Source organism: Flavobacterium sp., from assembly GCF_052437795.1.
Lineage (GTDB): Bacteria > Bacteroidota > Bacteroidia > Flavobacteriales > Flavobacteriaceae > Flavobacterium.
Genome location: NZ_JBQVPA010000003.1, coordinates 488,285 through 545,955 on the forward strand (window position 1 = coordinate 488,285; position 57,671 = coordinate 545,955).

A 57,671-nucleotide genomic window follows, 5' to 3' on the forward strand; every position below is an offset into this window, starting at 1 on the left:
GATAAATTAGATAAAATGGTAACAGTACTCGAACCCATTTTAAGCAGGGAAATACAGGCTGCGATCGACAATGCCGACCTGGCAGCCTTCAAAAAGCTGATGGATGAAAATGAGGTGGATGCCTCGTCGTTCCTGCATGCTTCATCCCGCAAGATCGCCCACCCGCTTATCAACAGGGCATTATCGCGCGAGTTTACCAATAAGAATTTTGTTGACAGGCTGGAAATTGCCCGCTTTTTGCTTGATAAAGGCGCCGACCCTAATATGACCGCGCCCAACGGGATGTCGGCCATGGCGCACCTGCTGCACGTACATCAGTTCCTGGGTGCAACGAAACGTGTTGATCATGATGTGTACCTGTTCACGATGTTGTTTACATCGGAACTGGTGATCCGGTATAATGCCGACCTGAACATTGCACTGCGCTCTCAGTACACTCTGTTGGATGAGGTTATCTGTCAATACCAGATCTATAATGAAAGGAGCATCAGCCAGATGGACAAAGTTACTTTTGAGATCATTGATCGTATGCTGAAGCGAGGTGCCAGGTGGACAAGGACGAGCGACCATTCAAAATTTAAGGAACTTACCGGGCTAATGCTAAAACACCGCAACAGCCGGACAGGATACATAGCCCCGGAATTGCCGGAACCACCCTTTGATACGCTGTTCGATAGGGATGACGCGGCAAAGCTATGGGAGGCATGGAACCAAAAAGAGAGTGGTGCTTATTCCTGTTTACAGGCAGTACGCCGGCTGCACTACCGGGCATACTACCACGCCAACTGGTCGTTTGACCAGGATGATGTGAATGCCATTAAAACGCTCACAGGATCTTTTAACGGCTTGGAAAAGGACAAACGCAAAGCGGCGCTATCCGACCTAAAAAAACTATCTGTCCCGCAAAAGAACCTGTGGGACCTGAAGTCGGAGTATGAAAAAGGACTGTTTATAAAAAACAAGGAAATATTACCGATGAAGCCTGTTTATGATGATGCGGTATACCAACGCCTGTATCTGGCCTGTTTATTAAATTAAGAAATAATTAACAAGTTTTGGTTTTCGATACTCAACTCAAAACTTTTATTGATACCTTAGCTTGTTTGACTTTATCAAGATCTATTTATAACCTTAAAACAAAGCAAAATGAACACATTTAAAAAAATCTCGGCCGTGGTGCTGCTGGCCGTAATGGCATCGCAGGCAGTAACTGCCGCAACTACAGCAGTAACTGTAGCTAAAGAAGTGGTTGGCGGTTACTTTGACGTGTACCTTATCAACAACTGTTCTAAAGAGATCGAGGTGCGCGTTCGTGCGGACGGCTCTTCATCTACATCAAAATACAAGGCAGGGGAAAAGGTAAAAGTACCTGTAAAAGCCGGGTATGAAGTATATGTGGACGGCAAGCTGTTCAAAAAATTTGAAGATTCAGATAGCGGAAAAGAAATTAAACTTTGTAAATAATTATGGGATTTTTTGATAAGATCAAGGGCATGGTGGGTATCACCGGCGTGAAACTGGAATTTTTGTATGTAGAGAACCCGTGGGCCTATTTTGACCCAATGATCAAGGCTACGGTAAACGTTAAGTCAGGCAAGGACCCTGTGACCGTGATAGGCGTTAAGGGAACTTTCTACGCTAAGCGTACTGTTAACAATGTTGAGGAGAGGATAGAACTGGGAACAGAGACCAGGACTTCCGAACGATGCGCAACGACAGAGCGCAACGGCGAATGGGTAAAGGAATTCCCGTGCGTGGTAGAAGGTGGCGGTGAGGTTTCTTACGGATACTGGGTAAAGGACATGGACGTACCCGCGGCTTTGGCAGAATGGGGCGGCGATACTCCTGAGAATGCGCAAAGGAAAGGCATTACCTTTTTCCTGGAATGCGAAGTGGACATTAAGGAAACACTCGACCTATTCGACCCGTCACTCACGCAGGAGATAACCGTTTTTGACAACGGCCGCAGGCAGGAGCCGGAAGAGGAATACGTAGAAGAGGAAGCTGAGGCCGGTACAAGCATTTACAATGAGGTTATAGCGCTTGAGGGCGAGGATGACGATAACGACTTTACGCAGGCGCAAAGGGACCTGATCCTTTCGGGCGATCATGATGAGGTGGAGTTCGAACTGGAAGGCATGGAAGTATATGCTATTTACAGCCTGGGCCAGATGGACAGGAAAGTAGTGCGCATGACGGACGATCTTTTTGGCACTGAAAGGGTGGGCGTTTTCAGGATCAACCACATCAACGGGCACAGGGACCTGGATTTCAGCGATCCGGACAACTGGAGGAGCATACACATCGATTCCCTTTCTTTTACCTTCTCAAGGCCGAACGAATGGGGAAGCGAAGCTACCAGATATGAAAGCTTTTCGCATATTAAGAATATCGCATTGCTAAAGCAATAACTGATCGATCAATACTGAAACGCCCTGTGAAAGGGGCGTTTTTCAATTAACTAAATACATGCAGTGATCAATATGGACCTACAACATTCAGACCTCCAAAAAGAATGGAATGAAAAAGGCGCGGCCTATGGTAACGCTATTAATAAAATGGTCGCGTTCGGCGAGGCACACGGCTGGGACAAATGGGAAGGTGAAGAGCCTGTTGACGAAAGGGAACACCTGGCCGACGACATAGTGCAGCTGCTCCGCGAAGCGAATGAAACGGGCAGGGTAGCGGAGTTCCGCGAGGCATTCCCGCCATCTCATGGCCCGCTCATCGAATACATTAAGAACAACGAACAGAACATTGAACTGTTCACATTTATCAATGGTGAAAAAATAGTATTCTTTGTAACTAAGTATGACCAAAAGCCACAGGGCTACCTTCTCGACGGCGGCCATCTGTTAGAGCTGGATACCGAAGTAAGGGCCATCGGCAAGTCTAAACAAGGCAATGTGTTCGCCATCATCAACGGCGATACCCTGACCACCACACAAGGATGGGAAGGCGGAACAATTGCCACTTTCAATATAAGCCAATTCGGCGGGGCGCAAGTAACGAACCTGATACCCTTTAACGATGGGAAAAAGGTGCTTTTCGTTAGCCCGAATGGCATTTTCCTCATTGCCGAAGAAGGACTGAACATGATACATCCCCTGCCGGAGGAAGATGAGGACTTTGATGAAGATGAAGGGCCGGAAGAGATAGACCTATCGATGGAAAATGCCGACCTTTCACACGACAACCGCTTTATTGTAGTGGCGGACCAGGACAGTTCGCACAGGGTGCTTAATGCTTCGTGTGAACAGGTGGGCGAGATAGGGCCGCAGTCCAGCTATCCGCATTTTTGTCTTTTTGCATCCAATGATGAGCAGGTCATTACCAATTCCTGCCATTTTTACAACGGCACGACCATTGGCGTAGATGTCACGAAGCTGGATGGCGCTAATATTGAAGCCTATGAGGAAAGTGACGAATATGTAGTTATTGATGAAAGTATGAGGGTATATGCCGGTGCTGCCGCCGATGGCTATTACATACTGGGCGATGCTAACGGCTATATTAAAGCATTCGATAAAAAAGGCAAACAGTTGTGGCGTCATTTCCTTGGCTCGACCATCAACGGCATGTGCCTTTCGGACGACGGCAAAACACTTTGGGTGGGCAGCTATTCGGGCATGCTGCATAAGCTAAGGCTGGGTGCGGGCCACAGGGACACACATACCATAGGCAACGGAGATCACTACGAAGAGTTCAGGGTCATATTCAGGAAAGGAAAGCCGGCATTGTTCTGGTAAAAAAATAAGGGCTGTCTTTTTTGAGACAGCCCTTATTTTTTAAATCAGATAGCAAAAACCCCCGCCGCAGCGAGGGTTATATAATGTATCATAAATGAGGTCGAGTGAAGCTCAATCTGAATTCTGAATTCTGAATTCTGAAATCAAAAAATCTGAAATTAGTAGCGGTAGTACTCCGGCTTGAATGGCCCCTGTACTTCCACGCCAATATAGGCAGCCTGGTCGTCGCGAAGGGTTTCAAGCTCCACGCCCAATTTGGCAAGGTGAAGCGAAGCCACTTTCTCGTCAAGGTGCTTAGGCAGCATGTATACTTTATTTTCGTATTGGTCACCGTTTGCCCAAAGCTCAAGCTGTGCAAGTGTTTGATTAGTAAATGAGTTACTCATTACAAAGCTTGGATGGCCAGTCGCACAGCCAAGGTTTACAAGGCGGCCTTCGGCAAGGATAAGGATGTCTTTGCCGTTGATGGTATATTTATCCACCTGCGGCTTGATCTCGATCTTGCTGGCACCATGCGTTTTGTTTAGCCACGCCATGTCGATCTCGTTATCAAAGTGGCCGATGTTGCACACAACGGTCTTATCTTTCATTTTTTCGAAGTGGCTTCCCACAACGATATCCTTGTTGCCTGTAGTCGTAATGATGATATCAGCATTACCGATAACGGTATCCAGCCTCTTCACCTCAAAACCGTCCATGGCAGCCTGAAGTGCGCATATAGGGTCGATCTCAGTAACGGTAACGATAGATCCCGCACCACGGAATGAAGCAGCGGTGCCTTTACCCACGTCGCCATAACCGCATACAATTACGCGCTTACCGGCAAGCATAAGGTCGGTTGCACGACGGATGGCATCCACGGCGCTTTCCTTACATCCGTATTTGTTGTCGAATTTCGATTTTGTAACCGAGTCGTTCACATTGATGGCCGGCATTACAAGCGTGCCGTTCTTCATCCTTTCATAAAGGCGGTGTACACCAGTAGTCGTTTCTTCACTAAGTCCTTTGATGCCTGCAGCAAGCTCAGGGAAACGGTCAAATACCATATTGGTAAGGTCGCCACCGTCATCAAGGATCATGTTAAGCGGTTCGCGGTTTTCGCCAAACCAAAGTGTCTGCTCGATGCACCAGTCAAATTCTTCTTCGTTCATTCCTTTCCACGCGTAAACCGAGATACCTGCGGCGGCAATGGCAGCAGCAGCGTGGTCCTGCGTAGAGAAGATGTTGCATGAGCTCCAGGTAACTTCAGCACCCAGCGCTACAAGTGTTTCTATAAGTACGGCTGTTTGTATCGTCATGTGTAGGCAGCCTGCAATGCGTGCGCCTTTAAGCGGCTGCGATGCACCATACTCTGCACGAAGCGACATTAGTCCCGGCATTTCAGCTTCGGCAAGCTCTATTTCTTTCCTTCCCCATTCCGCAAGCGAAATATCTTTAACTTTATAAGCCACATAAGGCATTGTTGTAGTGCTCATGAATTTGTATATTTGTATTAGCAAAAAGTTTTTGCAAATTTAGTGAATTGGTTTTTAATCATTCAACTTTAAAAAATAAATAATATTCAGGGTAAGCGGTTCACTTTCAGCTGCCTTTTTTATAACATGCCTCTATACAGATCTGTCGACATAGCCCCGGGTACGCGCCTGCTTATCTGGAAAATAACCGAAAGCCTTGACGAGCTTGCCGAAGGCGTACAGCTTAAGGAGGTGTGCGTGCTGAAGATGGGCAGGATGCGGTCGGAACAGCACCAAAAAGGCTTTTTGGGCGTACGCCAACTGATGAAGGTAGCCGGTTACACTGATCTGGAGCTGTACTACGGGCCTGATGGCAAACCCCACCTGAAAGACGGCACCCATATTTCCATAACACATTCCTATTCCTTTTCGGCGATCATCATTGGCAGTTGCAATACCGGCATAGACATGGAACTGCAACGCGAGAAAGTGATCACTATTGCCGATAAGTTCATAGGTGATGAGTTTGCTTATCTTGATCCATTGCACATGGAAGAGTATATGAAAAAGCTCATAGTGATATGGTGCGTTAAGGAAGCGGTGTACAAAATGGTATCGCGCAAAGGCCTTAGTTTTAAGCAGCACATCAATGTATATAATTTTGAGATGGCTGCAGGCAGGGGCATGGTCGGTGTGTCGTACAAAGAGATAAATGAAGCATTCCCTTTCCACTTCGAAGAGCTCGATGGATTTACCCTGGCATGGTGCCTTGATAATAATTTGCATGGCTGATGGCAGAACTGTATGATCTTATTTTTGCGCCCTATGAAGGATACAGTACCATAAATATCGTGCTTGAGGCACTGGCTGTGATCTTTGGTATATTCAGTGTTGTTTATTCAAAAAAGAACAATGTACTTGTATACCCCACCGGCCTGGCGGGCACTGTCCTTTACATTTACCTTGCCTGGGAATGGCAGCTGTATGGCGATATGATCATTAACGTCTATTATTTTTACATGAGCATTTACGGATGGTACATTTGGAGCAGGAAAGACAACCGGCAGGAGGACCTCGTGAAGATCACGGCCATGCAGCATACTGACAAAATTAAATGTATGTCAATTTTTGCCCTTTCTGTAACAGGTGTGTCATTAGTTTACATTTATTTTAATAAATTTACCCACTGGTGGGCCAGTGTCGACACAATTGTTACCGGGCTCCTCTTTGTAGGTATGTGGCTCATGGCCAGGAGAAAGATAGAAAACTGGCTATTCCTTATTGCGGGCAATATCATTGCGATCCCGCTATTTTTCTTAAAAGGGCTAATCCTCACCAGCATATTATATATTGTTTTAACCATTATCGCCGTCTTTGGCTATAAGGCATGGAAGAGAATAGTACAAAAAGAAGGTCAGCTTCTATAGATATCGTCATTTGCAGTAATGATCCCGCCAACGGAAGGTCTTTTGGCAAATCGCTTTCGGACTTCATTGATCCGGATGGTAAGGACGCGCGTGAATTTGTTTTTCATTTTGCTGAAAATGAGAATGGAACAGATAAGCCCGGCCTGTACATTATTGCCCAAAACGTTTCGGGCCGGGATGCCATTGTAAACAAGCTCGATAAAAATGGGATCGGCTATGTAACTATATCCGGTGAGGACATTGTTGAAGAGACAAAGGCAGTAATTAAAGATCTTGAGGATACGCTGGACCTTGGCTTTACCCTGCAGGATTTTATACAGATGGGCAGTTGCGGCACCCCGATCGAAAAGGTGCGTTCACAACTGGCGACTTTCAGGAATGGCCTCTCAAAGATACAGCTCATGAAGCCGGCGTTGCTTAATGATGGTATTTTCGACCTTCATGAAGCTAAGGCCACTGAATTCGCAGCTTATTTTGATTCGAAGAAAGAAGGCCTCAAACTGATGAAATTCGTTCCCGCATCGGGTGCGGCCAGCCGCATGTTCAAATTCGTGTGCGAGTTCCTGGCAGAGTTCAACCCCCAGCAGGAAACCATCAATGCCTATATCAACCGCCGTAAGGATGAAGCCCTGAAAGTGTTTTTGATAGGGCTTGATAAATTTCCTTTTTTTGATGAGGTAGTGACCATTGCCAAAGCCGGACCGGGTTATGAAAGCCAGCCTAAAGACCTCAGGTATTTCAGCTTTATAAAGACGATGCTTACCCATAAGGCATTTGATTATGCGAATAAGCCGAAGGGCATACTCCCTTTTCATGCCTATGAAGGCTTTGTAGCCACGCCCGTTTTTGAGCACCTCAAGGAAAGCGCTGCCTATGCTGCCTCCCAAGGGAAGGCCGGTGTGCATTTTACCATTTCGGAAGAACATCTTGACGGGTTCCTGGATGCGGTTGATGCGGCGAAAAAGATGGTCGAGCCCGAATATGGAGTTGCCATCAATTTCGGGTTTTCCTACCAGCACAAGCAAACCGATACCATAGCGGTCGACCTTACTAACCAGCCTTTCCGCGATCCCGACGGCAGCCTTCTTTTCAGGCCGGGAGGGCACGGAGCGCTTATACAAAACCTGAACGAGCTGGATGCCGATATTGTTTTTGTGAAGAACATCGACAATGTGAGCCACAATAATATCGAAACCATCGCTTTATATAAAAAAGCCCTGGCAGGGCAGCTTCTGGGCCTGCAGGAGCAGGTGTTCGCCTGCCTTCGCAAGATAGTGGAGGGTAATGTTACCGAACAGGAGCTCAGGAATATGTTTGCGTTCGCGATGGCTAAACTGTCTGTCGATGTCCCTGAGGATATAATGAAATTTACACATGAGCACAGGCTGGATTTTGCAAAGAAAATATTCAACAGGCCTGTTCGCGTATGCGGAATGGTGAAGAACGAGGGCGAACCCGGAGGAGGCCCTTTTTGGGTAAAAGGCGAGAATGGCAGGCTGTCGCTCCAGATCGTAGAGAGCTCACAGATCGACCTTGATAATCCTGCTCAAAAAGCAATACTGGCAGCATCTACACACTTTAACCCGGTAGACCTGGTTTGCGGCCTTAAAAATTATAAGGGTGAAAAATTTGACCTCGAAGAATTTGTAGACCCTTCAACGGGTTTTATAGTCCATAAGAATAAAATGGGTAAGGACCTTAGATCCTACGAGCTTCCGGGGTTGTGGAACGGAGCCATGGCCGGCTGGATCACTGTATTTACCGAAGTGCCGTTGGCAACGTTCAATCCCGTAAAAACCGTTAATGATCTTTTGAAACCCGCGCATCAACCGCAATAATTTAGATCTGAGATCTGAAATCGAAAATCTGAAATAATGAACAGGGACACCATCATACAGGAACTCGATTACAAAGCCGTACGCAGTAGCGGTGCAGGGGGGCAAAACGTGAATAAAGTGTCCTCTAAGGTCGTGCTGAGTTTTGACCTTGCCAATTCACTATCGCTTACCGATGAGGAAAAAGCCCTTGCTGAAATGCGGCTGGCATCGCGCCTGACAACCGAAAAAATATTGATCCTGCAGTGCGACGAAGACCGCAGCCAGCTGCGCAATAAGGATATTGTAACAAAGCGTTTCCTTGAGGTTATTGACAATGCCCTGAGGGAAGTAAAACCCCGCAAGGCCACAAAGATCCCGCGTGCCGTCATAAAAAAGCGTATCGAGAACAAGCGCAGGCAGTCGGAGATAAAGCAGTCGAGGAAGAGGCCCAACCTCTAATTTCAGATCGTGGATCTCAGAATTCAGATCGAGCTACACTCATGATCTTGAAAATTACAGGGTTTTTCGGCCTGCCTGGAAAAATCTGAGATCTACTATATGAGATCTGAAATTATTAGCTACATTTGCCCCGTCTCAAAGGGGTGCCCTAAATAATCGGGCTGAGATCATACCCAAAGAACCTGGGCGGGTAATGCCGCCAAGGGAATCAGGCAAGACTATTGCGGAGTGCACGCCGCGGAATTGCCAAGGAACATCATTTTATTAATTTAACAAAAGAATAATTACCCCTTTTATTCGTAAAACATTTTACGGATGAGATCTTTATTTTTTGAAAGTCGCAAAGCTGGGCTTATTACAGCTTTTTCACTCATTTCATTTTCGGCTTTTGCACAGGAGCCTGTTGCACAGGACACGGTAAAGCCTCAGGATTACAAACTCGATGAGGTGTTGGTACAGGCCGTTCGTGCCAACAGCAAAACACCGGTCACCTTCAGCAACGTTTCCAAAGAGGAGCTTGCGCCCCGCAACCTGGGGCAGGACATCCCAACACTTCTTAATTACCTGCCTTCTGTAGTTACAACTTCCGATGCGGGCAATGGGATAGGCTACAGCGGTATCCGTGTGCGTGGCGCCGATGCTACGAGGGTCAATGTGACCATCAACGGTATTCCTTACAACGATGCCGAATCACAGGGAACGTTTTGGGTTAACATGCCCGACTTTGCTTCCTCGGCAGAGAACATCCAGCTACAGCGGGGTGTAGGCACATCTACCAACGGTGCAGGGGCATTCGGTGCCAGCCTGAACGTACTTACCGATGCCTTTAAGCACGAAGCGGAAGGTGAGATATCCAACTCATTCGGCAGCTTTAATTCGCGCAAGCATACGGTAAAGTTCAGCTCCGGGCTGATGAACGACCGCTTTGAGTTGGCGGGGCGCTTGTCGAACATCGCTTCCGACGGTTATATAGACCGCGCCTCATCCGACCTGAAGTCCTACTTTTTGCAGGGAACGTATGTAGGCAATACCACCCTCATAAAGGCCTTGGTCTTCGGGGGTACAGAACGCACCTACCAGGCATGGAACGGCATTGATGCCACAACGCTTGAAAAAGATAGGCAATACAACTATTCAGGAATGTATACCGATGCCAATGGCAATACCCGTTTTTACGACAATGAGACAGACAACTACCAGCAGGATCACTACCAACTGCACTGGAACGAGCGCCTGAGCGATACATGGAGTACCAATTTGGCGTTCCATTACACTATTGGTAAAGGATATTATGAAAATTACCGTGATAACGATACCTATGCCGACTATGGACTTCGATCGGTAATTGTGGATGGTGTGGAGATCACCGAAGAAGACCTGATAACCCGCAAGTGGCTGAAGAACGATTTTTATGGTACTACCTTCTCGGCTAACTATAAAAAGGATGCGCTGGATGTGGTTTTTGGTGGGGCCTATAACAAGTACGAAGGCGACCACTTTGGCGAAGTGATATGGGCAAGGTATTCATCTGATACGCAGCCCGGCGACCACTATTATGATGACTATGCCGCCAAGACCGACCTGAATGTTTATGCTAAGGCTAACTATAGCATCACATCCAAACTGAACCTTTTTGGCGACCTGCAATACCGCACCGTGAACTACAAAGCCAATGGTGTACAGGCCGACCCTGTAAACGATACCTTCGATTTCTTTAACCCTAAGGCGGGGCTCACCTATTCGGTAAACGATAAGAACACGATCTATTTCTCGTACGCCCGTGGCAATAAGGAACCCCGACGCGACGACTACGAGAATGGAAGCACCAAGCCTGAAAGCCTTAATGATCTTGAACTGGGGTGGAGGTTTAAAACCGGCCGCACTAACATCAACGTGAACGGCTATTACATGCGTTATAAAGACCAGCTGGTGTTAACAGGTGGGCTAAATGATGTAGGCGCTCCCATATATGCCAACAGTGGCGACAGCTACCGACTCGGGCTTGAGGCCGATGCAGCTATAGCGTTGACCAATGAATTTACGCTTAGGCCGAACATTGCCATCAGCGATAACAAGAACATTGACTTTTTCAATGAATCGGATGCCGGTGTGCAGAACCTTGGCAAGACGGAAATTGCCTTTTCGCCATCCATTATTGGTGCAATGCAGCTTGTTTACCGTAAGGGCGGTTTCCAGGGGATGCTGGCTACAAAATATGTGGGCGAACAGTTCATGGATAACCTTGAATCGGTAAATGCCAAGCTGGATGCCTACACGACTACCGATCTTAATGTGAGTTATGAATTCAAACCCAACAAAATATTTAAGTCGGTTATCGTCAGCGGTTTGGTAAATAATATATTTGATGAAATGTATGTGTCCAATGGCGCAATGTGGGGCGACCCGTATTACTTCCCTCAGGCCGGCATTAACTTTCTCGCAGGGCTTACGCTGAAATTTTAACGCAACTAAAACTTACTACTACAAAGGCAGGGGATCGAAAGGTCCCCTGTTTTTTTATACTTTGCCCAGACCCTTAACTATGGCGCTGTGCCTGACCCATAGATGATGTCTTAATAACTTTTCACTATCTTTAAGCCACAAAATACCGCTTATGCAAATTACCGACAAAAGGAGCCTGACCCGCTGGTTTATCATCATCGCTTCTTTTCTTATCGTTATACTCATTGTATGGAACACGTATTTCCTTTTCCAAAGGTTCAAGGATGATGAAAGGGAAAAGATGCAGCTTTGGGCTAATGCGACAGATGCCCTTTTTAGTGTTACCGAGGACAAAGGCCTTGAAACACTGAGACAAATTACTGAAAGCAATACAAGCATACCAACAATATTAACAGATGGCAAAGGAATTATCCGAAAGGCAAGGAATATTGATGAAGTAATAATAAAAGACGATGTCGTTAAAGATTCCATCCGTGCCTATAAATTGCTTGAGGAATTCAAATCCACAAACTCTGCCCTAAAGATCGAATATTTAGGCGAGGTACAATATATCTACTATGGTAACTCTGTCATGCTCAGTGTACTCAAATATTATCCCGTGGCACTGGTGCTCATCATCGTGCTTTTTGGGGCAGTGGTATATAATTTTTACCGCGCCTCAAAAATGGGGGCACAAAGCCGCCTGTGGGCCGGTATGGCCAAGGAAACCGCCCACCAGATCGGTACGCCGTTGTCGTCGCTCTTGGGATGGATAGAGATCATGAAGGCCGATAATGTGGATGAGACCACCATTGAAGAAATTGAAAAAGATGTGAACCGCCTGCAGACCATTGCCGAGCGCTTTTCTAAAATTGGGTCGGAACCCATACTTGAGGAACGGGACATTGTGGCCGAGACAGAAAATGCTTTTGATTACTTGAGGACGCGCGCATCCAGCCAGGTGGAGTTCAATTTCCGTTCGCCCAATCATCCCGTAATGGTGATGCTCAACCCCGAGCTGCACAGCTGGACGATAGAGAACCTGGTAAAGAACGCCATTGATGCCATGAAAGGCAAAGGCCGCCTGGATGTGGTGGTGGAAGAGCGTGAAAAATTCGTAAAGATTAAAGTATCCGATAGCGGCAAAGGTATTCCAAAGACACAGTTCCGCAAAGTGTTCGAGCCGGGCTTTACCACAAAGCGCAGGGGTTGGGGGCTTGGCCTTTCATTAACCAAGCGCATTGTTGAGGAATACCACAAGGGTAAGATAAAAGTACTGGCCTCCGAAGTGGGCAAAGGCACCACCATGCAGGCCAGTTATAAAAGGATATAAAAAAACCGGGGCGATTGGCCCCGGTCTTTATTTTTGCTACAGGTTATTATAGCGAGCTCTTTAATGTAAGCTTTACTGTCATTGCAGGAGTGCCAAATTCCGGATCAGCTTCTACCTCAGTTGTAACTACCAGTTTGGTAGAGCTAAGGCTTTTTATAGTAGCTACTTCAGTATACCCATCAACTACTGTAGTAATGGTTTTATTTGCTACAGTATAGGTTCCGGTATCTGTCATCGGTTCGCAATCCCATACATCCACTTCTTTAAAAACACCGCCTTCGATGAATTCGATGTAATCATTGCCACACTCTTCGTGATCATCGTAAGGTATGTCAACACCGTTGATAGTAGTAGTAACAGGGTACCATTTTTTTGTCAAATGATCCATGTTCACAGAAGATGAAGAAGAGCTGTCATCATCAGAACACGACGCGAAAAGCGCCAATGCAAGGCTTAAGCCGATCAATTTTTTCATTATAAGTTGGTTTAATTAAGTTTGCGCAATGATAGCAATTATTTTATTAAAAAAATAGTAGCTACAAATTAAATATCAAATTTTCACCATCAGCTATGAAATAAAAAAACCGGAACAGTTCCGGTTTACTTTTTTATGGTGTGCTCGTATAAATATACGTTATGGTAGCCCCGTTCAGTGTGGCCTGGGTCTCAAGCCTTTTGCTGTTCAGTTTTTTCAGGGTGAACGTTTCTGTGATCCCGTCCAGCGATGTGGTAATGCTTTCCTGTGTAGCTGTGTACGTCCCAACTTCTGTCGCAGGGTCCTGCTGGCAATCAAAATAATCCACGTCCTTTGCTACATTATTGGCCTGGAATTCAATGTAATCCTTACCGCACGGCATATGTCCCGGATAGTTTGTTGTCTGCCCGCCCAGCTTGTACGATACCGGGTACCATCTTTTTTGCAGGTGGTCGAGGTTCACAGCAGATTCCTTTTCGTCATCGCTGGAGCATGAAGCCAACGTTAGCGCAATGATCGCAAATCCAAATATCTTTTTCATAGTGTTAGTTTTAAAGTTTACTGCAATGTTACAAAATAACTTAAATAGGCGGGGTTAATTTTGTTATAATAAAAAACCGGAACGAGTCCGGTTTATATTAAAGGTTTTCTGCTATCGCTTTCGCGAGGGCTTCAAATTCTTCTTTCTCCAGTTTGACTTTGTTAGAAAAGCGCATCTCGTCCATTTCGTTAAGCGGAATAAGGTGCACGTGCGTGTGGGGCACCTCCAGGCCAATTACCGCCATACCTACGCGTTTGCACGGCACGGCCTTCTCAAGTGCTTTGGCTATGGTACGAGAGAACGACATCAGGCCAAGGTAATGTTCCTCATCCATGTCAAAGATCTTGTCGACTCCATGTTTAGGGATGCACAGCGTATGCCCCTTGGCATTCGGGTTCACATCCAGGAATGCCAGGTAGTTATCGTCCTCGGCAATTTTATAGGCCGGGACCTCCCCATTGATTATTTTGGTGAATATCGAACTCATAATAAAAGATCAGTGTTCGTCCCTGGATATATCAAGTACGTCAAATTTCAGTATCCCGTTGGGCACTTGTATCTCGGCAGTTTCACCTACCGATTTTCCAAGAAGTCCTTTGCCAATAGGGGATGTTACCGATATTTTCCCTGTTTTCAGGTCGGCTTCGCTTTCGGCTACAAGGGTATATTTCATTTCCATGCCGTTGGCCTGGTTCTTTATCTTCACGGTCGAAAGTACAAGTGCTTTGGACAGGTCAAGCTGCGACTCATCGATAAGGCGGGCATTGGCCATAACTTCCTCCATCTTGGCTATTTTCAGTTCCAGTAGTCCCTGCGCTTCTTTGGCGGCATCATATTCGGCGTTTTCAGAAAGGTCGCCCTTATCCCTCGCCTCGGCGATAGCCTGGCTTGCCTTTGGGCGCTCTATGCTTTTAAGCTGGTCCAGCTCGTCTTTTAATTTTTTTAATCCTTCTGCAGTGTAGTAAGATACTGTACTCATAACTTCATCGTTTATATAAATAGAAAAAATCCCATCGCAACGGGATTCCTTTTTACAAAGATAGTATTTTTATGTTAAATCAATTTTTAATTATGCAATAGCATACTCCAAAGTTAATTAAATTAACTTTGTTTCATAATTATGAAGGCAAAATTTTACGCTATGAAAAAATATATTGTACTGCTCCTTACTTTTACCCTGCTTTCTGCCTGTGGGAGCGATGACTATAACAATAATAACCGCTACCTGCCCAATTACAACTTCTCTATAGACCTGGACATGAGCCTGGCGTTGTACTCACCTTTGCAGTTCCCCGCCAACCCCATCCGCGTGAACCAGGCGGGTATTGGCATCAACGGCATCATCGTTATGAATACCGGCAGCGGCTATGTAGCTTATGAAGCTACCTGCCCCAACCAGCCGGTCACTTCCTGCTCATCACTTACACTAGAGGGGATCAATGTAAAGTGCAATTGCGACGATGTGGTATATAGCTTGTTCACAGGGCTGCCTGAAGGAGATGTGCGCTATCCGCTAAAGCCGTACCGTGTACAGGTGCTTGGGCCAAATGCCATAAGGGTATATAACTAATGCCACGGATAGTCTTAGAAACAGTTATCCATGCGCCCATCCGAAGGATATTCGATCTTTCGCGCAGCATCGACCTGCACAAGATCTCGACTGCCCATACTAATGAGGAAGCCATTGCCGGAACTACATCAGGGCTCATTGGCATGGGCGAAAGCGTGACCTGGCGGGCAAAGCATTTCGGGATCTGGCAACGGCTGACCTCCGAGATCACGGCCTTTGATCCTCCAAAGTATTTTGTGGACGAAATGAAACAGGGCGCTTTTAAAGGCTTTCGGCACGAGCATATTTTTGAGGACAGGGGAGGCACGACGTATATGACAGACATTTTCGACTACCAAAGCCCGTATGGGATATTTGGCCGCATGGGCGACAACCTTTTCCTTAAAAAATATATGCGCGGCCTGCTGGAAGAGCGCAATCGCGTCATAAAGGAATTTGCCGAAGATGAAGATAAATTCCGCCTGGTGCTCTCGTAAAGCACAACCCCATTTCTATCCGCACATACCCAAGTGGGATATTTTATGTTCCCCTGTTTTACGAATTTTCAATTGAGCATTTCAAATTTTCACTGAGTTCGGTCAGATATTCATTTACCCAAAAACATGAAAGTTGCTTGCCTACATTTGCCTTGTAATTAAAACAGAGCGTGGAAATAAATTAAATGGAAGTCATAGCCGGTGTTAAGTCAAGATGAATTTATTTATAATCTTAAGAAAAATTTAACCCGAAAAAAGTGACGTATAAATAAAATTGTATTTTCGCCCCATAAAAATAATTTTAACCATAAAACAAAAAAGACATGAGGATTTTAATGAGGATCTTAGGGATTATCGCAGTTATTGTTGCAGTAGGTATGGGTACTCTTGGAGTAGTACGTAATTTTGGCGATGCCAAAGACGCTAAAGAGTCGGCACCACTGGTAGAGCAGGCTAAAAAAGACCTTGAAACGATGAAAGAGAATGTAAAGCAGCTTTCGGGACTTGAGGCAGATGCCATGAATACTGAGATAGCCGACATGGAAGAAATGATGGACATCGCATCTCCGGGAACTTACACTACTTTGGGTATCCTGATGGCCCTGCTTGCGCTCACGAGCCTTATTTCTGCAGTATTCCTATTCAAAGCTGGCGGAAAAACTACGGCAATGATACTTGGAGCAACACTCGTAATAAGCCTTGCAGCCATTGTTCTTTCACCTGATTTCAGCAGCAAATACGGCGCAATGAGCAACCGTACCGTGGCCATCATCGTTGCTGTACCGGCCCTGCTTGCGGCCTTGTTCGCCTTTGCAATGCGTAACGGCAAAAAACAGCCTGTACAAGCCTAACTGGCTCATCGTACTAATTATTAAATTCAAAAACTTATACAATGAAAAAAACCATTATCATGGCGCTGATGCTGTCTATGGCGCTGTACTCGTGCAAAGACAAAAATGCAACCGCCGAAGGAACTGAAACAGCTGCTACAGAAACTGAAGCTGCACCGGCAGGGAAGGAGCCCATCTATACTGTGAACGAAGCGGACTGGGTTGAGACCGACCTTAGCGGAACTTCGACACTGACCCCGATCATCGTAAAGCTGCCTAAAGATGCCGTACTTGAAAAGAATGGCAACGGTGGTGTTGATGTAAAGATCGCCGAAGATTATGTTATCTCTGTATACGCACAGGCTGTAAGCTCTATGGAAGAGCTTATCAAAGCCAACAAGACCCTGACTACCGGCCGTACAGAGCAGTATGTTGACATCAAGACCATAACGGATGAGCCTAACGGATTTGTATTCACTTATACCATGAAGCCTGAGGCCAATGGCGCGACGTACAACCCTGAGTCGCACTTCTTCTTTGCACTTGAAGGTAAAGATAAAGCATTCTTTAGCCTTTCAGACAGCGGCTCTATGACCATGTCAGAAAAGGTTTATACCGAAGAGGCGGCTAAGAAAGTGTATGAGATCATTAAGAGCTCTGCTAAAGTTAAGCAATAAGACAACAGGAAAGATTAACCGATGAAACCTTCCTGAAGGCCCCCGTGAGGGGGCTTTTTTGTTTTTATAGCTTTAATGGATACCTGCACAGTTTATGTCTGCTCTCCGGGCTAAAATCTGATATCCAAAAATCTATTTCTTCGGCTTGCTTCCCATGTAAAATGTCAAAGCCCCGCCTTTCACTATATCATCATGCTTCAGGGTAGTTCCTGTAAATGGCCTCCCGTTGAGTTCCATTTTCTGCACGTATACATTCTTAGCGCTTTGGTTCCTGGCGGTGATGGTGAACGTTCGCCCATTCTCCAGGTTGAGGACAGCATTCTTAACCAAGGGGCTGCCAATGGCATATTCATCGCTCCCCGGCGCTACAGGATAAAACCCAAGTGACGAGAAAATGTACCATGCGCTCATTTGGCCACAATCGTCGTTGCCACCCAGCCCGTCGGGCTTTGGCCTGTACATGGCATTGAGTATCATGCGCACACGCTCCTGCGTTTTCCAGGGCTTTCCGGTCCAGTTGTACAGATAGGCCACATGGTGCGAAGGCTCGTTGCCGTGTACATAGTTACCAATGATGCCATCACGGGTAATGTCCTCGGTATGCTCAAAATATTTATCGGGCAGTGTCATGGTAAACAGCGAATCGAGGTGTTTGGCGAACTGCTCTTTACCGCCGTTCATGGCGATTAAAGCCTCGGGGTCATGTGGCACATACAGGCTGTAATTCCACGCATTACCCTCTATAAATCCCTGCCCGTGCGTATCCAGTGGGTCGAATTCTTTTTTAAATGTACCGTCAGAAAGCCGCGGACGCATGAAGCCTGTACTTTTATCGAATACATTCTTATAATTTTCAGAACGCTTCATGTATTCATTGTAAATATCAGTTTTGCCGAGTCTTTTTGCGATCTGCGCAATGCACCAGTCGTCATAGGCATACTCCAGTGTTTTGGAAACCGATGCGCCATTTTTATCTTCCGGCACGTAACCCATTTTACTATAGTGCTCAATGCCGTCATAGTATTTCAGGTTAGACGAATTAATGCAGGCTTCAAGCGCTTTTTCCGGGTCATAGGCCAGGTTGCCCTTGATGATACCATCGGCCAGCACCGAAGCGGAGTGATAGCCTATCATGCACCAGTTCTCATTGGCATAATGTGACCATACCGGCAATGCCTTATGCACACTTTGGTCATAATGCGCAAGCATCGACCGCATCATGTGGTTGTTTCGCTTTGTCTGTACGATATTAAATAAAGGGTGCAGTGCCCGGTAGGTATCCCAAAGCGAGAATGTGGTATAGTTGGTAAAGCCTTCTGCAACATGCACATTCTGGTCGAGGCCTTTATAGCTTCCGTCTGTATCCATATACACTGTCGGGTTGATGAAGGCGTGGTACATTGCGGTGTAAAAATTCACTTTATCATCCTCTGTCAGCGTTTCCACCTGTATTTTGTTGAGTTCCTTTTCCCAAAGCTGCTCGCCATCCCCGCGGGTGCGGTCAAAATCCCAGTGCGGCACTTCAGCCTGCATGTTAGCAAGTGCATTGGCGGTACTTACGGGCGATAGTGCAAATTTTACCTGTATCTGTTCATTTTCTGCCGTTTCAAAGTCAAAATGCATTTTTATGTTATGGCCGGCCGCTTCGGGAAAATTCTTAGTCTGGTCGAATTTTCGCCAAAAGCCGTTGTAGATGTTGTTCTCATCATACTTAGCCGCGCCGTATTGCTTTATTGGCTTCGAAAATGCCATGGCAAAATACACCGTGCGAGTCCGTGCCCAGCCCTGCGTTTGGCGGTAACCCGTTACCATTGTATCGTTCTCGACCCTTACGAATGTCCAGACATTCTTGTCCTTGTGGTTATAAATGCCGGCCATGAGGTCGAGGACGATGTGTGCTTCATCCGACTTAGGGAACGTATAGCGATGGAAACCCACACGCTGGCTGGTGGTCAGCTCGGCAATAATGTTGTGGTCATCCAGCTTTACCTTGTAGTAATTTGCCAGGGCTGTTGCATTGGCGTGCGAGTACGCCGAGCGGTAGCCTGATCGGGGATTGTCTGCCGTGCCGGGGCCTAATTGCAATTTGCCGGTGGTAGGCATGATGAGGAGATCTCCAAGGTCGGAATGCCCTGTGCCGCTAAAGTGCGTGTGGCTGAACCCGCAGATGGTTTTATCCGCATACTGGTAGCCCGCACAGTATTCGTATACCTTGCCGTTGTACTTTTTATTGAGCTCGTAGGCAATGCTGTCGGTGTCCGGGCTAAGCTGCACCGACCCGAACGGTACCGTAGCCCCCGGAAAGGTATGCCCCATACGCTGCGTGCCTATGAGGGGGTTAATGTATTGATAGTTTTTCTTTATGTTTTTTTGGCTGTAGCCAATAGCCGAGAGTAATAATGCTGTGATGAGCAGTCGTAATTTCATGGTGCTTGTTGTGTTTAGATAAAGGTAGGTAAAAAACCTCAGCCCGATCGTCTAAACGGGGCGGGCAGTTCAGTTCAGGCTTGTAATGTCTTAGCTTTAAAAGATATAGGTGTTTGGCTTTATCCGGTCAGTAGGGCATTCTAAATGTTGATATTTTGTCAAAAGTAAAACGGCAACCCTTTGTGCAAACGATTATCTTTGTGTAAATAACAAACCAAATGTTCAGTATTGACCCAAAAGAAATGCCCGCGGCCAGGTTCCAGGGCTATTTGCAGGGGGCGGTAGGGCCCAGGCCCATCGCTTTTGCCAGCACGCTCGACAGGAACGGCGTGCCTAACCTGTCGCCCTTCAGCTTTTTTAACGCGTTTAGCTCGAACCCGCCGATACTGGTGTTCTCGCCTGCGCGCAGGGTAAGGGACAATACCATTAAGCACACGCTGATCAATGCCGAGCTGAACCGTGAGGTGGTGATCAATGTGGTGAATTATGACATTGTGCAGCAGGCATCATTATCAAGTACTGAATATGCCGATGGCGTGAATGAGTTCGAAAAGGCGGGATTGACAATGCTTCCATCGGACATTGTGAAGCCGTTCCGGGTAAAGGAGTCACCGGTGCAGTTTGAGTGCAAAGTGCTCAATATAGTCAACCTTGGCACCGAAGGCGGCGCGGGCAACCTGATCATCTGCGAAGTGGTGAAAATGCACATCAGTGAGGAGATCATGACCGAGGGCAATGCGGGGATCGACCAGTACAAGATCGACCTTGTGGCACGCATGGGCGGCAACTGGTACAGCCGTGCCAATGCCGGGCTTTTTGAAGTGGAAAAACCGTTAACGACACTGGGTATAGGGGTAGATGCCATACCGGCATTTGTAAAGGAAAATGGCATATTTAATGGAAATGACCTTGGTAAATTAGGCAACGTTGAAACCTTGCCTACCGATGAGGAAGTTGCTATATTTGTAAAAGGCAGCTTTGACGTGAAAGCCGTTCTAAGCGCCGACGATGAGCAAAAAAAACTGGCCATGGCCAAAGAGCTGCTCGACAATAATAATGTTGCAGACGCATGGAAGGTACTGCTCGCACAGAAAGATTTTTAATTATTTACTAACGATAGCTGCCCTGTGAGGCAGAAAATTAAAACAGACAATTATGGAAGTTTCAGGAAGGATCAAAATGATCGACGAAACCAAAGCCTTTGGTGCTAACGGTTTCAGGAAGAGGGAAATGGTGGTTACTACCGATGAGCAATACCCACAGCACATCATGATAGAGTTTACTCAGGACAAATGTGACCTGCTGAACAACTACATGGCAGGGGAGCCGGTAAAGGTTTCTATAAACCTTAGGGGCCGCGAGTGGGTAAACCCGCAGGGCGAAACAAAATACTTCAACTCGATACAGGGTTGGAGGATCGAGAAGATGCAGGCTGAGGCTCCGGCAGGCGCACCGGCACAACAGTACCAGCAGCAAGCCCCGGCGCCACAGTCGTATGACTCGTTCCAGCCGGCTACCAACTTTAAAGAGGAGGAGCACGACGACCTGCCTTTTTAAATTTAAAGATACGGTCACAAATCACAGGTCCCGGAGTGTTTAACTTTCGGGATCTTTTTATTTATCCAAAACCACCCTCACATCCACCCGCATCCCTGCGCATACCCAGCGGCGTTCCCACGGGGCGGTTCCAGAAGTTTTGGCAAGGGTAAGGAACTTGTCGTGGCCATTGCACATGCAGTCGAAATACAGGTCGTCAATTACATCCGCCCCGGATTCCTTTATCAGCCCGATGAATAATTTGTTCTGGCTTTTCAGGTCGAGCCCGGCAATGTTTATGCTTATTTTGCCTTTTGCTTTTTCGTCCATGATAAGGGCTTTGGTATCATAGGCGATACGCTGTCCGGGCTGTCCGTCCTTATCCACAGTGTATATCAAAATGCCAAAGGTAGCGCGCTTGCTAAATTCTTTTTTGTCATCTAATACACCATTGAAGTAAAATGAAACTGACTCCAGCGACCCGGCCGGGATATTTTCCACAAGCGTAACGATCTCGTCAGCATCCTTAAAAGGCTCCGGCGAATAGCATGGCCCGGTTAGGCTAAGGGTTTTCATTTTGAGCTTTTTTCCTTTGCTAACCACAACTTCCTCCATGTAAATAGTATCCTTTTCCATGTCGACAAAATTCTGCGCCATGGCGGCAGTACTGAAAAGAAGGAGTGCAAAAAGGAAATATTTCATAGGTCGCATGCGTTTAATGAGCGAAGGTAGTCAATCAATTTATGGGGTGGCTTGTTTTAACTTTAATTTTCAATCCCTAACTTTGGACCGCCTTACTAAACAATAACGGATGTATTTTCTGTCACGTGAACTCTATTTCCCCCCGGTGGACGAAGCATCGCCCGAAGGTATCGTGGCCATTGGCGGCGACCTTTCTACAGAGCGCCTGTTGCTGGCTTACCAAAGTGGCATATTCCCGTGGTTCGAGGAAGATGAGCCCATATTGTGGTGGAGCCCTCCCGAGCGTATGGTGCTGTTTTTCGACGAGCTGAAGATATCCAAGAGCATGCGCAATGTGATGAACCGTGGTATGTTCACTATAAGCTTTGATCTTGCCTTTGAGGATGTAATAGCTAATTGCCGTGACATAAAACGCAACGGGCAGAACGGCACGTGGATCACCGATGACATGACCAAAGCCTATTGCAGGCTGCATGATTTAGGTATCGCCAGATCTGTTGAGGTGTGGCAGGGCGATGAGTTGGTTGGTGGGCTGTATGGCATTGATCAAGGGCACGTTTTTTGTGGGGAGAGCATGTTCTCCAAAGTGCCAAATGCCAGTAAGATCGCTTTTATAGCGCTATGCAAGAAGCTGCAGTTGGAGAACTACAAGCTGCTGGACTGCCAGGTGCATAACGACCATTTGGAAAGCCTCGGGGCAAAGGAGATCGACAGGGAAGACTTCATGGCAATATTGAAGAGTTGATCTGTGGATGCGTTGATCTGGTATTTATGAAGGTCGTATCAGGGTATATTTAATAATTTAAAATGAAAAACAAAATACAAGGTCTAATTCAGAAGGCATACCATGCTTTTAATTCCAGGGATATTGATAGTGCGCTATCCACATTTCATCCGGATGTAGAATGGCCAAAGGCTTTTGAGGGTGGCTACGTCCAGGGGCATGAAGCCATACGCAGTTACTGGACCCGGCAATGGACAGAAATAAACCCTACGGTTGAACCGGCTGCCATTAACGTACTGGATAACGAAAGTGTAGTGGTAACTGTTCATCAGCTTGTGAAGGACATGGAGGGCAAGGTGTTATTTGATGGTATTGTAACTCATAGCTACACCGTGCAGGATGGCCTGCTGCGCAAAATGGATATTGAGGGTTAAATGCCTTGCCACGGCAGTGTCATCTTTTCAGAAAACAAAGGATATCCAATATGTAAAAGGGGCTGTCCTTTTGAGACAGCCCCCTGATCTTTTATCGCGGAAGGATAATTATTTTACTTTAGCAGAACTTCTTATAGCTTCATACATTTTTTCTGCAGCTTCCTTTGTTCCTGCAACTACGCCTGTAGCATGGTTGTGGAATACGTAACAGCCCTCGCCTTTAGCTTTCACTACAACATAGAACCTGTATTGGGCATCAAATCCTTCTGTAGCAAGTTCCTCATACATAAAACCATTTGCATCTTCTTTTAGCAGTTTGGTGCTTGCCCCGGTACTTTGCGCCTTAAACCTTTTAACAGCTTCTTCAATGGTATTTTCAAAAGCACTACTAACGTTAATGCCTGTTTCTTCATTTATGGTAACCGTAAGGTCTTCAGGATTAACATCGCTCGGTCCGATCTTTGCTGTTTTAGGCAGCTTTACAAGTACCGGGTATGCTTTATTTGCAGGGCTCAGGTCGGTCTCTACCCAGTCAGCTTCGTTAAACACATAGGCTACGGCAGGCTTTTCGGTGGTAGCTTCAGTTGTAGTAGCGTCAGTGTTTTCACCTTCGGTACTTGCTGTTTTGTTGCAAGATGCCAATACAAGGGCCACCACCAACATTTGGAATAAGTTTTTCATTTCAGATCGTTTTAATTTGGTTAATAAAATTGACACCGCGATTTGATCTGCGGCAGGAGCGAATTTAAGAAAATGCCTATAGAAAACAATATTTCCGCTGTTTTTTTGCTAACACTTTATGGTATGGTAACATAGGGCTGGTCATGTCATGGTTATTCTCCTGCCTGTGTAAAGCGGGCCTCTGTGGGTGCCCAAAAATAAAGTGGTATCTTTGCATCCATGAAGGCATTGAAACATACCATGATCATCCTGCTCGCGCTATGCTATTGCTTAGCTGTGGGTGGCAGTGGTAATGGTAATAGCCCCCAGGCCGACTACCAGGAAATTTCGTCAACCGGCACATCCTTCATTCCCGGCACGCCGGACAAATTGGCGGCCCATATCACGCAAACCTCTTTTGTCGAGGCTTTCGCTAAATACAGCCAGCCGCAGAATTTCAAATTACTTTTCAATGCGATCGCGCCTATCCCCCAACCAGCAGCGCATTTTGATCTTCAACCCTTCTGGCAGTATGTAAGGAAGTCGCAGAACATGCACATCCTTTCGGTTGCCGACATCATTTACCCATTCCATTCTTTTTGGTGATAAGCCGTTTATCAACGGATCTTTTCAGGCGCCGCATTCCGCGAGCGCCTTGTATAACTTTATAATTATCACAAAAAATGGATTTACAGACAACAATAATTGGAATGGTGCTGATAGCGCTTTGCGTAGTGCCGTTCATCTTTGTATATAATAAGAAAAAAGAAAAACAGCAGCTGCTGATCAAGCAGCTAAAAGCGCAGGCGATAACGAGTGGCTGCAACATTACACGCCATGACCTGTGGCACAATACGGTAATAGGTATTGATGACAACGCGAAATGCCTGTTCTTTTTGCGAAGGACAAAAGATGGAGAGGTGCAGAGGCAGGCTCATTTAGCAGGTGTTAACAAAGCGTACATCAATGGTGCCGACAATGCCATAGACAAGCTGGAGCTGATACTGGTGCACAACAGCTCGAAAGAGGGAGACACTGTCCTTGAATTCTACAACAGCGCAACGCTAATGCAGATAAACACGGAACTGCAGCTGGTAAAGAAATGGCAGGCTATTGTAGAGGAGAACCTTATTAAATAACCGCCTGAATTTACGGGCTTAATTTTAACCACATTAGATACATAGGGTTTAGTTATCCGTTGATCAAAGCGGATATAGTTAAGCATAGTGAAGCGAAGCTTCAGGCGATATGTTGATCTGTTGCACACTATACCCGCCAATTAAAAGCTATGTGACTATGTGGTTAAATAAAATCCAGGCACGGTTAGATATAAATAGCCGGTAACGAAAAAACCCACTCGATCGAGTGGGTTTTTATATTTCGATAAGAATATTTCTTAAGCTTCGAATGGAACTATAGAAACGAACGACTTGTTGTCGCCTTTCTTCTGGAACTTAACAACTCCGTCAACTTTAGCGTGTAGTGTATGGTCTTTGCCCATGTACACGTTCTCGCCCGGGTTGTGCTTAGAACCACGCTGCCTTACGATGATGTTACCGGCAATAGCAGCCTGGCCGCCATATATCTTAACGCCTAAACGTTTCGACTCCGATTCCCTACCGTTCTTGGAACTACCGACACCTTTCTTGTGAGCCATGATGTTTTGTTTTTAATTGTTAATATTATTCTGCAGTTTCAGTTGTTTCAGCCACGTCTGCTTTTTTAGCAGCAGCCTTTTTCTTTGGTGCAGCTCCCGCTCCGATGATACCGGAGATCTGGATCTGAGTCAAAGACTGACGGTGTCCGTTTTTCTTCTTGTAACCTTTTCTCCTTTTCTTCTTGAAAACGATTACTTTATCTCCTTTTAAGTGCTGCAGCACTTTGGCTTCTACTGAAGCACCTTCTATAGCCGGGGCGCCTAGGGTGATCGTTCCGTCAACATCAAGCATAAGGACTTTCGCGAATGTAACCGCGTCGCCCTCTTTACCTTCAAGACGGTGAACAAATACCTTTTGGTCTTTGCTAACTTTAAATTGCTGCCCTGCTATCTCTACGATTGCGTACATAACAATATGGTTTAATTAATTTTTTTAAGTGCGCAAATATACAACTTATTATTTATCAGGCAACCTGACCGTGTAATATTTAGAAAAAATAGATTAGGGTTAAAGTCTAAGGTCCAAAGTCCAAGTCTAAAGTTACAAATATGATCTCATTGCCGATCATATTTAAGGAGAATGTCTTGTTGCAGTACAGCGTTAAGGTGCATATGTCCACAATTTTAAAAGCCATCTATTAGTGTTTAGTAAATGTCTTTTTAGCAATTAAGTTGCTTCTAAAAACCAACTTCTTAAAAAAAATATAATTTAATTGTAACAAATTGCCGAAATTGCACACCAATTATCAAAACACAATAATAATCAGTATTTTTATGAAAAGATCGTTAATCGCTTTGGGTTCGCTCCTTATGCTTGGCGGAACAGCTTCTGCCCAGAAAGTGGCATTCGAAGAATACAATTTGGACAACGGCCTGCACGTGATCCTGCACCAGGACAAGAGTGCGCCAGTAGTCATTACTTCGGTAATGTATCACGTAGGTTCTAAGGACGAGAATCCTGAAAGAACAGGTTTCGCACACTTTTTTGAGCACCTTCTTTTTGAAGGAACGGAGAACATCAAACGCGGCGACTGGTTTAAGATAGTTACATCTAACGGTGGTAACAATAACGCCAACACCTCTGACGACCGCACTTATTACTATGAAGTATTCCCATCTAACAACCTTGAGCTTGGCCTTTGGCTGGAGTCGGAAAGGCTGATGCATCCTGTGATCAACCAGATCGGTGTTGATACCCAGAATGAGGTAGTGAAGGAAGAAAAAAGGCTTCGTATAGACAACCAGCCTTACGGAAGCCTTATTGCAGAGGTTAAAAGGAATATGTTCAAGGTACACCCTTACCGCTGGGCGACCATCGGTTCAATGGACCACCTTGATGCCGCTACCCTTGGGGAGTTCCAGGCATTCAACAAGAAATTCTACATCCCGAACAATGCGGTGCTTGTAGTAGCGGGCGACTTTGACCCTGCACAGGCTAAAAAATGGATATCGCAGTACTTTGGTGCCATACCAAAAGGCACGCCGGTAACACGCCAGAAATTTGAAGAGAAGCCGATCACAGAAAGCTTCAGGGCACGTTATGAAGATCCTAACGTACAGCTTCCTATGGTAGTTACTGCTTACAGGACACCATCTATGAAAACACGTGAGGCACGCATACTTGACATGATCTCATCTATCCTTAGCGACGGAAAGAGCTCAAGGATGTACAAAAAGATCGTTGATGACAAGAAAATGGCAATGCAGATCGGCGCTTTCAACTACAGCCAGGAAGATGCGGGCCTTTACATCATATACGGTATGCCAATGGCAGGCTTTACGTCTGAAGACCTTATGAAAGAGGCTGATGCCGAGATCGTGAAACTTCAAAATGAGCTTATCTCCGAAAGGGAATTCACAAAACTTAAGAACCAGTTCGAAAGCCGTTACGTGAGCAGCAACTCTAATGTTGAGGGCATCGCTGAGAACCTGGCTTCTTTCTACCTTCTTTATGGTGATGTGAACCTTATCAATACCGAGATCGACATGTACCGTTCGATCACAAGGGAAGAGATAAGGGATGTGGCCAAAAAGTACCTAAATCCGAACCAAAGGATGATACTTGACTACGTAGGATCAACAGAAAAAGCAGAAAAATAAGAATACAGAAAAAAGATGAAAAAAGTTATATATCTATTAGCCGGTTTATTCTTAACTGTGGCCGCAGAGGCACAACAGAGGCCAATGCCAAAAGCAGGGCCGTCGCCAACGGTTAACGTGGGCAAGCCGCAAACCTTTACGCTGAAGAATGGCCTTAAGGTACTTGTTGTAGAGAACCACAAGCTGCCACGCGTATCGTACAGCCTTACTATGGACAACGCCCCTTATGCTGAAGGAAGCAAAAAAGGCGTGAGCGACATGACAGCATCCCTTATGGGCAGCGGTACCAAAAAAATGTCGAAAGATGCATTTAACGAGGAAGTTGATTTCCTTGGTGCGAACATAGGCTTCGGCTCGCAGTCGGCGTATGGCAGCGGCCTTTCAAAATATTCGAACAGGATATTGGAATTGATGGCCGATGGCGCACTTAACCCGGTATTCACGCAGGAAGAATTCGATAAGCAGAAAGCGCAGATCCTTGAAGGCCTTAAAGCTGACGAGAAGAGCGTTACTTCGGTAGCAGGCAGGGTTAATTCTGTACTTGTGTATGGCAAGAACCACCCGAATGGCGAATACCTTAGCGAAGAAACACTTAACAATGTAACGCTTGAGGATGTTAAAGAGAACTATGCGACTTACTTCGTTCCGGGCAAAGCATACCTTGTAGTAACAGGTGATGTAAAGCTTAAGGATGTTAAGAAGCAGGTTGAGAAGCTTTTCGGTTCATGGAAGCCGGGCCTTGCTCCGGAAGTGAGCTACAGCGACCCTAAAGATGTTCAGTACTCGCAGATCAACTTTGTAGACATGCCTAACGCGGTGCAGTCTGAGATCTCGGTCGTGAACATATCCAACCTTAAGATGACGGATAAAGAATATTTCGCAACACTACTTGCTAACCAGATCCTTGGTGGTGGTGGTGAAGGAAGGCTTTTCCTTAACCTTCGTGAGGCCCATGGCTGGACATACGGTGCCTATTCTTCGATAGGTGGCGACAAGCGCGTAGGCGATTTCTCTGCTTCGACTTCGGTAAGGAACACTGTTACTGACAGTGCTGTTGTTGAGATATTCAACGAGATCAAGAAAATGAGGACCGACCTTGTTAGCGAGGAAGACCTTAAAAATGCAAAAGCTAAATACATTGGTAGCTTTGTAATGAACATGGAAAAGCCGGGCACTGTTGCGCGTTATGCATTGCTTACGCAAACACAAGGGCTTCCTGAAGATTTCTTCGAGAATTACATCAAGAACATCAACGCGGTAACTCCGGAAGATGTAAGGAACGCTGCTAAGAAATATTTCTCTGCCGATAACTCAAGGGTGATCGTCGTAGGTAAAGCTGCTGATGTACTTCCGGGACTTGAAAGTAGGAAAATGCCTATCATGTACTTTGATAAATTCGGTAAACCGACAGAGAAGCCGGTAATGAATAAACCTGTACCTGCAGGCGTAACTGCCAAAACGGTACTTGATGGCTACATCAAAGCTGTAGGTGGCGAAAAGGCGGTAAAGGCTGTGAAGACAGTTTCTACAAAGTCTTCGGCATCTGTACAGGGCATGGCAGTAACATTTACCAGCAAAGTATCTGCTGAGAAAAAACAGGCGGTAGAGATCACGGTTGCGGGCATGGGTTCAATGTTCAAGCAGGTGATCGGCGATAAGAGCGGCTACAGCGTTCAGCAGGGCCAGAAGATGGAAATGGATGCTGCTGAGTTCAAAGAGAACAAAGAAACAGCTGTTCCGTTCGAAGAGCTTACCATGGCATCAGTTCCGGGTGTAAGCCTTACGACTATCGAGGCTATCAACGGTAAAGATGCTTACGCGGTTAAAAAAGGTACGGATACGTACTATTATGATGTAGCTACTAACCTAAAAGTGGCTGAAGCGCATGAGCAGGAAGGCCCTAACGGCCAAAAAATGCCAATGTTCACTTACTATGGCGACTATAAAGAAGTGAAAGGCATCAAGCTTCCTCACAAGATCAACATGAACATCGGCATCGAGCTTGACCTTACAGTTACTGAGGCCAAGATCAACGAAGGCGTAACTGCCGCTGATTTCCAATAAAACATAATAATTGTTTGATAAAAGGCTCTCCGCATTGCGGGGAGCTTTTTTTTGACCTGTAATTACAACAATATAGCACCTCAGTAATTCCACCCGGCGGTTATAACGTTAAAAACATCACTTTCCTGAAATTAGTGGCATAATGATCAGCACAATACAACCGTTTTGTATAAATTTGTAACCTGTTCTAAATAATGTATTAAACAAATAAAGATATACCATGAATTTCGCAAAGAAACTATCGCTTATCGCACTTTCGGCTGTGCTTTTTGCAAGCTGCAACGACAAATCTAAAGACGGCAACGTAGAAGGCACTGAAAAGGACAGCACTTCGGTTGACAGCACCATGAATAAGGAAACGGCTGCCAACCTTGAAACCACAAGTTTTAAGATCGATGGCATGACGTGCCCTACAGGATGTGCAGCGATGATCGAGAAAAAGCTTGCCGGCCTTGACGGCGTAGGCGAAGCTAAGGTAGATTTCGAAAAACAAACGGCTACAGTGTCTTTCGACGCGGCGAAACAAACTCCTGAGAAGCTTGTAGAAACTGTTGAGGGCCTTGCTGACGGTGCTTACAAGGTTTCTGAAGTGAAGTCTTCAGGCGACAAAGCGTTCTTTTCGGTAGAGCAGGAAAAAGAAAAGAAAAAAGAAACTAAGAAAGATAAAAAGGCTAAAAAAGAAGCGGATAAGAAAGCAGGGTGCGGCACTGAGAAGAAAGGCGGATGCTGTTCAGAAACCGCTAAAAGATCTTGCGGCGGCCACGCGTAAGCAAAATGATATACTATACGAAAAGCATCCCATAAGGATGCTTTTTTTGTCCTGTCTCCGACCCTCTCCAAAGGAGAGGGAGCATGGATGCACATACTCTTATGGATAGCGCTCAGTATTTTTTTAAGCTTGAATGAAGCTACATCTAAGATCTACCTTCTGAGATTTGATATTTAGCCCCTGGTCCAGCATTCCATGACATGGTCGTTCACCATTCCCGTGGCCTGCATATTGGCATAAATAACGGTTGATCCAACGAATTTGAACCCGCGTTTTTTAAGGTCTTTGCTTATTTTGTCAGACAGGGGAGTGGTAGCCTGGATCTGGCTCATTGACGTAAATTTATTGTCAATAGGCTTACCATCTGTAAAGTTCCAGTAATATTTGGAGAAGCTCCCGAATTCCTCCTGTATTTTTATGAATGCCTGCGCGTTGGATATGGCCGAAAGTACCTTGAGCCTGTTGCGTATGATGCCGGTATCCTGAAGCAATTCGGCTATCTTGTCATCACCATACTGCGCGATCTTTTTGTAATTGAATTTGTCGAATGCTTTGGCAAAATTTTCCCTCTTCCGCAGGATGGTGATCCAGCTCAACCCTGCCTGGAAAGTTTCCAGCAGCAGGAATTCGAATAGCTTGTCGTCGTCATGAACGGGTCGGCCCCATTCTTCGTCATGGTATTTTTCGTAGAGGGCGTCGCCAACGCACCAGCGGCATCTTGTTTTATCTTTCATAATTAGTCCTGATCTACGGCTTCTGCTTTCATGTGTTTGTCAATGATCGCATGGCCTAAATAAATTAAAGGGGTAAGCAGTATGGCGATCCCCAACTTAACGGAGTAACCCGTAAGTCCGGAGGCGATATATGTCCTGGTATCCATTTGCCCGGTTGCCCAAAAAGCGATGCCTAAAACAATGAATGAGTCGAAGAACTGTGATATAACGGTTGACCCGGTGCTACGTAGCCATATCATGCGTTTTCCCGTCCTGCGCTTCACAAAATGGAAAATGGTAACATCTATTAGCTGCGACACTAAAAATGCCGTGAGGCTCCCTACAATGATCCACATGCCCTGTCCGAAGACAGATGAGAATGCGGCGTCCTGTACACCCATTCCCGGAACCGCCGGAATACCAAGTGCCAGCCATAGTAAAATGAAACAATAAGCAATAAGCCCTGCGGTTATGTAAGAAAGCCGGCGTACCCCCTTTTCGCCAAAATATTCGTTGATAAGGTCGGTAGTAATGAATACCACCGGCCACGGCAATATACCCACGCTCATAGGGACAGAACCCACAGATATGAGCTTGCCGCCAATGAGCTCGGCCACAACTGCATTAGTGATAAAGATCCCGGCAAGGATGGTGTAGATGAGATGTCTTCGGGTTTGGAACATTCAATGTAATTTAACAACCAAATATACTAAATACTTTCACAGAGTGTGGTCTGCCATAGACCATTGTCAATATTGTTAAGTTGCTAACTTGCAAAGGAGTAGTGGTTCCTGCAAATATGTACGCGGCATGACCGACGATCAACTGTTTTAATTTAAGGTCATTTAGTCTTAAGATCATGAAATAGACGCAACCATTTAACATAAAAGCCGTCTAACAACAAAACCAACCGATACTAATTATGAAAAAGATCTTATTGCCGCTGCTGTGCGCCCCCATACTTGCTATAGCACAGCCAGGCACTTTTGACACGTCTTTTGCCGGTACAGGCAAAAAGTCACTTTATGTACAGGAGCAAATGACCCGTGCTTACCGTATCGCCGCCCTGCCCGACGGCGCTGTGCTTACTGCCGGTCTCAATTATTCCCAGGACTACAGCGGAGCCTTTCTCGGGGCATTTGTTAACAAGCACCTTGAGAATGGCGACGCCGACACCTCTTTTGGCGACAATGGCATTGTTTATTTTGGTAACCCTGCAGAATTGAATTGTTTTATTACCGGACTTAAAATACAGCCCGACGGAAAGATAATTGTAAGCGGCTCTATAAACGGGCAGGGAGAAGTGAGGCGCCTTAATGCTAACGGATCACATGATGTGAATTTTGGAAGCAACGGAGTTGTATCGCCCGGCCTTCAATACATTAGCTGTATGGCTATTGCGCCAAATGGAAAGATCGTGGCGGCAGGCCAGTACTGGAACGGGTTTATTAATGTGTACCAGGTGCACCGTTATAATTCTGATGGCACTCCCGATACCACATTTGGCAATAATGGCATGGTACACGCCGATGTTACCGGTTATAAGTTTGACCTTGCCCTTGATGTATTGGTGCAGCCCGATAATAAAATTGTTATAGCGGGCGAATCGTACTTTGATATAAAAAATGCTGTGGTAAGCCGCTTTAATGAAGACGGAAGCCCCGACATTACATTTGCTGATGGCGGAGTAGCTATAGTACCTCTTTCGTCCGATGGAGGCAATGGGAGCTTTCAGGAAATAGCATTGCAGCCCGATGGTAAGTTAGTGGTGGCTGGCTATGCGATAGGCCTTACAGGCACCGGGGGACTTAATTCGAACAGCCCTGCGGTTGTAAGGTTAAATGCCAATGGCATCCCGGACAGTACCTTTGGCACATTTGGGAAGGTGATATTGCCTACAGTATACAGCGCGAACGACCAGTTCACATCGCTGCACCTGCAAAGCAATGGCAAGATACTGGCAGGCGGTAACGCTTCTTACCCATATCCCTACATACGCACCTCCTACTACCTGACGCGTTTTACCAGCAACGGCGAAACAGATACGGTTTTTGGGGAGAACGGGCGACTGCTTCTTGACTTTACGAACTCTGACGGCGACTATTTGAATTACCTCCAGGACATAACCCAAACGGAAGACGGTCGGATCTTTACCGCCGGGTTTACAGGCCTAAGTAGTATTGAAGAGATGAAGATGATCATCTGCAGGTTTAAGAACGACGATACCGCGGATATTAACGGTAGCGAACTACCTGCATTTATGGTATATCCTAACCCGGTAACTGAGGTTGTAAACATACCGTTACCGGTGGGCAGCTGTGCCACACAAGTATACAACATGCAGGGACAGGTGGTATTCAGCCAGCCCCGTGAGGACTTCAGCGGCAATATATCGCTTAGCGGTCTTGCGGCAGGAAGCTATATTTTAAGTGTAGTGTCTGATAGCGGTACGGCATCTCAAAAAATAGTGAAGCTGTAGCAGCATTCCTTTAAAGCCACGAATTTCATCAATGTACCGATCTTGTGTGCATTTGAGGGATCCGTGGCTTTTTGTTATAAACGATCCTACAAATACGCGTCCTTATACTCTTTATCCCAATTATTATAAAGAGTTACCAACTCCTCATAATTATTGTCCAACGGTAGTTCCTTCTTCCAATAGGTAATTATCCTTTCCAGTTTTTCCTTGTCGCGCTCTATAAAAGCAACAGTGCCTTTAGCAAAATAATACCACCCCTTACCATCTTCACCACCAAGCCATTTGTAAAAACTGTCGTATGTCTTTTTGATGTATTTCACTGCCTGCCTGCCCTCTCCAGCCATGGCATACATTTGACCTGCATGCCAGTTAAGCGACTGCTTGTTTTCTGCATTTTGGCTATTTTTAATATAGTTTACAATTAATTCAGCACTTTCATGGTGTTTTCCTTCAGCAGAAATTTTTCGCCAGCAGCAGGTATCACTGTCGAACTGCGTTTGAGGATAATAGTGTTCAGGCTGTTGTGCATAGCTAAAGTATCCCATCAGGAGCAAGAGCACTATCTTTTTCATAGCTTCACTTCTTTAGGGCTTTTTTTAAGATCCTCATCATTCACATCGGTTTCCATGAAGTAAATTTTGCCGTTCTCTTTATAGACCAGTTGCTCTAACGCTGCGTTTGAAATTCCGTCACATCCTGTCGGAACAGGGAAAGGTTTAAAAAGCTGCTTCCATTTACCGTTGCGGAAGGTATAAGTTGTCATGGTATACACACAGCCGTTCATAGGTGACTGGAAAACCGATAACTCCGCCGCTCCATCGCCGTTTAGGTCACCTTCTCCTATAGGCATAGGGTTGCAGCATCCCACAGCCAGGTCCGGCAATGTTTTGTTGTCAAATGTTATGGTGAATTTGCGGGGTATGCCGTCTTCAACCGGATTTCCTGAACCTTCAATAACGGGTACGGTAATACGGTCGTCTGACTCACCATCTCCGTTAAAGTCCCACAGGCTTATGTCAACGGCTTCATTTGTTAGTACTTTCCGGTCATCTTGTCCTGACGTTATATCTGTAACGTCCGAATTTTTTTCCCTTGTTACATCTGCCGGAACTCTGTCGGCCCCGGTTTCTTTTCTGCAGGCACTAATAGTAAAAAAGAGGGATAGTAATAAAATATATTTCATACAGGATCGTGATGGTAGCACCGAATATACAAATTGTGCCAGTAAAACGCAATAGTTGTAAAATTTAGGTATAGATGGTTTATTTAAAGGAGATCGGCTTAGGGCCGGTTGACCTGTTGATCCGTAGATCTGGTTTTAAAAGCGATCTGTTATATATGTCTGTTGGAAGCCCCGATTCCGAAGGTTGTGGGGTATGCTATTTATGATCGCGAATAAAAAACCCCGAAACTTTTCAATTCCGGGGTTTTATAGTATGATAAAAAGGTTTACTTATGCAAGTGCGACCCTTTTGTAGCCTGTTACAACAAGGCCGCCATCAATCGATTTTACATACTCGCTTACGCTAAGCTTGTTGTCTTTGATGTAGTCCTGGTTAACAAGGGTATTGTCTTTAAAGAAACGGCCAAGCTTACCTTTTGCGATATTGTCAAGCATAGCCTCTGGCTTGCCTTCCTGGCGAAGTACGTCTTTTGCGATCTCTATCTCTTTTTCAATTGTAGCAGCATCAACGCCTTCTTCGTTAAGGGCGATAGGTGCCATTGCAGCAGCCTGCATAGCTACGTTGCGTGCAGCTTCTTCGCCACCGTTAACATTTGCAGAAAGGCTAACCAATGTAGCGATCCTGTTACCAGCGTGGATGTATGAACCTACGAACGCGCCTTCAAGCCTTTCGAATGAGCCGATCTCGATCTTCTCTCCGATAACTCCTGTCTGCTCGATAAGCTTTTCTTCAACGGTCATGCCGTTATAGTCTTTTGCAAGAAGCTCTTCTTTTGTAGCGCTTTCAAGTGCAAGGGCAGCAAAGTCGTTAGCAAGCTTAACAAAAGTCTCGTTTTTAGCAACGAAGTCGGTCTCACAGTTAAGTGAGATAACAACGCCCTGAGTTTTGTCAGCGTTAACTACAGCGATAACAGCACCTTCGGCAGAATCGCGGTCAGCCCTGTTGGCAGCAACTTTCTGGCCTTTCTTACGAAGGTTCTCGATAGCTTTATCGAAATCGCCATCAGCTTCAACAAGTGCTTTTTTACAGTCCATCATACCGGCACCGGTAATGGTCCTTAGTTTATTTACGTCAGCAGCAGTGATATTTGCCATTTTAAGTCGTATTTTAATTTGTTGTTTATAATAAATGATAAAGCCGTCATACCGATAATGCACTAAAAGTAAACATTACCCCGCATAACGGCTTTACTGTAATGTTAACTTATTCCTCTGTAGCAGCAGGTGTTTCCTGTGCAGGAGCTTCGGCAGCCGGTGCAGCTTCCTGTTTAGGAGCAGCTACCGGTGCAGCAGCCTCATTGCCTTCTCCTTCGGTGAAATCATCTTTATCAGATTTCCTGTCAGAAAGGCCTTCAACTACAGCGCCTGTTACAAGGGCAAGTACTTTTTCTATTGATTTAGAAGCGTCATCATTTGCAGGGATAACATAGTCAACCTGACGTGGGTCAGAGTTGGTATCTACCATTGCGAAAACCGGAATGTTTAATTTCTGAGCTTCTTTTACTGCGATATGTTCAGCCTTGATGTCTACTACGAACAACGCGGCAGGAAGCCTTGTCATGTCGGCAATAGAGCCAAGGTTTTTCTCAAGCTTAGCACGAAGACGATCTACCTGAAGGCGCTCTTTCTTAGAAAGCGTCATGAATGTACCGTCTTTCTTCATTTTATCGATAGAAGCCATTTTCTTAACGGCTTTACGGATAGTAACGAAGTTAGTAAGCATACCGCCCGGCCACCTTTCAGTGATGTAAGGCATATTGGCAGCGGCTGCTTTCTCGGCAACGATGTCTTTTGCTTGTTTTTTTGTGGCTACGAAAAGGATCTTTCGGCCTGAAGCAGCGATCTTTTTAAGGGCTTCGTTAGCCTCTTCGATCTTAGCTGCGGTTTTATACAGGTTGATAATGTGTATGCCATTACGCTCCATGTATATGTACGGGGCCATGTTAGGGTCCCATTTCCTGGTCATGTGTCCGAAGTGTACACCTGCTTCCAGTAAGTCTTTAACTTCTACTTTATTTGCCATTTTTGTAATAGTTTACGTTCTGTTGAGTAAGCGCAATGTTCAGGTGGCGCACTATGGCTGGCCCTGCCCATTTAGATGCTAAACTAACCCCACGCCTCAGCGGGGCAACAACAACTTTTGTTTTTAAATTTTTAATAAGATCCCTTGTGATAAGGGCATTCAGGATATTAACGTTTAGAGAACTGGAATCTCTTACGGGCTTTCTTCTGGCCGAACTTCTTACGTTCTACCATACGTGGGTCCCTTGTCAATAGTCCTTCAGGCTTAAGGATGCCGCGGTTCTCAGCGTCAACCTCGCACATAGCGCGGGCGATAGCCATACGTACAGCTTCAGCCTGTCCTGTGATACCACCACCGTATACGTTCACTTTTACGTCAAAGCCTTCAACGTTGTTCGTCATAGAAAGCGGCTGGCGTACTTTGTACTGTAGCGTAGCGGTTGGGAAGTATACTTCAAGTTCTTTTTTGTTCACCGTGATCTTACCTGTTCCTTCAGAAAGGTAGATACGGGCAACAGCAGTTTTCCTCCTGCCGATTTTGTGGATAGTTGCCATTTACTTTAGATCGTTTAAGTTAACGGTTTTAGGCTTCTGAGCTTCATGCTTGTGGTCAGTGCCTACATATACATTCAGGTTGCGGAATAGCTCAGCGCCAAGTTTGTTCTTAGGCAGCATTCCTTTTACAGCTTTCTCAACAAGGATAGCAGGGTTCTTTGCCTGTAGCACCTTAGCGGTAAGCGTTCTTTGTCCTCCAGGGTAACCTGTATGACGCATGTAGATCTTGTCGTCAAGTTTGTTACCTGTAAGGTTGATCTTTTCTGCGTTGATAACAACTACGTTATCGCCACAGTCAACGTGCGGTGTATAATTTGTTTTGTACTTACCCCTCAAAAGCATCGCAACTTTAGAAGCAAGACGGCCCAAATTATGACCTTCAGCATCGACAACGATCCACTCTTTCTGAGCAGTCGCCTTATTCGCCGAAACTGTTTTGTAGCTTAATGTGTTCACAATAAATAATTTTAATTAAACATTCCGTCCCCAATAAAGGGGTTGCAAAAGTACAATTAATTCTTAGAAATTCAAATACGAGATAAAATTATTCTTTAACGAATGAATTTTAACAGGTTGAGGGCTGTAAAGATAGGGGTTTAAAGGAACAATTAGGCAATTGTTTAATAGCAATTAGGCTGTATTGGGATTGCACGCGTAGTTTATGCAACGCGGCGATACTTCTTTAGCCACCGTTAGCTTATAGGATGCTATTCAGCATGAGATACTTTTTCTTCGGAATTACTCTAAAGGCCTCAACGTATTGCTATATGTCACCGTAAAAGGCGTTTTTGAGCCGGGATTCTTCATGATGTAAATGAATTTGTGCTTCTGTGCCTCCTTTGCCTCGATAACGACCTCGTGATCGTCGGACTTATCATACACTGTAGTGTCGAGCGTATTGTCGATGCGGGCCTTATCGGCGATCCCGGTCTTCAGGTTGGATATGGCGTACCCGCTATACAGTTGTCCATTGGTATTGGCCGCGGTTATTTTTTCCCCTTTAAAGTTTTGAGTGAATACCACTATCGAATACTTGGCAGCCGAAGCCTTAAGTTCCTTCAGTACTTTAGCCTTCTCTCTTGCAGATGCCGCCCTGAAATCATCCTTGTATTGCACTTTGGTCTTCTCCTCCGCTACCGGCGCTGAACCTGCTGCAGTTTTAGAACTTTTGCACATTACTAAAAGCATCGCAATACCTATAATAAAGAGTAACTTTTTCATTCCTGTTCATTTTTGATCAATTTAAAAATACATTTTGCTCACGGCAAATGCTACAGGTTTATGATTGTGATAACAAAAAAGATAATTAGGATTGAAAACACCTGATGAGATATATAAAATTAAGTATCCAGACCACAAAATGCGATCGGGATACTAATTTGATCTGTCAACTTATTTTAGGCCGATATAAAATAAACTTACTCCTTCACAAGCTTCACGGTACTCGCACTTCCATTAGCGTCGGTTACCTTCACAAGATAAAGCCCTTTCGCAAGGCTGCTGATGTCAAACGGCGTTCCTGCATTGGCAGCACCATAGCTTTTTACCAGTTGCCCGGTTAGCGAGTACACTTCGGCACGTTCTGTTGCCACAGTAAAACTAAAGCTGTTGCCTGCCGGGTTAGGATAGAGGCTTGTTATGGTCGCAGCAGGCTCAACAACGCCAAGCGGAGCGTTAAACTTGTAAATTGTAACTCCTTTTGATGATAATGGCTGCAGTGGCGTTTGTGCAAAGCCACCGTCACTGCCTATTGTAAAGTTCATTGTACCGCCTCCAAGCATTTCTGTTGCCGCATAAGTTCCGGGAGTCATGCCGCCATATTGTAACGATACACTTAGTTCAGCAAGAGTTGCATTGCCCATATTTACGACCACAAGTACATTGTCACCCTCATACTGCCTTAAGAAAGCAAATGCTCCCCCAGACGATGTGTTGACCGCCTTATAGGTCCCTTTTGTAAGTGCATCCTCATTTTGCCTGAGGGCGATAAGGTTGCGGTAGTGGTTCCATAACGATGTTCCACTGGCCTGCTGTGCCGCTACGTTTTTTGTGGTATAGTCACCATTGATGCTCTGCCATGGCGTGCCGGTCGTAAACCCTGCCCCGGTTGTGCCTGTCCACTGCATCGGCTTCCTGATAAGCTCATCCGGTTTTATACCGGTCATGCCTATTTCTTCGCCGTAATAAATATAAGGGATCCCCGGGAGTGTAAGCAACAGGGCAGAGGCCGCCTTCATTTTTGGCATATCGCTGTTAAAAACGCTCATGACCCTATTGGTATCGTGGTTGCCCAGTATCGTCCCGAATTGCAGGAACGGGTAGGCCTTCATCACCTCTTCCATCTGGTTGGACAGGTCGGTAGCGCTGCCACTGTTCAGTCCGTTCAGTATCGAGTCGGCCAGCTCAAACTCAAAGCAGTAGTCCAGCCCGTTGTTGTTTACATACTGTGCCGCGATCGGGGTAAGGTCCCAGGCCTCACCCACGGCAAATGCCTCCGGCTTAACCGATTTGTAAAACGCACGGAATTCCTGCCAGTAAGCTATCGTTTCAGGCGTATTTTGAGTTGCCGTACCATTTTCATGCAAAAACTTAACCGCGTCCAGGCGGAAACCGTCAACGCCCATGTCGTTCAGCCAAAATTCAGTGATCTCTTCAAAAGCCTCATGAACATCGGGATTGTAAAAATTCAGGTCGGGCATGCCTCCGTAAAAAGCACCATAGTACCAATCTCCGTTAAAGGCATGCCAGGGATCGTTCTCGAACGGGCCGGGGGTCCCGGGGTTGTTGTCTTCCCAAATGTACCAGTCGCGCTTGTCGCTTGCGGGGTTTTTGCTCGATACGAACCACGGGTGCTGGTCGCTGGTGTGGTTCATCACCATATCAATGATCACCTTTATGCCGCGGGCGTGTGCCGCCTGCATGAACTCAATGAACTTTGGGTTGTTGCCGTAGTCCTGTTCCACGGTCATGTAGTCGGATACATCATAGCCGTGGTAAGAGGGTGATTGTTGTACCGGCATTAGCCAAATTCCCGTTATGCCAAGGTCGGTAGTTGTGTTCGGGTCGCCGTCGTTCAGGTAGTCTAGTTTATCGATGAGCCCCTGCAGGTCGCCTTTACCATCACCGTTGCTGTCTTTAAAGCTGCGCACGAACACTTCATAAAATACGCGGTCGTTCCACCAATGTGTCTCCATCGCATCCACGCGTATGAAGTTGGTAAATGTGGCCGAGGTCGATTCGCCCTCATCGTTAGTCACCGTTAGGGTTACATTATAATTACCAGCGGCGGCATACGTCACTACCGGATTTTGGGCATCCGAAGTTTCGGGCGTCGCTCCCGGCATCGACCATTGCCACGCTACAGGATCGCCTGCTGAAAGATCATAATATTGCACGTTCTGGCCGGGCTGTACTATATAGGCATTGGCTTTGGCCTGTACGTTGAGCATGTCCGGAGGCAGCACATCATTATACCAGTAGGCTACCACACCGTTCGGCATTACAGTGTAGGTACGATTGGGGCCTGCGTTCGGGAATTCCTCTGTTCCATTCCACTGCGCGTTGATGCGGGTCTTGAATTGTATCGTTGAACCTATGGTAAGGCTCACACTGCCGGTGTAAACACCATCGCCGTCAGTATCCGAAAGTGGGGTAAGCGTAGCGCCCCAATTGTTAAAGGAGCCCGCGACATCCACAGTTTGCGTGTCAGGGTTAAAATTGCCAAGCGTTACCTGGTGGTTCATGTTCACCTGGAATTGTACGCTTGTGTTTTGTGCCTGTGTGCCGATCGCAGTAAGCAAAAGCAACAGGAAATAATGGAATTTTGGTAATAGATGTTTCATTGTGTAAAGGTATGGCAGTCATAATAAAAGGCCTGCTTTTTTAACGCAGGCCTTTCACAAACTTAACTTATAAAAACTAACTCAAACTATTCTTTGATAAGCTTTGCGGTGCTCTGGCGGCTGGCAGCATCTGTAATTTTCACCAAATACAGGCCTGTGCCAAGGCTGTTCACATCGAATGACGTGCCTGCCTCTGCTGCACCAAAAGTTTTAACCAGCTGTCCTGTTATCGTATACACCTCCACTTTGGCAGCGGCTGTGCTCAGGCTGAACTGGCTATTGGCAGGGTTAGGGTATAACGCAATTTTCGAGGTTGTAAATTCCCCGTTGCCCATAACTACAGCAGGCCTGTTGCCAAGTATTTTGTATTCGCCCGGCTGCAGGGTAATGCTGGTAATGCTGTTAGGTATGGCCGCAAGGGTCGTGTCCATAAGGTCGTACCAGGCATCGGTAACGCCGGCAGGGAAGCTGGTGTTCACTACTTGTGCCGTGGTATTAAAGTTAGCCAGCACTATTACGTTCTTAAGCTCTGTAACAGCGATATTATTGTCCCAAATGTCGATCCTTGGCAGCAGGTTGCCCGATGCTACAGTAAATGTAGTGGTGCTGAACACAGGGTTCTCATTCCTTAGCTTGATCATTTTAGCCCATGTGCCGTACAGCGACATCCTGTCAGAATTGGTATCATAGCCCAGGGTAAACGGTATCGGCTTAGGGTTGGTACGGCAGTCGCTGTTGATGCTTCCGTTCTCACAGCGGTTAATGCTGAAATCATAGCCGAGCTCGCCAAACTGCCATATCATTTTCGGACCCGGAACGGTAAGGAAAACCGCGCCCAGTGCTTTTTGCCTGTTCAGGGCCGTAGCAAGGTTTTGCACATCATACGAACCCGCGCTTGCGCCATACTCAAGGTTCTTGTACATTAGCCTTTCCTCGTCATGGCTTTCTGCAAAGCCTACAAGCCTAGGCTGCTGGTAGCCCCTGTTCTCAAAATCGATCGAATTGAAGTTGCTGTTGCTCGCAAAGCCCATGGTATTTTGGTTGTATGGGTCGGTAAGTTTGCCCCATAGCATGATGCCTTTTCCTTCGCCTATGCGGTAGTTGGCCCACTCCGTTTCTTCTCCGGCAGAGCTTCCTGCGCCGCTCCCTGTGCCCATGTGCTCAAATATCACGTAGAAATTCGGGTCGATCGCCCACTGCATGTCGGCATAGGTTTTTAGTACCGCCACCCTGTCGGCCTGGTAGTTATTGGTACAGCCTTCGTTGTTCATGCAGTTTTGCGTAAAGCCTTTGGTAAGGTCCCAACGGAAACCGTCGATCTTGTATTCGGTGATCCAATGCTCGATAGTCCTTTGTGTGTAATATTGCGTTAGTGCTGACTGGTGGTTCAGGTCGGTACCCACACTGTAGGAGTGCATGGCGTTCACATTGCAGTAAGGGTTCTCGGCAGTAGTGCTGCCAAAACCGTCACCATCAGGGTCGTTTACCCACATGCGGGCAAGCGGAGAGCGGCCATATACGTGGTTAAGGGCAACATCCAATATTACCGCAATGCCGTTCTGGTGGCACAGGTCGATGAATGCCTTCATAGATTCCGGTGTGCCATAAGCCTTGTCCGGAGCCATGTGGTAAGCCGTATTGTATCCCCATGAGATGTTGCCTTCAAATTCCATTATGGGCATAAGCTCAATGGCGTTGATGTTCAGGTTTTTCAGGTAATCAAACTGGTCAATTAACGACTGCCATGTTTTTTGCTGGTTGAAATCCCTTATCAGCAATTCATAGATAACAAGATCCTCTTTTGCAGGTTTTGTAAAGTTGGCCACCTGCCAGTTATATGCTGCTTGCCCGGTATTGATAACGCTTACCTCAAACGCTTGCCCTGTCGGATATTGAGGCATGTTAGGATATTGTGCATTGGTAATGTATGGGTCATCAAACGGTGACAGCACGAGTGTAGAGAATGGATCGGCTGTTTTCACCAAAGCAGGCGAATTGGCCACCGGTGTCTGGTCTACTACCCAGTATTGAAAGGAATGGTCATCGCCCGCAACAAATGCATAAGGCAGCTCCAGCCAGAATTTCCCATTGCCGGCTTCCCTTTTCATGGCATACGCCGAAGTTGGGTGCCAGTTGTTGAAAGTTCCCGCAACATAGACGAAGTCTTTGCCGGGAGCGTTAAGTACAAGCGTAACTTTAGAGGCATCGCCCGCATGGTAATTTATCCCGTCGCGCATGCCGGCAGGCAGTGCAGCTATGGTAGTATTGTTCAAAATTGCCGTAAAGCTTTTGGTGATCACATCGGTACCCTGCGTTACCACCAGGTCATAATTCTGGGTAGTAGTAAGGTTCGTGTGATTGTAGCTGAACGTGGAAACGTTATTGGCCGTGGTCACGCTCACGCCGTTCGACATAAGGTTATAGTTAGCCGGCCCACCCGTATTGGACGCAGTAATGTTGAAGTTAGCACCCGGGTTAAGTATGGTAGTGCTGTTTTCGGCAGGCGATCCCATGGTTACCTGGAATGCCCCAACGTTCACAGAAATATCCGGGCTGGTTTGCGGGCCGGATGATCCCGCCGCACGGAATACGAACCACATTTTGGTAATGGTGCTTGTTACAGGTACATTATAAAATGCATAAAGGTTGGTAGGTATCTCCAGCTTATATGTAGTACCCGAAACCAATGTTAGCGATGGTTGGGCATTAGAGCCCCATGAGCCTATTACATTGCTCCATTCGGTTCCGTCTACGGTAAGTCCTGTATGGGCATAGATCGTACCGTTGTAGCTTGCCAGGTTGGTCCCGGCTTTGTCAAAATAAATGGTTACAGGCTGATCGGCAAGCACAGGCGAGGGAGTAGTTGTTACCTGTGCAAAGCTTATAAAGCCCAATAACAAAAATAGGATTGTAAATTTTTTCATAGTAGATCGTATAAAGATAAAAAAGGGCTGACAAGCAGCCCTTTTCTAAGTTATCGGTATTAAATAGCCTGTACGGTATATGTATAAGCCCTTGGGTTGCTCAGGTCAAGCGTAATGTTGTAGGTACCCGCAGCAACGTTGATGTCTGCCCCACCTTGTGTAAGTGTTCCGTCAGATCCACCCATGTTGATGCCCCAGTCATCATTAGCCCTGAATTTGATAGCGCCCGCACCCAGGGTAACATTGTTAAGCTTCCATGTCCTAGAGGCGGCATCATAGGTCATGTCGATGTCTGAACCCCATCCGTCGCCGCCTGTAATAGCTGCTGTAGCTGATCCGATAAGACCCCAGTTCGTCCTTACGGCACTGTAAACAAGGGTTCCGGTATTAGCCGTTACTTTGTAGTAACCTGCAGTTGCTGTAGCATCGGTCTCGCCTGTTTCAGCAAGTATACCTGTAAAAGTTCCGTTATCGCCATAGTCCGTATTGCCCCATGCAAATGCACCGCTTGCATCCGGCTTAAGGAATTTGTATGAACCATCAAGCCATACAAAGCCTTCGTAGTCGGTAGCGCCATAAGCAGATGACAACAGTAGCGGCACATCTGCAGCTCCCGGGTTCCATCCCTGGTGGTTACCTACTACCGCAAGCTTAGGAAGTGCAGTAGAGAAAGGTGTTACAAGGTAAACGATCACATTCGAGAACCTCTCCTGGTCAGCGTTCGTACCTACTGTAGCCCTGATCCTTACATCAAGCCCACTCTCAGTAAACGGGGCAAGGCCTGCATTGTCTGTAGCGGCGTTAAGTGTAGCAACGTCAATGCTTGCATATGTATTCGTTGTAGATGTAACATTAACAGGAGTTTCAAAATCTGTGCCGTTAGCGGCAACCTGTACCGTATAAGTTACTTCTGTAGGTGTTCCGTAGTCCATGTCTTCCCATGCCAATACAAGGGCCGGGTTGGTTTGGTTCTCTGGATTAAGCACTACCGATTCGCCCGTTAGCGGGGTAAGTATCTGGAATGATGCAGCAGGGGTCACATACTTTAGTTCCTGCTCATCTTCACATGAAGCAAATCCTCCTGTAATAAGGACCGCCGCGATCAACGTTTTAAATATATTTTTCATTTTATATACGATTAATTTTTGATGTTATTAATAACCTGGGTTTTGAGATAAATTTGGGTTCGCCGCGATAGATGCAGCAGGAAGAGGGAATAACTCCATGTGGTTAGGAAGTGCGATACCGTTCATACCATTGCCTTTCCATGCCCAGTTGTAGCTGCCGCTAGCATATTTGTTAAAGCGGATAAGGTCCTGCCTCCTGTGTGCTTCCCAATGAAGTTCCCTTGCACGCTCATCGATAAGGAAATTCAGTGTAAGTTCTGATTGCGAAATGTTTTGCGAAGCGTTGTTGTTGGCACGCTCCCTAAGGTCGTTCACATAATCAAGCGCGACCGTAGGATTTGCTCCTGCAGCACCGCGAACGGCACATTCTGCATACATAAGGTAAACGTCGGCAAGGCGGAACAATACAAAGTCAGTGTCCACAAAGGTGGTGTTGGCACCCGGAACGCCGGTCGAAGAAATGTTCGACCATTTCGCAAGGATGTATCCCTGGTCTTTATTAGCGATATCTGCGATCTCAAGCATCCTGGCACCGCCGCCCATAAGCGTATTCCTTTCGTCATTGTCAAATTCAGCTCCGTCAAACTTCTGTACGAATTGCTTCCTCAGGCGCAGCGCACCGCTCCATCCAGCAGCGCTCGTACCCATAGATACGCCGTTTTGTTCCAGTGAACCCGGTTGGCCGTTGATCATAACCGTTGTTGGGCCATAGTTCTGTGTCAGTGTACCATCGCTTTGCAGTGTAAAGATGTTCTCCGTAGAAGTCTGGTTATCTGCCTTAAAGTTATCAAGGTAATTTGCCTCAAGCGTGTAGCCTGAGTTGATGATCTCTGTACATTTAGCAGCACACTCAGCGTACTTGGCAGTGCCAATATATACTTCGGCATTAAGGTACAGTTTGGCAAGTATCATATTGGCAACACCCTGGTCAAATCTTCCATACTCATTGGTGCGTGCGGCTTTAAGGCCCGGCATAGCTGCATTGATCTCACTTTCTATAAAGTCAAAAAGCTGCTGTGCGTTGTATTCAGGCCCCCTGAAGTTCACAGGATCGGTCTCTGTAATGAAAGGTGCTTTGCCAAACATGTCCAGCAGATAATAATAGGCCATAGCCCTAAGTACCCTTACTTCATTGCGGTATGTTTCGATCTCAGCAGCTTCCGTAGCCGAAATGCCGCGGCTGCTTAGCTTTTCAGGAGTACTCTGCTTCAGGAATTCGTTCGCAAGCGCCACTTCTACCATGGTACGGCTGAACATGCCCAAGATAATAGGGTTTTCAGAGCTCCATATATTGCGCTGGATCTCTCTTGCCCCGGGATCATTCTCGTAACTCCATATAGCCTCATCCGTACTAAGGTCCTGCATGTACCATAGGCATCGGCCAAACTGGCTCGTACCTGCATCTACACCCTGAAGGAACGATGAACCCGCACCACCTGTACCGGTTAGTGATAAGTTACCGTATACGCCTGCCAATGCCTGCTTGTAAGCGCCCGGCTGCTTATAAAAGTCTTCGGCAGTCGAGATGTCATCATCTTCCGACTCCACATCCAGGTCGCTCGTACACGAAGAGAACGCAAGCGTTAATCCCAGAAGGTATAAAAAATTAAGTTTGAATTTTTTCATAGTTTTTTAATTAGAAATTTATGTTGGCACCAAAAAGGAAGGTCCTTTGGCGCGGATAAATAGTCTGGTCACGTCCGTCATTCGTAATTTCAGGGTCGATACCTGAGTACTCAGTTATCAGCAACGCGTTCTGGCAACCGGTGAACAGCCTTACGGATGCTTTATCCAACCAGTTCTTGAATGTATAGCCAAGCGTCACGTTATCAAGCCTAAGGAATGATCCATTCTCGATATATACGTCAGAAAGTACCACTTCGGATGTTGTTGTAAAGCCTGTGCTCAAAACATTCCTCGGGATGTTGGTAAGTACGGCATCTGTCTTAAGCAGGTTGAATTGTGCATTTCCTGCATCTACTGCATTGTATATCCTGTTGCCCACACTTGCCCTCATGTTGAATGAGAAATCAAGGTTGCCCCAGTTCATGCTTGAGGCAAGGCCGAAAGTGGCATCCGGGTCAGGATTTTTGTAAAGGTACCTGTCTTTTTCGTTGATCACGCCATTTCCGTCAAGATCAGCAAATGCACCTTCTATTGGAGCACCACTTGTATCATATAATTGCTTGTACACGTAGAAAGTGTAAGGGGTAAAGCCTTCGCGGTATATTTGCGCCGTACCGCCTGTACCGGCTCCTGTACCACCCAAAAGAATGTCCTGTCCGTAGGCAAGCTTCTCGATCCTTCTTTCAAATTTAGTAGCGTTAAAGCTAAGGTTCCAGTTGAAGTCCTCACTCTTAACTATGTCGGCACTTATACTGAATTCCAAACCTTTTGTTGTAAAGCTACCGATGTTTTGCCAGCCGCGGTTAGAGAAGTTACTACCGTCAGGGAATGGGGCTTCCTGAAGCAGGTCAGTACTTTCTTTATAGAATGCGTCAAGCGCACCGGTAATGCGGCCGTTGAAAAGGCCATAATCCAAACCAACGTTATAAGTAGTTGTTTCTTCCCATTTGATCGATGGGTTGTAAGGAAGCGATACTGCGATAGGATATTGCGATCCGCCAAATTGTATCTGGCTGTTACCGTCGCCAGTGTTGTACTGCTGAAGGAAGAAGTTTGGTGCGCCAAAGCTCTGCTGGCCCGTAGTACCATATCCAAGGCGAAGCTTAAGGTCGCTAAGCGTAGTTGAATTAGCGAAAAGGTCTTCCCTCATTTTCCACGCGAAAGCTGCTGCAGGGAAGTTACCCCAACGGTTGTCTTCGCTAAAGCGTGATGACCCGTCCCTCCTGAAAGAAAGCGTAAGAAGGTATTTGTCATTGAATGAAAAGTTAGCCCTTCCGAAGAAACCAAGGATCACGTTTGGCCTGTCAATATCGGTCTCAGGGAAATTGCTGCCCAATTGCGGGTTGTTAATGTTGCCTGTATAAAAACTGTTCTGTTCAAATATCTGGTACGAATAACCTGCCGTAGCATCGATATTCGTTTTGCCAAATGTTTTGTTGTAGTTCAGGTATGCATCAAAAAGCTTGTTCCTAAGTGTCCTTTCGCTGTACTCGTTGGTGCCGAAAGGTATGCTGTTGTTTGATGGGCCTGAAGCAGCGTTAGTTGGTACATAGCGGTCCCTTTCGCCTTTGGACTCGTCAAAGCCGAGGTTTACCACAGCTTTAAGGTCCGGGAAGAAATGGAAACGGTATTCGGTCTCAATGTTACCAAAAATACGGTTGTTGTGGCCTGTGTCAAATGTCTGCTGGAGCTGTGCAACCGGGTTGCGTGTACCCAAAAGCAGTGCGTTATTAGCGTCTGAAGTGTTGTAATATTCAAAGTATCCACCGTATGGTGATCCTGCCTGGTATATCGGCTGCGTTGGGTTAAAACGGAAAGCTGATCCTTCAACGCCATCGGCAAAACGGTTCTTTTCGTTCGCATAGTTGGCATTTACCCTGAATTTAAGGTGGTCGTTAAAGAACGATGGGTTCAAAGATACTGATACAGTGCTACGGTTGAACTTGTTGGTAAGCCTTGCACCTTCCTGGTAGGTATTACCTAATGATAGGCGTGCCGGGATTATCTTGAACAGGTTGCCGTTAAGCGATACGTTGTTATCAACAAAATCAGTTTTCCTGTAAATAGCATCCTGCCAGTCAGTGTTGGCATCACCCAATAAACCCAGTTCGCTTTCCGGCATAAGGCCTGCGGCAACACGGTCCTGGATCAGCGCCCTGTATTCATTACCATTGAATACATCTATCTTATTGGTGACCTTACCGCTTCCGTAAGTGAAGTTGTAGCTTACCTTAAGGTCTTTTCCGCCTTTTTTGGTGTTGATGATGATCACACCGTTAGCAGCACGCGAACCATAGATGGCTGTTGCGGAGGCATCTTTAAGTACGGTCATGCTTTCGATATCGTTCGGGTTTATGCCCGCAAGCAATGATGTAGAACCGATATTGGTGTTATTGTCAAGCGGAAGGCCGTCCAAAACGATAAGCGGATCATTCGACGCGTTAAGCGACGAGCCGCCACGGATCCTGATCATCGATCCTGAGCCCGGGGCGCCACTGGTGTTTACAGTAACACCGGCAACGCGGCCATTCAGGAGGTTTTCGGCTGTAACCATGGTACCTTTATTAAAGTCTTTCGATGTAACGGTAGTCACAGCTCCGGTAGCGTCTTTCTTTTTTACACTACCATAACCGATCAACACTACCTCCTGTAGCTGGGTCGCATCTTCGCTCATAGTAACGTCTAAGGTGCTTTGCCCGGAGTAGGCAACTGTCTGGTCGGCATACCCAATGAATGTGAATACGATCTGGTCGCCGTTCTTAAGTCCTGACAGGGTAAAATTACCGTCAAGATCTGACGAAGTGCCGTTCTGGCTGCCCTGAACGATTACATTTACCCCGGGTATGGGCTCCCCGGTGGCGTTATCGCGGACAGTTCCCGATAATGTGCTCTGGGCCAGCGCACTTAAGGGGAGCATCAGCAATAAAAGTAATAACTTCTGATACATTGTTTTCATACAAGTTGTTTAGGTTAATTTTGCGTTTTGTTTTTGCTTATAATCCACTTCGAATGTTAAAATTATGTAAAAGATATTATAAAAAAAACGTTTTCGCTTTTCCGGAGTTGCGAAAACGTTGTCGTGTTGAAAACTTTTCAGAATTTGCACAATTCCAGTAAGATAATTGCTATTAATAAAAATTACGTTTATCTTTATTTACGAATCTACTTTTACGCCATTTTAATGAAAAGACAAGTCACCCTTAAACAGATCGCAAAAGAGCTCGACGTATCCATTTCAACGGTATCAAAATCATTGCGCAACAGTGCTGAGATAAGCGAAGATACCAAGCTGAAAGTACAGGCGTTCGCGAAGCTGTATAACTATAAGCCGAATAATATTGCGCTCAGTCTTAAGAACAAGAAAACCAAGACGATAGGTATCATAATCCCTGAGATCGTACACCATTTTTTCGCTACTGTGATCAGCGGCATCGAGCAGGTGGCCAATGAGAACGGGTACAACGTGATCGTGTGCCTCAGCAATGAGTCGTTCGATAAGGAGGTTATCAACATGGAGATGCTTGCCACTGGCAGTACCGATGGGTTCATCATGTCGCTTTCTAAGGAAACCCAGCAGAAGAAGGACTTTCACCATATACAGGAGGTTATTAACCAGGGAATGCCGGTGGTAATGTTTGACCGTATAACAAATGATGTGTTGTGCGATAAGGTGATTATCGACGACCAGATGGCGGCCTATGATGCGGTGGAATTCCTCATCGATAAAGGGTTCAAAAAAGTAGCGTTGGTAACTACGGTCGACTATGTCAGTGTTGGAAAGCTGCGTACTGACGGCTACGTCAATGCGCTTGATGACCATGCTATAACGGTAGATGAGGACATGATCGTAAAGATCGAGGACATAGACAACTGCGCTGCCAAGATCGAGAAACTGCTGCTTGATAAAAAGCCCGATGCGATATTTGCCGTAAACGAGCTTTTTGCGGTTACAAGCATTAAGCTGGCGACTAAAATGGGCATTAGAGTGCCCGAAGAGCTTTCGGTGATAGGGTTTACTGATGGCATTATTTCACAATACTCCAGCCCAAGCATTACTACCGTGAGCCAGAATGGGATAAAAATGGGCGGAAGGGCAGCCCAAATGCTCATTGACCGCCTGGAAATGGAGGAGGAGAATGAACAATATACTACCGAACTTATAGAAACCAACCTTGTATTACGGGAATCTACGTCAACGTTGTAGTTGTATTTAAAACATTTATTTTCAATGTTTTGAAAAACCAATTCCGTTGCTTTTGTCGGAATTTTTTTTGTGGCCGAATGTTTTTCGGATCAAAAAACAATTATATTTGTCCTAATTATCAAAGCTTATAGTCCACTTCAACCCTATAAGATTTGATAAGCCATAAAACGCTTATCGTAGTAATAACCATTTAATTACGATAATGGAAAAGCGTAGATTAGGTTTCTGGGAGATTTGGAACATGAGTTTCGGTTTCCTGGGGATACAAATGGGTTTTGCCCTGCAAAATGCCAATGTCAGCAGGATTTTTCAGACGCTCGGTGCCGAAATAGACGACATCCCTGCCCTTTGGGTGGCAGCTCCTCTTACAGGGCTCATCGTTCAGCCGATCATTGGCTATTTTAGCGACCGTACCTGGACCAAGCTCGGAAGAAGAAAACCCTACTTTTTGGTTGGTGCATTGCTGGCGTCAGTCGCGTTGTTCATCATGCCCAATTCGCCTGCATTATGGTTTGCAGCCGGAATGCTGTGGATACTGGACGCGTCCATCAACATCTCTATGGAGCCGTTCAGGGCATTTGTAGGCGATGTGCTGCCCGACAGGCAAAGGACATCAGGTTTTGCCATGCAGAGTTTCTTCATTGGCCTTGGCGCGTACGTTGCATCTAAGCTTCCCAATATCCTTACCCACTACAACGTAAGTAATGTTGCCCCGGCAGGCGAGATACCCGACTCTGTAAAATATTCGTTTTACATAGGCGGTGCTGCATTTATCATTTCGGTTCTATGGACCATTTTTACTACTAAGGAATATTCGCCCGAACAACTCGAAGCTTTTGAAAAGAGCGAAGAGGAAAAGCATGGCGGGAAGTATAAGGAAGAGGAAAAGCCTGCCTCATGGTTCATGGCGAACGGTGCTAAGCATTTGCTTATAGGCAGTATTGCCCTGGCTATAGGTCTTGGTTTTTCTTTCATAATTTATAATTACAACCTCAAAAAAGATCTTTATGTTTTGTCGCTTGGGCTTATCGGCATGGGCGGCTTAGCACTTATCTTTTCGGGATCGTTCCAAAGGTCAGGCAGCTACAGGAATGGCTTTGTTACCATCATGAACGATTTCCAGTTCATGCCAAAGGTAATGAAGCAATTAGCGTGGGTGCAGTTCTTTTCGTGGTTCGCCTTGTTCTCCATGTGGATCTATACTACGGGAGCGGTAACAGAGCATATTTTTAAAACCACTGATACAACTTCGGTAGAATATAATACAGGCGCCAACCTGGTAGGTGAAATGTTTGCCAATTACAACCTTGTTGCTGCAATCGCCGCATTCCTGCTGCCGCTTATTGCAAGAAGGACCAGCAGGAAGTTTACACATTTCCTGGCGCTTGCTGCAGGAGGTGCAGGCCTTGCCTCAATCTATTTTCTCGGGAACTCAGGCTTGTTCAATACCGAGATCTTTAGCATCGGAACACCGGGCACATGGCACCACTTTACATTTTACATGTACGATTTTTCTATGATAGGAGTGGGCATCGCGTGGGCGAGCATCCTGTCAATACCTTTTGCCATGCTTTCCGGCTCACTGCCTGCCTCAAAAATGGGTTACTACATGGGTGTTTTCAACTTTTTTGTAGTAATACCGCAACTGCTGGCAGCATCAATTTTAGGGTTCTTAATCTCAACCTTTTTTAACAACCAGCCCATATACGCTTTGCTTATAGGCGGCATATCTATGGTAATGGCAGGAATAATGTCATTGCTGGTTAACGACAACGCAAAGATCACGATCAATCAATCAAAATCAATCAATCAAAAAATTTAATGAACCAAAAAGCATTTATTTTCGACCTCGACGGCGTTATTGTCGATACCGCCAGGTACCATTACCTGGCCTGGCAAAAGATAGCGAACCGGTTAGGAATAGAATTTACACACGAACACAACGAATTATTAAAAGGGGTAAGCCGCGTGCGATCCCTCGACATCATCCTTGGCCTGGGCAATGTACAGGCATCGCAGGGAGATAAAGACAAATGGCTTGTGGAGAAGAATGAAGATTATCTTCAGTCCATCGACCACATGCAGGCTGATGAGATACTCGACGGCGTTATGCCCGTTTTGGAGTATTTGAAGAAGAATAACCAAAAGATCGCACTCGGGTCGGCAAGCAAGAACGCAAGGCCGATACTGGAAAAAGTGGGCGTATTGCATTACTTCGACGCCATCGTCGACGGTAACGACGTGACCAATGCCAAGCCCGACCCCGAAGTATTTGTTAAAGCCGCCCAGCTGCTGGGCATGCCATCCGAAGGTGCCATAGTATTTGAGGATGCGGTAGCAGGGGTACAGGCCGCGAACATTGCCCACATGGTAAGCATAGGCATAGGCGACAAGGCCATACTGCATGAGGCGCGATACAACTTCAACGATCTTACTGAAATAGATACAGAATTTTTAGCAACTTTAGTTACTACATAAAATGAACCAGGATTATATAAAACCGGACAATTGGTCGATCATCGAAGAGGGATTTGAAGCGGACAGGGTGGAATCTTCCGAGAGCTTGTTCAGTATAGGCAATGGCGCCATGGGGCAGCGTGCTAATTTTGAGGAAAGCTATTCCGGGCACACTTTCCAGGGTAGCTACATAGCAGGCGTTTACTATCCCGACAAGACTAAAGTGGGCTGGTGGAAGAACGGCTATCCCGAATATTTTGCAAAAGTGCTTAACGCGCCGAACTGGATAGGCATCGACATTGAGATAAACGGAGAAAGCCTTGACCTTGCCAAATGCGAAGTGAAAAACTTCAGGCGGGAGCTGAACATGCAGGAAGGCTGGTACAACCGTTCTTTTGAAGCCAGAATGGAAAATGGCATGGAGGTTTCGTTAAATGTTACACGTTTCCTTTCGCTGGTCGCGGATGAACTGGGTGTCATCAATTATGAAGTGAAGCCAATGAACCGCGCTGCGCAAATTGCCTTTAAACCGTATGTGGACGCGGGCGTAAAGAACATGGATGCCAACTGGGAAGAAACATTTTGGGAACCGCTGGATGTGCAGCATTCGGGTAACGAGGCGTTTGTAACGGCACGTACCTTTAAGACACACTTCAATGCCTGTACGTTCATGCACAACAGCATTTTGCTGAATGGCAACGATCTTGAGATACTTCCGGATAATACAGGAGCGGGCAATAACAAAGTACAATTCAGCTACACGGTTGAGGCCAACCAAAACGATACGGCTGCCATCGTGAAATTCGGTGGGTATACTGTATCGATGAACCATGATAAAGACAAACTGGCCGATGCCGCCAAAAACGTAATTGCTGTTGCTATAGCCAAAGGCTACGACGCATTGCTCGACGAGCAGAAAAAGGCATGGGCAGGAATTTGGGAAATGGCCGACATTACGATCGAAGGCGATGTGAAGGCACAGCAGGGCATCCGTTTCAACATATTCCAATTGAACCAAACGTATCTGGGCAAAGACCCGAGGCTGAACATAGGCCCGAAAGGCTTTACCGGCGAGAAATATGGCGGTAGCACCTACTGGGATACCGAGGCGTATTGCATACCGTTCTACATGGCGACCAAAGACCAGAACGTAGCCCGAAGCCTGCTTACCTACCGCTACAACCAGTTGGATAAAGCGATAGAGAATGCCGGAAAGCTTGGCTTTACCAATGGTGCAGCACTTTACCCGATGGTAACCATGAACGGCGAGGAATGCCACAACGAGTGGGAAATTACTTTTGAGGAGATACACCGCAACGGGGCCATAGCTTTTGCCATATACAATTACTACCGCTTTACCGGCGACTACAGCTACATCCCTGAAAAGGGACTGGAAGTGCTTATTGGTATTGCGCGCTTTTGGCAGCAGAGGGCAACGTTCTCATCGAATAAAAATAAGTTTGTGATCCTTGGTGTTACAGGGCCCAATGAATACGAGAACAACGTAAATAATAACTTCTATACCAACTATATTGCAAAATGGTGTATTGACTATGCCGTAGAGCAAATAGCAAGAGTTGATGAGGAATATCCGGCAGATTACAACCGTATAATGACAAAGGTTAGCCTTGATGCGGCGGAGATAGTGCGCTGGAAGAATGTGGCCGACAACATGTACTTTCCGTACTCTGAAGAATTTGGTGTGTACCTGCAGCAGGATAACTTCCTTGATAAGGAGTTGGTAAAGGTTGCCGACCTCGACCCTGCACAACGCCCCATAAACCAGAAATGGAGCTGGGACAGGATACTGCGTTCGCCCTACATTAAGCAGGCCGACGTGTTGCAGGGCTTTTACTTTTTCGAAGACCATTTTACAAGGGAAGAACTGGAAAAGCATTTCGACTTTTATGAGCCCTTGACGGTGCATGAGTCATCACTGTCGCCATGCGTGCATTCCATTCAGGCAGCTGGGCTGAGCAGGATGGAGCAGGCGTACACTTTTTATTTAAGGACATCGCGCCTTGACCTTGACGATTACAACAAAGAGGTAAAGGAAGGACTGCATATTACCAGCATGGCCGGCACGTGGATGAGTATTGTGGAAGGCTTCGGCGGTATGCGTGTAAAGAATGACACGCTGCACTTTGAGCCAAGGATCCCGGCACAGTGGAAAGGCTACTCGTTCAAGATCAACTTCCGCAACCAGGTGCTTAAGGTATCGGTACATGCAGGCGAAACGAATTTTACATTGGAGGGCGACAGGGAGCTTACAGTCGTGGTAAACGGCAGGGATGTAACCGTGGAGCCGAATACATTGGTGACGGTGTAAGCCCCCTAACCCCCTTGAGAGGGGGCTGGGGTGAGTACAAAGGATTACAAACAAATAACTATATCTCACGCCACACTTTTAAAGGCATCAAATGCCGGCAAGAGTGTAGCTGCCGCCTCTCCTTTGGAGAGGGGGTTGGGGGTGAGGACTAAAGAGCTAACTATGAAAAAATTTTCTTTTCTGCTTTTATTTTTCGTAACCACCGCCTTCGCGCAGATCGACCGCGTGGAGCCGCCATTTTGGTATGCAGGGATGCACGATCCCGAATTGCAGGTAATGTTCTACGGGAAGAACATAGCGCAGTACACGCCATCGGTGAGCAATGGTGTGGTGATCAACAATGTGGTAAAAACGGAGAACCCGAACTACATTTTTGTGACCATTGATACCAAAAACGTATCGGCACAGCAACTGACCTTTTATTTTAAAAATGACAAAGGGAAAGCGGCCTTTACGCAAAAATACGACCTGAAAGCCAGGAAACCAGGCTCAGCGACACGCCAAAGCTTTTCGTCGGCGGATATGATGTACCTGCTCATGCCCGACCGTTTTGCTAATGGAGACACCAAAAATGATAATACTGCCACGACCAATGAAAAGGCAGAACGCACCAACCCGAACGGGCGCCACGGCGGTGACCTGAAAGGGATCATGGACCACCTTGATTACATAAAAGAGCTGGGTGCCACAGCAATATGGAGCACGCCGCTTTGCGAGGATAACGACCCGCGCGGTTCGTACCACGGGTACGGCCAGAGCGATGTATATAAGATTGACCCACGCTATGGTACGAATGAAGATTATGTAAAGCTTTCGGCAGAATTGAAAAAGCGCGATATGAAGCTCATAATGGATTATGTGACCAATCACTGGGGTGCTGAACACTGGATGTACAAAGACCTGCCGACATACGAGTGGGTTCACCAGTTTCCGGGCTATTCGCAGTCCAATTACCGCATGACAACACAGTTTGACCCTAATGCTTCAAAAATCGATACGCGCCAGTGCGTGGACGGATGGTTCGTGCCAAGCATGCCCGACCTGAACCAAAGCAACCCGCTGGTGCTGAAATACCTTACGCAAAATGCGATCTGGTGGATAGAATATGCCGATCTTGACGGTTTCCGTGTGGATACCTATTCGTATAATGATAAGGAGGCCATTGCCAAATGGACCAAAGCGATCACCGATGAGTACCCTTACTTCAATATTGTGGGCGAGGTGTGGATGCACGACCAGGCGCAGATGTCGTATTGGCAAAAGGACAGCAAGATCGCGGCCATACAGAGTTACAACTCCTACCTGCCAAGCGTGATGGACTTTACCCTGCACGATGCTTTTGGCAATGTGTTCAACGAGGACCAGGCCGGATGGGACAGCGGCATGCAAAAGGTGTACGACAACTTTGCGAACGACTTTTTGTACCCGGACATCAACAACATCCTCACGTTCGCGGAGAACCACGATACAGGCCGCTTTAACCAGAACTATAAGAACGACATTAATAAATACCGCATGGCGATGACATTGCTGGCTACGGTGAGGGGCATCCCACAGCTTTACTACGGCAGTGAAATAGGCATGGCAGGTGACAAAGGCAAGGGTGATGGCGACATCCGCAGGGACTTTCCGGGCGGATGGACGGGCGATGCGGCCAATGCGTTCACAAAAGCAGGTCGTACCGCCGAGCAGCAGCAGTTTTTTGAGGTGACTTCAAAGCTGTTCAACTGGAGGAAAGGCAAAACTGTGATTCATAATGGCAGGATGATGCACTACCTGCCGCACGATAACGTATATGTGTACTTCCGTTACAACGACAATGAAACGGTTATGGTAGTGCTCAACAATTCGGCGGAAGCCAAAACTTTCGGTACTACACGCTTTGCA

At 46.3% G+C, this 57,671-nt stretch carries 54 protein-coding genes (2 of these 54 running past the window's edge); 30 read left to right on the forward strand and 24 right to left on the reverse strand.

Annotation, left to right across the window (positions count from 1 at the left end; all coding sequences use genetic code 11):
- The 5 genes from ACT6R0_RS12350 to ACT6R0_RS12370 all read left to right on the forward strand — a co-directional run.
- Positions 1 to 10, forward strand: partial view of a hypothetical protein gene (locus ACT6R0_RS12350; protein ID WP_444653734.1) — the 3' end only. The gene continues 743 nt to the left of window position 1, outside the view; only the last 10 of its 753 coding nucleotides appear in the window; its start codon lies beyond the left edge, outside the window; it ends in the stop codon at positions 8 to 10.
- A gap of 5 nt (positions 11 to 15) precedes the next feature.
- On the forward strand, positions 16 to 1,038 hold the full coding sequence (locus tag ACT6R0_RS12355) for a hypothetical protein (RefSeq protein WP_444653735.1): 1,023 nt from the start codon (positions 16 to 18) through the stop codon (positions 1,036 to 1,038).
- A gap of 108 nt (positions 1,039 to 1,146) precedes the next feature.
- Positions 1,147 to 1,464 carry a hypothetical protein gene (locus tag ACT6R0_RS12360; RefSeq protein ID WP_444653736.1) on the forward strand — a complete coding sequence of 106 codons (318 nt, stop codon included), beginning with the start codon at positions 1,147 to 1,149 and terminating at the stop codon, positions 1,462 to 1,464.
- Positions 1,465 to 1,466: 2 nt separating this feature from the next.
- A complete protein-coding gene (locus ACT6R0_RS12365) occupies positions 1,467 to 2,411 on the forward strand; it encodes a hypothetical protein (protein WP_444653737.1) in 945 nt (314 codons plus the stop codon).
- Positions 2,412 to 2,483: 72 nt separating this feature from the next.
- Positions 2,484 to 3,749, forward strand: coding sequence for a hypothetical protein (locus ACT6R0_RS12370; protein WP_444653738.1), 1,266 nt, complete (start codon positions 2,484 to 2,486; stop codon positions 3,747 to 3,749).
- 158 nt (positions 3,750 to 3,907) lie between these two features.
- Here the strand turns inward: ACT6R0_RS12370 and ahcY are convergent, their stop codons facing one another.
- Positions 3,908 to 5,224 (reverse strand): adenosylhomocysteinase, encoded by a 1,317-nt coding sequence (gene ahcY / locus ACT6R0_RS12375; RefSeq protein WP_444653739.1) that lies wholly within the window; start codon positions 5,222 to 5,224, stop codon positions 3,908 to 3,910.
- A gap of 126 nt (positions 5,225 to 5,350) precedes the next feature.
- Between ahcY and ACT6R0_RS12380 the strand changes: the two genes are divergently transcribed.
- The 6 genes from ACT6R0_RS12380 (at position 5,351) to ACT6R0_RS12405 (ending at position 12,681) form a co-directional block, all read left to right on the forward strand.
- Positions 5,351 to 5,995, forward strand: coding sequence for a 4'-phosphopantetheinyl transferase family protein (locus tag ACT6R0_RS12380; RefSeq protein WP_444653740.1), 645 nt, complete (start codon positions 5,351 to 5,353; stop codon positions 5,993 to 5,995).
- Complete coding sequence (gene pnuC / locus ACT6R0_RS12385; RefSeq protein ID WP_444653741.1) at positions 5,995 to 6,630, forward strand: nicotinamide riboside transporter PnuC; 636 nt, start codon at positions 5,995 to 5,997, stop codon at positions 6,628 to 6,630. The genes ACT6R0_RS12380 and pnuC overlap by 1 nt, the downstream gene beginning before the upstream one ends.
- Positions 6,591 to 8,468, forward strand: a complete 1,878-nt coding sequence (locus ACT6R0_RS12390) for a DUF4301 family protein (RefSeq protein WP_444653742.1) — start codon at positions 6,591 to 6,593, stop codon at positions 8,466 to 8,468. Before pnuC ends, ACT6R0_RS12390 begins: the two co-directional genes overlap by 40 nt.
- Positions 8,469 to 8,504: 36 nt before the next feature.
- Positions 8,505 to 8,906 carry an alternative ribosome rescue aminoacyl-tRNA hydrolase ArfB gene (arfB, locus tag ACT6R0_RS12395; protein WP_444653743.1) on the forward strand — a complete coding sequence of 134 codons (402 nt, stop codon included), beginning with the start codon at positions 8,505 to 8,507 and terminating at the stop codon, positions 8,904 to 8,906.
- 315 nt (positions 8,907 to 9,221) lie between these two features.
- A complete protein-coding gene (locus ACT6R0_RS12400) occupies positions 9,222 to 11,369 on the forward strand; it encodes a TonB-dependent receptor (RefSeq protein WP_444653744.1) in 2,148 nt (715 codons plus the stop codon).
- Positions 11,370 to 11,520: 151 nt separating this feature from the next.
- On the forward strand, positions 11,521 to 12,681 hold the full coding sequence (locus ACT6R0_RS12405) for a sensor histidine kinase (protein WP_444653745.1): 1,161 nt from the start codon (positions 11,521 to 11,523) through the stop codon (positions 12,679 to 12,681).
- A gap of 46 nt (positions 12,682 to 12,727) precedes the next feature.
- Here ACT6R0_RS12405 and ACT6R0_RS12410 read toward each other — a convergent pair whose 3' ends face one another.
- The 4 genes from ACT6R0_RS12410 to greA form a co-directional block, all read right to left on the reverse strand.
- Positions 12,728 to 13,156, reverse strand: coding sequence for a lipocalin family protein (locus ACT6R0_RS12410; RefSeq protein ID WP_444653746.1), 429 nt, complete (start codon positions 13,154 to 13,156; stop codon positions 12,728 to 12,730).
- Between the two features lie 133 nt (positions 13,157 to 13,289).
- Entirely contained in the window at positions 13,290 to 13,697 is a 408-nt protein-coding gene (locus ACT6R0_RS12415) for a lipocalin family protein (RefSeq protein ID WP_444653747.1), read from the reverse strand.
- 97 nt (positions 13,698 to 13,794) lie between these two features.
- Positions 13,795 to 14,184 (reverse strand): HIT family protein, encoded by a 390-nt coding sequence (locus ACT6R0_RS12420; RefSeq protein WP_444653748.1) that lies wholly within the window; start codon positions 14,182 to 14,184, stop codon positions 13,795 to 13,797.
- A 9-nt stretch (positions 14,185 to 14,193) separates the two neighbouring features.
- The gene (gene greA, locus ACT6R0_RS12425; protein WP_444653749.1) at positions 14,194 to 14,676 is read right to left on the reverse strand and encodes a transcription elongation factor GreA; all 483 of its coding nucleotides are present in this window, start codon (positions 14,674 to 14,676) and stop codon (positions 14,194 to 14,196) included.
- Between the two features lie 162 nt (positions 14,677 to 14,838).
- On the opposite strand from greA, the gene ACT6R0_RS12430 reads away from it, so the two are divergent.
- The 4 genes from ACT6R0_RS12430 to ACT6R0_RS12445 all read left to right on the forward strand — a co-directional run bounded on the left by ACT6R0_RS12430 (position 14,839) and on the right by ACT6R0_RS12445 (position 17,250).
- Positions 14,839 to 15,267 (forward strand): Rieske (2Fe-2S) protein, encoded by a 429-nt coding sequence (locus tag ACT6R0_RS12430; protein ID WP_444653750.1) that lies wholly within the window; start codon positions 14,839 to 14,841, stop codon positions 15,265 to 15,267.
- Positions 15,267 to 15,743: an SRPBCC family protein gene (locus ACT6R0_RS12435; RefSeq protein WP_444653751.1), complete on the forward strand. Its 477-nt coding sequence runs from the start codon at positions 15,267 to 15,269 to the stop codon at positions 15,741 to 15,743. Before ACT6R0_RS12430 ends, ACT6R0_RS12435 begins: the two co-directional genes overlap by 1 nt.
- Positions 15,744 to 16,066: 323 nt before the next feature.
- Complete coding sequence (locus ACT6R0_RS12440; RefSeq protein ID WP_444653752.1) at positions 16,067 to 16,594, forward strand: hypothetical protein; 528 nt, start codon at positions 16,067 to 16,069, stop codon at positions 16,592 to 16,594.
- Between the two features lie 41 nt (positions 16,595 to 16,635).
- A complete protein-coding gene (locus ACT6R0_RS12445; RefSeq protein WP_444653753.1) occupies positions 16,636 to 17,250 on the forward strand; it encodes a hypothetical protein in 615 nt (204 codons plus the stop codon).
- Positions 17,251 to 17,382: 132 nt separating this feature from the next.
- On the opposite strand, the gene ACT6R0_RS12450 is transcribed toward ACT6R0_RS12445, so the two are convergent.
- Entirely contained in the window at positions 17,383 to 19,677 is a 2,295-nt protein-coding gene (locus ACT6R0_RS12450; protein WP_444653755.1) for a GH92 family glycosyl hydrolase, read from the reverse strand.
- A 218-nt stretch (positions 19,678 to 19,895) separates the two neighbouring features.
- On the opposite strand from ACT6R0_RS12450, the gene ACT6R0_RS12455 reads away from it, so the two are divergent.
- Positions 19,896 to 20,780, forward strand: a complete 885-nt coding sequence (locus tag ACT6R0_RS12455) for a flavin reductase family protein (protein WP_444653757.1) — start codon at positions 19,896 to 19,898, stop codon at positions 20,778 to 20,780.
- 52 nt (positions 20,781 to 20,832) lie between these two features.
- Positions 20,833 to 21,234, forward strand: coding sequence for a DUF3127 domain-containing protein (locus ACT6R0_RS12460; RefSeq protein WP_444653759.1), 402 nt, complete (start codon positions 20,833 to 20,835; stop codon positions 21,232 to 21,234).
- Positions 21,235 to 21,291: 57 nt separating this feature from the next.
- Here the strand turns inward: ACT6R0_RS12460 and ACT6R0_RS12465 are convergent, their stop codons facing one another.
- On the reverse strand, positions 21,292 to 21,915 hold the full coding sequence (locus ACT6R0_RS12465; RefSeq protein WP_444653760.1) for a hypothetical protein: 624 nt from the start codon (positions 21,913 to 21,915) through the stop codon (positions 21,292 to 21,294).
- A 109-nt stretch (positions 21,916 to 22,024) separates the two neighbouring features.
- Between ACT6R0_RS12465 and aat the strand changes: the two genes are divergently transcribed.
- Together aat and ACT6R0_RS12475 are read left to right on the forward strand one after the other, a co-directional pair.
- On the forward strand, positions 22,025 to 22,660 hold the full coding sequence (gene aat, locus ACT6R0_RS12470) for a leucyl/phenylalanyl-tRNA--protein transferase (protein ID WP_444653761.1): 636 nt from the start codon (positions 22,025 to 22,027) through the stop codon (positions 22,658 to 22,660).
- A gap of 62 nt (positions 22,661 to 22,722) precedes the next feature.
- Positions 22,723 to 23,073, forward strand: a complete 351-nt coding sequence (locus ACT6R0_RS12475) for a nuclear transport factor 2 family protein (protein ID WP_444653762.1) — start codon at positions 22,723 to 22,725, stop codon at positions 23,071 to 23,073.
- A 108-nt stretch (positions 23,074 to 23,181) separates the two neighbouring features.
- On the opposite strand, the gene ACT6R0_RS12480 is transcribed toward ACT6R0_RS12475, so the two are convergent.
- Complete coding sequence (locus tag ACT6R0_RS12480; RefSeq protein ID WP_444653763.1) at positions 23,182 to 23,754, reverse strand: hypothetical protein; 573 nt, start codon at positions 23,752 to 23,754, stop codon at positions 23,182 to 23,184.
- A 219-nt stretch (positions 23,755 to 23,973) separates the two neighbouring features.
- On the opposite strand from ACT6R0_RS12480, the gene ACT6R0_RS12485 reads away from it, so the two are divergent.
- Together ACT6R0_RS12485 and ACT6R0_RS12490 are read left to right on the forward strand one after the other, a co-directional pair.
- Positions 23,974 to 24,339, forward strand: coding sequence for a hypothetical protein (locus ACT6R0_RS12485; protein WP_444653765.1), 366 nt, complete (start codon positions 23,974 to 23,976; stop codon positions 24,337 to 24,339).
- Between the two features lie 77 nt (positions 24,340 to 24,416).
- Positions 24,417 to 24,872 (forward strand): hypothetical protein, encoded by a 456-nt coding sequence (locus ACT6R0_RS12490; RefSeq protein ID WP_444653766.1) that lies wholly within the window; start codon positions 24,417 to 24,419, stop codon positions 24,870 to 24,872.
- Between the two features lie 257 nt (positions 24,873 to 25,129).
- Here ACT6R0_RS12490 and rpmA read toward each other — a convergent pair whose 3' ends face one another.
- Together rpmA and rplU are read right to left on the reverse strand one after the other, a co-directional pair.
- Positions 25,130 to 25,390, reverse strand: coding sequence for a 50S ribosomal protein L27 (gene rpmA, locus ACT6R0_RS12495; protein ID WP_108777454.1), 261 nt, complete (start codon positions 25,388 to 25,390; stop codon positions 25,130 to 25,132).
- A gap of 25 nt (positions 25,391 to 25,415) precedes the next feature.
- Positions 25,416 to 25,799, reverse strand: coding sequence for a 50S ribosomal protein L21 (gene rplU / locus ACT6R0_RS12500; RefSeq protein WP_444653768.1), 384 nt, complete (start codon positions 25,797 to 25,799; stop codon positions 25,416 to 25,418).
- Positions 25,800 to 26,164: 365 nt separating this feature from the next.
- On the opposite strand from rplU, the gene ACT6R0_RS12505 reads away from it, so the two are divergent.
- The 3 genes from ACT6R0_RS12505 to ACT6R0_RS12515 all read left to right on the forward strand — a co-directional run bounded on the left by ACT6R0_RS12505 (position 26,165) and on the right by ACT6R0_RS12515 (position 30,323).
- Complete coding sequence (locus tag ACT6R0_RS12505; protein ID WP_444653770.1) at positions 26,165 to 27,490, forward strand: M16 family metallopeptidase; 1,326 nt, start codon at positions 26,165 to 26,167, stop codon at positions 27,488 to 27,490.
- Between the two features lie 15 nt (positions 27,491 to 27,505).
- On the forward strand, positions 27,506 to 29,554 hold the full coding sequence (locus ACT6R0_RS12510; protein WP_444653772.1) for a M16 family metallopeptidase: 2,049 nt from the start codon (positions 27,506 to 27,508) through the stop codon (positions 29,552 to 29,554).
- A gap of 220 nt (positions 29,555 to 29,774) precedes the next feature.
- A complete protein-coding gene (locus ACT6R0_RS12515; protein WP_444653773.1) occupies positions 29,775 to 30,323 on the forward strand; it encodes a heavy-metal-associated domain-containing protein in 549 nt (182 codons plus the stop codon).
- A gap of 173 nt (positions 30,324 to 30,496) precedes the next feature.
- On the opposite strand, the gene ACT6R0_RS12520 is transcribed toward ACT6R0_RS12515, so the two are convergent.
- Together ACT6R0_RS12520 and ACT6R0_RS12525 are read right to left on the reverse strand one after the other, a co-directional pair.
- Positions 30,497 to 31,057: a DNA-3-methyladenine glycosylase I gene (locus ACT6R0_RS12520; RefSeq protein ID WP_444653774.1), complete on the reverse strand. Its 561-nt coding sequence runs from the start codon at positions 31,055 to 31,057 to the stop codon at positions 30,497 to 30,499.
- 2 nt (positions 31,058 to 31,059) lie between these two features.
- Entirely contained in the window at positions 31,060 to 31,719 is a 660-nt protein-coding gene (locus tag ACT6R0_RS12525; RefSeq protein WP_444653775.1) for a queuosine precursor transporter, read from the reverse strand.
- A 239-nt stretch (positions 31,720 to 31,958) separates the two neighbouring features.
- Here ACT6R0_RS12525 and ACT6R0_RS12530 point away from each other — a divergent pair, with 239 nt between their 5' ends.
- Positions 31,959 to 33,515: a T9SS type A sorting domain-containing protein gene (locus ACT6R0_RS12530; protein WP_444653776.1), complete on the forward strand. Its 1,557-nt coding sequence runs from the start codon at positions 31,959 to 31,961 to the stop codon at positions 33,513 to 33,515.
- A gap of 86 nt (positions 33,516 to 33,601) precedes the next feature.
- Here the strand turns inward: ACT6R0_RS12530 and ACT6R0_RS12535 are convergent, their stop codons facing one another.
- From ACT6R0_RS12535 to ACT6R0_RS12590, 12 genes are all read right to left on the reverse strand, one after another.
- Positions 33,602 to 34,087 carry a hypothetical protein gene (locus tag ACT6R0_RS12535; RefSeq protein WP_444653778.1) on the reverse strand — a complete coding sequence of 162 codons (486 nt, stop codon included), beginning with the start codon at positions 34,085 to 34,087 and terminating at the stop codon, positions 33,602 to 33,604.
- Positions 34,084 to 34,698: a hypothetical protein gene (locus ACT6R0_RS12540; RefSeq protein ID WP_444653779.1), complete on the reverse strand. Its 615-nt coding sequence runs from the start codon at positions 34,696 to 34,698 to the stop codon at positions 34,084 to 34,086. Before ACT6R0_RS12540 ends, ACT6R0_RS12535 begins: the two co-directional genes overlap by 4 nt.
- Positions 34,699 to 34,968: 270 nt before the next feature.
- Positions 34,969 to 35,793, reverse strand: coding sequence for a translation elongation factor Ts (gene tsf / locus ACT6R0_RS12545; protein WP_444653780.1), 825 nt, complete (start codon positions 35,791 to 35,793; stop codon positions 34,969 to 34,971).
- A gap of 109 nt (positions 35,794 to 35,902) precedes the next feature.
- On the reverse strand, positions 35,903 to 36,721 hold the full coding sequence (gene rpsB / locus ACT6R0_RS12550) for a 30S ribosomal protein S2 (RefSeq protein ID WP_444653781.1): 819 nt from the start codon (positions 36,719 to 36,721) through the stop codon (positions 35,903 to 35,905).
- Between the two features lie 167 nt (positions 36,722 to 36,888).
- Entirely contained in the window at positions 36,889 to 37,275 is a 387-nt protein-coding gene (gene rpsI, locus ACT6R0_RS12555; RefSeq protein WP_444653783.1) for a 30S ribosomal protein S9, read from the reverse strand.
- Positions 37,276 to 37,731, reverse strand: a complete 456-nt coding sequence (gene rplM / locus ACT6R0_RS12560; protein ID WP_444653784.1) for a 50S ribosomal protein L13 — start codon at positions 37,729 to 37,731, stop codon at positions 37,276 to 37,278. It abuts the gene before it with no gap.
- Positions 37,732 to 38,013: 282 nt separating this feature from the next.
- Positions 38,014 to 38,496 carry a hypothetical protein gene (locus ACT6R0_RS12565; protein ID WP_444653785.1) on the reverse strand — a complete coding sequence of 161 codons (483 nt, stop codon included), beginning with the start codon at positions 38,494 to 38,496 and terminating at the stop codon, positions 38,014 to 38,016.
- A 197-nt stretch (positions 38,497 to 38,693) separates the two neighbouring features.
- Positions 38,694 to 41,117, reverse strand: coding sequence for an alpha-amylase family glycosyl hydrolase (locus ACT6R0_RS12570; protein ID WP_444653787.1), 2,424 nt, complete (start codon positions 41,115 to 41,117; stop codon positions 38,694 to 38,696).
- A gap of 86 nt (positions 41,118 to 41,203) precedes the next feature.
- Positions 41,204 to 44,041 (reverse strand): alpha-amylase family glycosyl hydrolase, encoded by a 2,838-nt coding sequence (locus ACT6R0_RS12575; protein ID WP_444653789.1) that lies wholly within the window; start codon positions 44,039 to 44,041, stop codon positions 41,204 to 41,206.
- Positions 44,042 to 44,100: 59 nt separating this feature from the next.
- On the reverse strand, positions 44,101 to 45,168 hold the full coding sequence (locus tag ACT6R0_RS12580) for a SusE domain-containing protein (RefSeq protein WP_444653790.1): 1,068 nt from the start codon (positions 45,166 to 45,168) through the stop codon (positions 44,101 to 44,103).
- A 27-nt stretch (positions 45,169 to 45,195) separates the two neighbouring features.
- Positions 45,196 to 46,794: a RagB/SusD family nutrient uptake outer membrane protein gene (locus ACT6R0_RS12585; RefSeq protein WP_444653791.1), complete on the reverse strand. Its 1,599-nt coding sequence runs from the start codon at positions 46,792 to 46,794 to the stop codon at positions 45,196 to 45,198.
- Between the two features lie 10 nt (positions 46,795 to 46,804).
- On the reverse strand, positions 46,805 to 49,750 hold the full coding sequence (locus ACT6R0_RS12590) for a SusC/RagA family TonB-linked outer membrane protein (RefSeq protein WP_444653792.1): 2,946 nt from the start codon (positions 49,748 to 49,750) through the stop codon (positions 46,805 to 46,807).
- A gap of 225 nt (positions 49,751 to 49,975) precedes the next feature.
- Here ACT6R0_RS12590 and ACT6R0_RS12595 point away from each other — a divergent pair, with 225 nt between their 5' ends.
- From ACT6R0_RS12595 to ACT6R0_RS12615, 5 genes are all read left to right on the forward strand, one after another.
- A complete protein-coding gene (locus ACT6R0_RS12595) occupies positions 49,976 to 50,998 on the forward strand; it encodes a LacI family DNA-binding transcriptional regulator (protein ID WP_444653794.1) in 1,023 nt (340 codons plus the stop codon).
- Between the two features lie 202 nt (positions 50,999 to 51,200).
- Positions 51,201 to 52,820: an MFS transporter gene (locus ACT6R0_RS12600; RefSeq protein WP_444653796.1), complete on the forward strand. Its 1,620-nt coding sequence runs from the start codon at positions 51,201 to 51,203 to the stop codon at positions 52,818 to 52,820.
- Positions 52,820 to 53,476 carry a beta-phosphoglucomutase gene (gene pgmB / locus ACT6R0_RS12605; RefSeq protein ID WP_444653797.1) on the forward strand — a complete coding sequence of 219 codons (657 nt, stop codon included), beginning with the start codon at positions 52,820 to 52,822 and terminating at the stop codon, positions 53,474 to 53,476. The genes ACT6R0_RS12600 and pgmB overlap by 1 nt, the downstream gene beginning before the upstream one ends.
- Position 53,477: 1 nt before the next feature.
- Positions 53,478 to 55,784, forward strand: a complete 2,307-nt coding sequence (locus ACT6R0_RS12610; RefSeq protein ID WP_444653799.1) for a glycoside hydrolase family 65 protein — start codon at positions 53,478 to 53,480, stop codon at positions 55,782 to 55,784.
- A gap of 162 nt (positions 55,785 to 55,946) precedes the next feature.
- Positions 55,947 to 57,671 carry the 5' portion of a glycoside hydrolase family 13 protein gene (locus ACT6R0_RS12615; RefSeq protein WP_444653800.1) on the forward strand. It continues 114 nt past the right edge of the window, so the window shows 1,725 of its 1,839 coding nt (coding positions 1-1,725); its start codon is at positions 55,947 to 55,949; its stop codon lies off the right edge, out of view.

Coding starts and splice junctions, on each gene's coding strand:
- ACT6R0_RS12355 (WP_444653735.1), top strand. CDS start 16: ATGGTAACAGTACTCGAACCCATTTTAAGCAGGGAAATACAGGCTGCG.
- ACT6R0_RS12360 (WP_444653736.1), top strand. CDS start 1,147: ATGAACACATTTAAAAAAATCTCGGCCGTGGTGCTGCTGGCCGTAATG.
- ACT6R0_RS12365 (WP_444653737.1), top strand. CDS start 1,467: ATGGGATTTTTTGATAAGATCAAGGGCATGGTGGGTATCACCGGCGTG.
- ACT6R0_RS12370 (WP_444653738.1), top strand. CDS start 2,484: ATGGACCTACAACATTCAGACCTCCAAAAAGAATGGAATGAAAAAGGC.
- ahcY (WP_444653739.1), bottom strand. CDS start 5,224: ATGAGCACTACAACAATGCCTTATGTGGCTTATAAAGTTAAAGATATT.
- ACT6R0_RS12380 (WP_444653740.1), top strand. CDS start 5,351: ATGCCTCTATACAGATCTGTCGACATAGCCCCGGGTACGCGCCTGCTT.
- pnuC (WP_444653741.1), top strand. CDS start 5,995: ATGGCAGAACTGTATGATCTTATTTTTGCGCCCTATGAAGGATACAGT.
- ACT6R0_RS12390 (WP_444653742.1), top strand. CDS start 6,591: ATGGAAGAGAATAGTACAAAAAGAAGGTCAGCTTCTATAGATATCGTC.
- arfB (WP_444653743.1), top strand. CDS start 8,505: ATGAACAGGGACACCATCATACAGGAACTCGATTACAAAGCCGTACGC.
- ACT6R0_RS12400 (WP_444653744.1), top strand. CDS start 9,222: ATGAGATCTTTATTTTTTGAAAGTCGCAAAGCTGGGCTTATTACAGCT.
- ACT6R0_RS12405 (WP_444653745.1), top strand. CDS start 11,521: ATGCAAATTACCGACAAAAGGAGCCTGACCCGCTGGTTTATCATCATC.
- ACT6R0_RS12410 (WP_444653746.1), bottom strand. CDS start 13,156: ATGAAAAAATTGATCGGCTTAAGCCTTGCATTGGCGCTTTTCGCGTCG.
- ACT6R0_RS12415 (WP_444653747.1), bottom strand. CDS start 13,697: ATGAAAAAGATATTTGGATTTGCGATCATTGCGCTAACGTTGGCTTCA.
- ACT6R0_RS12420 (WP_444653748.1), bottom strand. CDS start 14,184: ATGAGTTCGATATTCACCAAAATAATCAATGGGGAGGTCCCGGCCTAT.
- greA (WP_444653749.1), bottom strand. CDS start 14,676: ATGAGTACAGTATCTTACTACACTGCAGAAGGATTAAAAAAATTAAAA.
- ACT6R0_RS12430 (WP_444653750.1), top strand. CDS start 14,839: ATGAAAAAATATATTGTACTGCTCCTTACTTTTACCCTGCTTTCTGCC.
- ACT6R0_RS12435 (WP_444653751.1), top strand. CDS start 15,267: ATGCCACGGATAGTCTTAGAAACAGTTATCCATGCGCCCATCCGAAGG.
- ACT6R0_RS12440 (WP_444653752.1), top strand. CDS start 16,067: ATGAGGATTTTAATGAGGATCTTAGGGATTATCGCAGTTATTGTTGCA.
- ACT6R0_RS12445 (WP_444653753.1), top strand. CDS start 16,636: ATGAAAAAAACCATTATCATGGCGCTGATGCTGTCTATGGCGCTGTAC.
- ACT6R0_RS12450 (WP_444653755.1), bottom strand. CDS start 19,677: ATGAAATTACGACTGCTCATCACAGCATTATTACTCTCGGCTATTGGC.
- ACT6R0_RS12455 (WP_444653757.1), top strand. CDS start 19,896: ATGTTCAGTATTGACCCAAAAGAAATGCCCGCGGCCAGGTTCCAGGGC.
- ACT6R0_RS12460 (WP_444653759.1), top strand. CDS start 20,833: ATGGAAGTTTCAGGAAGGATCAAAATGATCGACGAAACCAAAGCCTTT.
- ACT6R0_RS12465 (WP_444653760.1), bottom strand. CDS start 21,915: ATGAAATATTTCCTTTTTGCACTCCTTCTTTTCAGTACTGCCGCCATG.
- aat (WP_444653761.1), top strand. CDS start 22,025: ATGTATTTTCTGTCACGTGAACTCTATTTCCCCCCGGTGGACGAAGCA.
- ACT6R0_RS12475 (WP_444653762.1), top strand. CDS start 22,723: ATGAAAAACAAAATACAAGGTCTAATTCAGAAGGCATACCATGCTTTT.
- ACT6R0_RS12480 (WP_444653763.1), bottom strand. CDS start 23,754: ATGAAAAACTTATTCCAAATGTTGGTGGTGGCCCTTGTATTGGCATCT.
- ACT6R0_RS12485 (WP_444653765.1), top strand. CDS start 23,974: ATGAAGGCATTGAAACATACCATGATCATCCTGCTCGCGCTATGCTAT.
- ACT6R0_RS12490 (WP_444653766.1), top strand. CDS start 24,417: ATGGATTTACAGACAACAATAATTGGAATGGTGCTGATAGCGCTTTGC.
- rpmA (WP_108777454.1), bottom strand. CDS start 25,390: ATGGCTCACAAGAAAGGTGTCGGTAGTTCCAAGAACGGTAGGGAATCG.
- rplU (WP_444653768.1), bottom strand. CDS start 25,799: ATGTACGCAATCGTAGAGATAGCAGGGCAGCAATTTAAAGTTAGCAAA.
- ACT6R0_RS12505 (WP_444653770.1), top strand. CDS start 26,165: ATGAAAAGATCGTTAATCGCTTTGGGTTCGCTCCTTATGCTTGGCGGA.
- ACT6R0_RS12510 (WP_444653772.1), top strand. CDS start 27,506: ATGAAAAAAGTTATATATCTATTAGCCGGTTTATTCTTAACTGTGGCC.
- ACT6R0_RS12515 (WP_444653773.1), top strand. CDS start 29,775: ATGAATTTCGCAAAGAAACTATCGCTTATCGCACTTTCGGCTGTGCTT.
- ACT6R0_RS12520 (WP_444653774.1), bottom strand. CDS start 31,057: ATGAAAGATAAAACAAGATGCCGCTGGTGCGTTGGCGACGCCCTCTAC.
- ACT6R0_RS12525 (WP_444653775.1), bottom strand. CDS start 31,719: ATGTTCCAAACCCGAAGACATCTCATCTACACCATCCTTGCCGGGATC.
- ACT6R0_RS12530 (WP_444653776.1), top strand. CDS start 31,959: ATGAAAAAGATCTTATTGCCGCTGCTGTGCGCCCCCATACTTGCTATA.
- ACT6R0_RS12535 (WP_444653778.1), bottom strand. CDS start 34,087: ATGAAAAAGATAGTGCTCTTGCTCCTGATGGGATACTTTAGCTATGCA.
- ACT6R0_RS12540 (WP_444653779.1), bottom strand. CDS start 34,698: ATGAAATATATTTTATTACTATCCCTCTTTTTTACTATTAGTGCCTGC.
- tsf (WP_444653780.1), bottom strand. CDS start 35,793: ATGGCAAATATCACTGCTGCTGACGTAAATAAACTAAGGACCATTACC.
- rpsB (WP_444653781.1), bottom strand. CDS start 36,721: ATGGCAAATAAAGTAGAAGTTAAAGACTTACTGGAAGCAGGTGTACAC.
- rpsI (WP_444653783.1), bottom strand. CDS start 37,275: ATGGCAACTATCCACAAAATCGGCAGGAGGAAAACTGCTGTTGCCCGT.
- ACT6R0_RS12565 (WP_444653785.1), bottom strand. CDS start 38,496: ATGAAAAAGTTACTCTTTATTATAGGTATTGCGATGCTTTTAGTAATG.
- ACT6R0_RS12570 (WP_444653787.1), bottom strand. CDS start 41,117: ATGAAACATCTATTACCAAAATTCCATTATTTCCTGTTGCTTTTGCTT.
- ACT6R0_RS12575 (WP_444653789.1), bottom strand. CDS start 44,041: ATGAAAAAATTTACAATCCTATTTTTGTTATTGGGCTTTATAAGCTTT.
- ACT6R0_RS12580 (WP_444653790.1), bottom strand. CDS start 45,168: ATGAAAAATATATTTAAAACGTTGATCGCGGCGGTCCTTATTACAGGA.
- ACT6R0_RS12585 (WP_444653791.1), bottom strand. CDS start 46,794: ATGAAAAAATTCAAACTTAATTTTTTATACCTTCTGGGATTAACGCTT.
- ACT6R0_RS12590 (WP_444653792.1), bottom strand. CDS start 49,750: ATGAAAACAATGTATCAGAAGTTATTACTTTTATTGCTGATGCTCCCC.
- ACT6R0_RS12595 (WP_444653794.1), top strand. CDS start 49,976: ATGAAAAGACAAGTCACCCTTAAACAGATCGCAAAAGAGCTCGACGTA.
- ACT6R0_RS12600 (WP_444653796.1), top strand. CDS start 51,201: ATGGAAAAGCGTAGATTAGGTTTCTGGGAGATTTGGAACATGAGTTTC.
- pgmB (WP_444653797.1), top strand. CDS start 52,820: ATGAACCAAAAAGCATTTATTTTCGACCTCGACGGCGTTATTGTCGAT.
- ACT6R0_RS12610 (WP_444653799.1), top strand. CDS start 53,478: ATGAACCAGGATTATATAAAACCGGACAATTGGTCGATCATCGAAGAG.